Raw genomic sequence first — 57671 nt, forward strand, 5'->3', positions numbered from 1 at the left:
GCGCCGAACTGATCGAGCCGCCGCCCGCGTCCGGGTCTGGCGGCATTGAAGCGCTGCTGCGTTCGCATGCGCTCGATGCGCTGGTGGGGCCGACCTGCCATGGCGTATCGCCGCAGTCCGATTTGCCGCATATTACGGTGCCTGCCGGCATGGTCGGGGGCTTGCCGGTTGGCTTGTCCTTCATCGGCCCTGCCCACGGCGACATGCCGCTCATTGCAATGGCGTATGCCTACGAGCAGGCGACTTTGCATCGGCGCACGCCCGCACTGCCATCGAGCATCACCCTGGCGCTGCGTTGACCATGAGATTCCTTTCGTTTTCTTTCGATAAACTATGCTTGCAAGCTTGCTGCTGAGTGCGGCCGTGGCCGCCACCCCGACTCCTTTTGATGCCGAACAACTGTCCGGCAGCTGGTCCGACAGCGTGAATACGAATAGTGTGTGCGAAGAAGCGCGGCACTTTACGCGCATGCAGTTGTCTGACGATCATCAGCGGCTGGCGATCTTCAACGACCGCACGTGGAAAAGCAAGCTGGGCGAAACCAACCGCTTTGCCGCGACGGTGGTGGCGGAAACGGAGCGCAGCCTGACGTTGCGCTATGACAATGAGACCCGCCTCAATGCCGCTGGCAAGCTGGTGGAATGGCAGTTGATCATCGTCGCGCCCGGCGTGTACCGCTGGCGCGAGACGGGCTGGCCGGAAGGCAAAGTCAACGGCGTGGTCGGCATCCGCTGTTCTCCCTGAGGCGCGCGCACAAGCATGCCATTCTGCTATGCTTCCGGCATTACACTATGCTTTTAGGAGATTGCATGTCTGTACGTTTGCTTTTACCCGTATTCCTGGGCGCCACCGTGGCGCTGGCCGCCGTGCCGGCACAAGCGCGTACGCCCAGACTGTCGCTGATCGAGCAGGCGCAGAGCTGCGACGGCGGCCATACCTGTCCGTATTTCCCCGATGTCTACAAGGCGGACTACGCCTTTCGCAAGGCCTTCAATGAGGGCTTGAAAAAGGCGGGTCTGAAGCGGCAGCGCTGGGTGCCCGATGGCGTGGCCAGCCCGCTCAAGCCCGTCGAGATCGACGGCAAGGCACGCCTGCTGAGCAGCGTCTGCGAACCGCACAATTGCGGCCACCGCTACTCCATCCTGTACGACCCCGTCGCACGCAGCATGACGGGCGTGTACATGGGCAGCGATGCCAAGGGCGGCTTGCGCACCGTGTATTTCGGCGAGCCCAGCATCGCCGAAGCCGACTTGCTGTACAAGAACTGATGCACGCGCCGCTACGCATTTCCAGCGAGCGTGGCGAGCTGGACGTGCCCATGATCCACCGCTACCTGAGCGAGCAGTCGTACTGGAAGCGCGGCGTGGCGATCGAAACGGTGCGCAAGGGCATCGACAATGCGCTGTGTTTCGGCGGCTATGTGGACGCCCAGCAAGTGGCGTTCGCCAGGGTCATCACCGACTACACGGATTTTGCCTACCTGCGCGACGTGTTCGTGCTGCCGTCCTACCAGGGGCGCGGCTACGGCAGGCAGATGGTGGCCGCCGTACTTGGTGATGCGCGCTTGCGCGATGTTGCCTGGATGCTGGGCACCGATGACGCGCATGGCCTGTATGCGGGCTTTGGCTTTGCGCCGCTGGAGGCGCCGGAAAAGTACATGCGCCGCCCCGCGCCATGAGAATTATCAAAACAACCTTTAGGTGTCAAGAGAACTATTGGCATTATTGTACGCAATAATGTTGCATTGATAATGACGTCGTGTCATTATGCGCGCTCTGCAGCGTGCGTTGCTGGTGCTGTGCTTTGCCGTCGCCCATGGGCGGGGCAAAGGTGGTGAGCGGTCCGATTGGTCGTCCCTGGCACGTTTTCTCGTCACTTTAAAGGAATACATCATGAAACAATATGGCGCCGAATTTCTCGGCACGTTCTGGCTGGTACTGGGCGGTTGCGGCAGCGCCGTGCTGGCCGCCGCCTTTCCCGGCCTTGGCATCGGCTTTGCCGGCGTAGCGCTGGCGTTTGGCCTGACGGTGCTGACCATGGCTTACGCCATCGGCCACATCTCGGGCTGCCACCTGAATCCTGCCGTCTCGATCGGCCTGTGGGCCGGCGGCCGCTTTCCCGCCAGCCAGTTACTGCCTTACATCATCGCGCAAGTGCTGGGCGCCATCGTGGCTGGCGGCGTACTGTACGTGATCGCCAGCGGCCAGGCCGGTTTCGACGTCAGCAAGGGCTTTGCCTCGAACGGCTTTGGCGCCCATTCGCCGGGCGGTTATTCGATGCTGTCGGCGCTGGTCATTGAAATCGTGCTGACGATGTTCTTCCTGATCGTCATCCTGGGCGCCACCGACAAGCGCGCGCCGGCCGGCTTCGCCCCGCTGCCGATCGGCCTCGCGCTGACCCTGATCCACCTGATCAGCATCCCCGTCACCAATACTTCCGTCAACCCGGCCCGCAGCACGGGCGTGGCCCTGTACGTAGGCGATTGGGCCACCAGCCAGCTGTGGCTGTTCTGGCTGGCACCGATCATCGGCGCCTTGCTGGGCGCGCTGGCCTACCGCTTGATTGCTGGCGAAAAAGAGTAGGTCGGCTTAGCCCGCAGGGCGTAAGCCGACAATGCCGACAGCTTAGCTTGTCGGCTTACGCGCGGCTGCGCCGCGCTAAGCCGACCTACGACGCTGGTTTGGCGGCTGCCGGTGAACAATCAAGTTGTAGGTCGGCTTAGCCCGCAGGGCGTAAGCCGACAATGCCAACAGTGCAGCTTGTCGGCTTACGCGCGGCTGCGCCACGCTAAGCCGACCTACGCGGCGCGCCACTCGCTCAGGTAGTGCTGCGGCGTGCGGCCCAGGATGCGGCGGAACATGGCGCTGAAGGCGCTGGGGCTGGCGTAGCCCAGCGCATAGGCGATGGCGGCCACGCCTTCGCCCCGGTCCAGGCGGCAGAATGCCTCGGCCAGGTGGACTTGCTGCAGCCATTGGCGGTAGTGCAAGCCCGTTTCCTTCGGGAATAAGCGGATCAGGGTGCGCGCGCTGGCGCCCGCATCCTGGGCCCAGTCCTCGATGCTGCGCCGGCTGCCGGGCGCGTCCATGATGGCCGAGCAGACGGCCACCAGGCGCCGGTCGCGGGGCCAGGGGATGGCGAGGGGCACGGTGTCGGCCGCCGCCAGTTCCGACAGGATCAAATGCGCCAGCCAGTCGCCGCGCCCCGCCAGCGCATATTCGATCGGTTCGGCCAGCAAGGCCAGGATCAGCTCGCGCAGCAGCCGGCTCACTTCCAGCACCTTGCAATCGGCGCCATACGGGGCCGCCACCTGCGCATCGATGTACACGGTGCGCATGCTCAGTTCGCTCAAGATATGGACTTCATGCACGACGCCCACGGGGATCAGCAGGGCGCGCCGGGGCGGCAATATCCACACGCCATGTTCGGTGGAAACGCGCATCACGCCTTCCGTCGCATACAGCAGTTGCGCCCGCACGTGGCTGTGCGGCGCCGTGTAGTCGCCGGCCGCATATTGCCTGGACATGGCCGTCACGGGGCGCGGTACATGCTGGTAATCGTGCGAGCTGGTGCTGCGGCTGAAGGGCACGCCATCGGGGTGGGTCTGGGCGGGTGGGTGGGTGTACATGTCGGTCGTTGGCTTGTCGCCTGATTGTCACTCAGTTGTCACTTGGGCGACGATTATTGGAAGTTATCAGTTCAGTGACCATACTATACTGGCTTCTTTGCCGGGCCGCCCGCCGTGCCCGATTATTGCGGAAGACACATGCATACAACCACAACTGCCCCGCCATTGGCCAAGTCCGTGCCGGCGGCTCCCTCGCTTCATAGTTCCCAACAACAATCCGGTCTGGCCATGCACATCCTGGGCGCCGTCGCCTTCGTGCATTTGCTCAATGACTTGATCCAGGCATTATTGCCGTCGATTTATCCGATGCTGAAAGCCGAGTTTTCACTCAGTTTTACCCAGGTCGGCCTTATAACCCTGACGTTCCAGTGCACGGCATCGTTGCTGCAGCCCTGGATCGGCTTGTATACGGACCGCCGTCCGCTGCCATTCCTGCTGCCGGTCGGCATGTGCTTTACCCTTGCCGGCGTGCTGATGCTGTCCGTCGTCTCGACCTTTCCGACCCTGCTGCTCGCCGCCGGCCTGATCGGCGTCGGTTCCTCGACTTTCCACCCGGAAGCGTCGCGCGTGGCGCGCATGGCCTCGGGCGGGCGCTACGGCTTTGCCCAGTCCCTGTTCCAGGTGGGCGGCAATGTCGGTTCCGCCCTGGGACCGCTGCTGGCGGCCGCCGTCATCGTGAACCGTGGCCACGGCAATGTCGCCTGGTTCAGCTTGCTGGCCGTGCTGGCCATCGGCGTGCTGTACAAGGTCAGCCACTGGTATAGCGGCCACCTGGCCAGCTTCAAGCCGAAGGCGGGCGGCCATGGTCCGAACTTGTCGCGCAACAAGGTGATTGGCGCGCTGGGCGTGCTGGCGCTGCTGGTGTTCTCGAAGTACATCTACATGGCCAGCCTGTCGAGCTATTACACGTTTTACCTGATCGACAAATTCCACCTGTCGCTCGGCGATGCCCAGCTCTACCTGTTCCTCTTCCTCGCCGCCGTGGCGGCCGGCACCTTCATGGGCGGCCCCATCGGCGACCGCATCGGCCGTAAGCGCGTGATCTGGATTTCCATCCTGGGCGCCGCGCCGTTCACCCTGCTGTTGCCGTATGTCGACCTGTTCTGGACGGCCGTCCTGACGGTGATCATCGGCTTCGTGATTTCGTCCGCGTTTTCCGCCATCGTCGTTTTCGCGCAGGAACTGGTGCCGGGCAAGGTAGGCATGATCGCAGGCATCTTCTTTGGCCTGATGTTCGGCGTGTCCGGCATCGCGGCCGCCGCCATGGGCCACCTGGCTGATATCTCCGGCATCGCCTATGTGTATAAAATCTGCTCCTATCTGCCGCTGCTGGGCATCCTGACGGTGCTGCTGCCACAGATCGAGCAGGCGAAAAAATAAGCGGGTGACGCGGGAGGGCTTGACGGCCCGCCCGCGTACATGCGATATTCGTCCCATGATCACTTTCATCCTCACTCCAGTTTCTGTATCCGGCGCCGCTGCTGCGCTGTGTCCGTGCGCCTGGCCCCGTGAGGATGCGGCTGCGCGCCGCTGACGTTTTACTCCTCATTCGATGGCCACAGTGTTGAAAAACCTGTGGCCATTTTCTTTTTCCGCAGCGTTAATGAAAGCCCCGCATGACACTTCATCTGTACGATACCTATGCGCGCAGCCTGCGCCCGTTTGAACCCATCGCCCCGGGCCAGGCGGGCCTGTACGCCTGCGGCCCCACCGTCTACGATTACGCGCACATCGGCAACCTGCGCACCTACCTGTTCGTCGACGGCTTGCGCCGCGCGCTCGCGTTCAACGGCTTGCAGGTGCGCCACGTGATGAACATCACGGACGTGGGCCATTTGACGTCGGACGCGGACAGCGGCGACGACAAGATCGAAGCGCGCAGCGCCCGCAGCGGCAAGTCGGCCTGGGACATCGCCCTTGAATTTACCCGCGCGTTCGAGGACGATCTGCGCCAGCTCAATATCCTGCCGCCCACCGTCTGGTGCCGCGCCACCGACCACATCGCGGAGCAGGTCGCTTTCATCCTCGACCTGGAAGCGAAGGGCTATACCTACCGCACGGACGACGGCATCTATTTCGATACGACGCGCCAGGACAGTTACGGCAAGCTGGCGCGCCTGAAGCGCGACGGCCTGCAGGCGGGGAAGCGGGTGGACTTGGGACAGAAGCGCGACATCTGCGACTTCGCGCTGTGGAAGTTCAGCGGTGTGCCGGGACAGCGGCAGATGGAGTGGGACAGTCCCTGGGGCCTGGGTTTCCCCGGCTGGCACATCGAATGCTCGGCCATGGCGGAAAAGCACCTGGGCGCGTATTTCGACATCCATTGCGGCGGCGAAGACCACGTGGCCGTCCACCACAGCAACGAGATCGCGCAAACGGAAGCGCGCCACGGCACGCGCCTGGCCAACTTCTGGCTGCACGGCGCCTTCCTCAAGACGCAGGATGCGAAGATGTCGAAATCCTCGGGCGACTTCCTGCGCCTGCAAAGCCTGGCGGAGCAGGGCATCGATCCGCTGGCCTACCGCTACCTGTGCCTGGGCGCCCACTACCGCAGCAGCCTCAATTTTACGGATGAAGCCTTGCGCGCCGCCAGCAGCGGCCTGGCGCGCCTGCGCGTGGCCGTGCATGGCCTGGGGGATGCGGACGGCGAGGCCGATGCGACATGGTTGGCGCGTTTTAGGGCCTGCATCAACGATGACCTGAATTATCCGCGCGCGCTGGCCGTGACCTGGGAGCTGCTGAAAAGCGCGCTGCCAGATGGCGTGAAAAAGGCCACCATGGCCAGCTTCGACGCGGCGCTGGGGCTCGATCTGCTGGCCTGGCAGCCGGCGCAGGTGGAAGTGCCGCAGCCGGTGCTGGCGTGGCTGGCGGAACGGGCCCACGCCCGCGCGCAGCGCCAGTGGGCCGAGGCGGACCGCTTGCGCGAACTGGCGCGCGCGGCCGGCTACGACATCGACGATACGCCGCAGGGGCAACAGGCGCGGCCTTTGTGAAGATGTCCTGCATAATGGCCGCCTGATGAAACTGGAGATGCCGTGAAGCGTCGTTTGCTGTTACTGAGTTGTTGCCTGGCCTTTTCTGCCGCCCGCGCGGCCAGCGAGTGTCCGGGCTTTCCCGTGCTGGCCACGTCAAGCGAAGCGCTGCTGGCGCAAGTGCGCGCGCTGCCGCCCGTCGGCATCGACCGCGAACGGCAGGCGTGCGCGCCGGCGACCGTCATCGACTTCGCCTACAGCGGTGGCATCTTGTGCCGCTTTGGCGACGACGGGGGGGCGGCCGATGCCGCGACCGCCGCCGTCACGCGCCTGGCCGATGGCGGTGAACTGGTCGAATACCTGTATCTGTTCCCGTATGCGCCGGCTACGCATGCGCGTTTGCTGGCGCTGCTGGCCGCGCGTTTTGTGCCAGTCGACAAGGCGGCCTGGCCGGCCTTCCTGCAGCGCGCCACGCCAGGCAAGGAAACCACGGCCCTGTTCACCCACGGCGGCTACTATATTTCGCTGGGCAAGCCCACGGACGGCGACCCGGCCGACTGGTATTCGAACGTGATCTTTGAAAAGATGGATAAACTCGCACTGGGCGTGCGCAAGGTGTGCCGGGAGGGGCGCGATGGCTGAAGCGGATGCCTTTCCCGCGGCCTTGGCCGGCACCGTGGCGCAGCTGCTGCCCGCGCTGGGGAGCGGCCGGACACACCCGCCATTTGCCGTGCGCCAGGATGGCGAGGCCTTGCTGATCCCGGCGCGCACCTATTATGACCGCGAGCCGCTGCTGGCCTGTACGCGGCTGCCCGGCGACGCGGGCGTGCTCGCCCTGTGCCTGGGCACGCGCCACCATGACGGCCATCTGCGCGAAGCGTGTGCAAGGCAGCTGCTGCTGCAGGAACGGGCGTGGACGGTGCCCTTCGTCGTGCACCTGTGCGGCGAATATGTGCTGGAGATTATCGAGGCAATTGGCGCGGCGCTGCCGGCCTGGAATGCCGATGCGCTGGCGCGCTACCTGCGGGAGAACCCCGCGTATCTCGATACGCTGGAGCGGCGCACCGTCAGTTACTGGAATTGCTATTACCGCGGGCAGTATCCCGTGTGGGACAGCTACCCGGGACGCAGGACCATGGCGGCCCTGCGTACCTTGCAAGGCCTTACGCCTCGATAAAGCGCATCTTGAAGCTGCGGCCCTTGATGTTGCCGAAGTCGCGGCCCAAGGTATTGCCCGCGTTCAGGCGCTTGAAGGCCGCTTCGGCCACCTTGCGGTCGAGCGCCACGTAGGTCATGAACTCGAACACGTTGATCTTGCCCACCTGTTCTTTCGTCAGGCCCGCATCGCCCGTCAATGCGCCCAGCAAGTCGCCCGGGCGCAGCTTGTCCTTCTTGCCGCCCATGATGCACAGGGTGACCATCGGCGCCGGCAGCGCCTCCATCCCGTCATCTTCCGCCAGTTCCTTCAGGTCGTGCCATTCGGCGGCGCTGTTCTGGTATTGCTCGATCAGCTTGACCCATTTTTTCTCGTTCGGCGCGCACAGCGACAGGGCCAGGCCCTTCTTGCTGCCGCGGCCCGTGCGGCCGATGCGGTGGATATGCACTTCCGTGTCTTTCGAGACGTCGACGTTGATCACGGCGCCCAGGTCGGAAATATCGAGGCCGCGCGCGGCGACGTCGGTGGCCACCAGCACGGAGCAGCTGCGGTTGGCGAACAGCACGAGGATTTCATCGCGCTCGCGCTGTTCCAGCTCGCCGTACAGGGCCAGCGCGGAAAAGCCTTGCTGGCGCAATTCTTCGGCCAGTTCGCGGCAATGCACCTTGGTGTTGCAGAAGGCCAGGGTCGATTCCGGCTTGAAGTGTTTTAACAGCTTGCCGACTGCGCTGTTGCGCTCGTCGAAGCCGATTTCATAGAAACGCTGCTCGATCTTGTCGTTGTCGTGCTGCGCCTCGACCGTCACTTCCAGCGGATTGACGAGGAACGATGCTGTGGCGCGGCGGATGTCTTCCGGGTACGTGGCCGAGAACAGCAGGGTCTGGCGGCGCGCCGGGCAGGCGCTGACGATGCCGGCGATTTCCTCATAAAAGCCCATGTCCGTCATGCGGTCCGCTTCATCGAGCACCAGGGTTTGCACGTGATTCAGGTTGATGGTGCCGCGGCCCAGATGGTCGCGCAGACGGCCCGGCGTGCCGACGACGATGTGAGCGCCGTGTTCCAGCGAGGCGATTTGCGGGCGCATCGGCGCGCCGCCCGTCAGAGTCAGGATCTTGATGTTGCCGGCCGCGCGGGCCAGGCGGCGCAGCTCATTGGCCACCTGGTCGGCCAGTTCGCGCGTGGGGCACAGCACCAGGCCTTGCACGGCAAACCAGGCCGGATTGAGCTTGTGCAGGATGCCGATGCCGAAGGCGGCCGTCTTGCCGCTGCCCGTTTTCGCTTGCGCGATCAGGTCGCGGCCATCGAGCACCGCCGGCAGGCTTTGCGCCTGGATGGTGGTCATCTCGTGGTAGCCGAGCGAATCGAGGTTGGCCAAAAAGGCGGGCGTCAGCGGCAGGCTGGAAAAAGAAGTGGTGGCGGATGTGGTGTTCATAAAGGGCGGAGCCGGTAAAAAGCGGGTGAATGGGCACAGTCTACAGGCGTTCTACGCCCTTGTGCGGATGGTGGTGTGGAAGCCGGCGGCGAACGGCCGCCGGCGTGGGGTACTAATTATCTGGCGCCCAGATGGGCAAACCGGTCAGATCGAGGCCGGCGTCGCGCGTCCATACGGGCAGGCCCGTGGCGTCGGTCGGCTCCAGCAATTCGAGCTGCACCTGCTTCAAAGCCACCTTGCGCGCACGCGCGCGGCGCTGCGGCTCCGGCGCCGGCTCTGGCGCCTCGAGCGCTGGCGGCGGGCCGAAACCGGGCAAGTCGATGGTGGCGTTGTCTTTTTTATCTCTCATTTGCTAACCTCTATCCCTGGCCTGCGAAGGCCAAGGGGCGGGCAAGGTGCTGCCCGCCTATGTCAATACGCTTTCACTTCATCCACAAAACAAAAGCCCGGCTACTGGAGTCGGGCTCATTGTGAATATCATCGGCAGGAAAAGCAGACCTGCGGATTTAAGTGCGGCACGCAGTGTATCACAGGCGTGCCGCACCGTGTGGGGCTTAACGGAAGCTGAGGGCGCCCGTCAGGTCACCCGGCGGCAACGCGCCCCGTGCCGCGAAGGCATCGTTGCGCACTTTCAGGCCTTCGAGCAGCGGCAGGTCGTGCAGGCGCGTGATCAAACGCAGGATCGACGTCGTGTCGTAGAAACTGTGGTCGACGGCGCCTTTTTTCGCGTACGGCGAGACGACGATGGCGGGAATGCGCGTGCCCGGGCCCCAGCGGTCGCCCTTTGGCGGCGCCACGTGATCCCACCAGCCGCCGTTCTCATCGAACGTGATCACCACGATCATGTCCTTCCACTGCGGCGATTCCTTCAGATGCTGGATGACGTTGGCCACGTGCTGGTCGCCCGACTCGATGTCCGAATAACCCGCGTGCAGGTTCAGATTGCCCTGCGGCTTGTAGAAGGTCACGGCCGGCAGCTTGCCTGCCACGGCGGCGGCGAGGAATTTGTTCGAGATCGGGCTGTCGCCCGTGCCGCCGTCGCGCAAGTGCTCGGCGCGCGCGGCCGTGCCGGGGGCGAACTGCTTGAAGTAGTTCAGCGGCTGGTGGTGGAACTGGAAGTTCGGCTTGCTGCCGCCGCCCTTGTGGTCGAGCGCCGCTTGCCAGCCGCCGCCATACCACGCCCAGCTGACGCCCTTGCGCGACAGCAGGTCGCCGATGGTGTCATAGGTTTGCGGCGGCAGGGTATTCGCGTCGGCCGGGTCGGCGTGCAGCGGGTCGCCGTCGAAGGCAGGGCGAATGTAGCTGGGCTGGTAGGGCGGCGCCATGGTGTTGACGGCATAGCCGTCCGGCGTGATGGCGCCGTCGTTCACGTATTTCGGCTTGCCGTCCAGCGCCGAGGCGGGGCACTCGGGAGACAGGGCCAGGCGCACGCCTTGCGGGCCGTCGGCCAGCACGGCGATCTTTTTCTTCGCTGCCGTCTCGGCAGCATTGAAGTATTCGTTGGCGCGGCCCGTGACGAGGAACTGGTGGTTCATGTAGGAGCCGCCGAAGGCCGCCATGAAGAAGTTGTCGCACAGCGTGTATTGCTCGGCGATCTGCCACAGGTTCAGGTTTTTCGACGTTTCGCCGTAGTGGCCCATCACCAGGCCGCCGCTGTCGGCCCACGCGGCAAAGCCGTCGTTCTTGCCGCCATTGATCTGCATCTGGTTGTTATAGAAGCGGTGCACGAGGTCGCGCGTGATGATGCTCTCGGGCAGGGGCTTGCCGGACGCGTCGCTCAGTTTGTAGGGAGCGTTGGGTAGGCCGGAAATCTGCTCTTCCTTGATCAGGTAATCGATGCCGCCGATATTTTGCTGATTCGGCACCAGGCCGCCCCAGATCTTCGGCAGGGTTGCCAGCGGCTTGCCGTCGCGGTCCAGCTGCTGCGCCTGTTCCGCGGTGACGGCGGACAGGGGCGCGCTGGTACCGGGGAAGTTGGCGAACAGGTTGTTGAAGCTGCGGTTTTCCAGGTAGATCACGACCACGTTCTTGACGTGCGCCTTGAGTTTCGCGTCGAGCGAACCCTTGGCGATGGTCTTCCTGGCTGGCGCGGCGTCGGCCAGCGCCGGCAGGCTGGCGGCCAGGCCGACTGCGGAAGCAGCCTGGAAAATGCGCCGGCGCGAGGGATTGGCGGGTTGGTCGGCCGGATCGGCTGGCAGGGCGGGGGCGAGGTCCTTCACACATTCTCCTTGGGTGTCTCTATGGGCACGGGCGTTGGCGGCAATGACCGGCAACGCCCGTGAAGCGGGAAAATTGTATCACCGGCCCTGCGCCAGTGCGAAATATTCGGCCTGCCCTAGAACTGGTAACGGACCTTCAGTGCCACCTTGCGCGCCGGGCCATGCATGCCCGAGTACCACCAGTCCGACACGGAAGCCGTGTACTGCTTGTCGAACAGGTTGGCCACGTTCACGGTGGCCGACAGCTTGTCGTTGACGTCATAGCGCGCCATCAGGCTGGCCACCGAGTACGCCTTCTGTTCCCAGTGCAGGGTACTGTTGATCTGCCACGCGTCGATGTCGGAATACACGCGGCTTTGCCAGTTCACGCCGCCGCCCACCGTCAGGCGATTGAGCTCGCCGGGCAGCCGGTAAGTGGTCCACAGTTTCACCAGGTGGCGCGGGAAGGTGGTCAGGATCGCCTTGCCGGTATTGTTTTCCGTTTGGCTGTAGGACCACGAAGCCGAGATGTTCCAGTCCGGCGTCAGCGCGCCCGTCGCTTCCAGGTCCACGCCCTGGGTCTTGGCGCCCTTGATGGTGCGGTTGGCGGGATTGTTCGTGCCCGGGACGGTGTAGCCGGGGTCCGATTCGGCCAGGTTGCTCTGGCGGATCTGGTACAGCGCGGCGGCCGTGTTCAGGCGGCCATCGAGCCAGCCGCTCTTGATGCCCGCTTCGAAGGTCTTGCCCTCGCGCGGCGCCAGCAGCTTGCCGTAGCGGTCTTGCTGGGCTTGCGGCTGGTAGATGGTGGAATAGCTGGCGTAGGCGCTGTGCGTGCCGTCGATGTCAAACACCAGGCCGCCATACGGCGTGAAGACGCGGCTTTTCGAGGCTGGCGACGCGCTGTAAAACGGCACGGAAGGCGCGTCCGAGATGTAGTTCTCGCTGTAGCGCAGCACCTTGGCGCCGGCGATCAGTTTCAGGCGCTCGGACAGGTTGAGGCGCGTGGCTGCATACGCGCTGGCCTGGCGGCGCGTGCTGTCGTAGGTGACGTAGGTATCGCCAAACACGGGCGTTGCCAGGCGATTCCAGCGGTACAGGTTGACGCCGCTGCCCTGGATGCTCCAGTCGAAGCGGCCATCCGTCTTGCTCTGGAATTGGTTGTAGTCCATGCCCAGCACCAGCTCGTGCTGGCGGCCGAAGGCGCTGAACGGCCCGCGCACGTTGACGTCCACGCTGTTGACCTTCAGCTGGTAATCGCGGTAGTCGGCGCTCAGGCCCAGGCCATCGCCTGTGGCCTGGTCGGGGAAGCCGGCGCTCACGTTCATGTAGACGGCGCGCTCCTCCTGCGACGACTGCACGCGGTTGGCCGAGATTTTCAGCTTCCAGTCGTTCGCCAGCGCGTGTTCCAAGGTGGCGAAGATGTCGGTTGAATTGGTGTTGAAGCGATTCGACCTGGCCGCCGGGCTGAAGGAGCGGGGCAGGTCCGTCATGACGCCATTGCTGTAGAACAGGGGGAAGCCCAGGTAGGAGAGGGAACCGTCCGAGCGCTTGCGCTGGTGCGTCACGCCGGCCGTCAGCTTCGTGTCGCTGGACAGGTCCGCCTCGACCACGCCGTAGACCACTTTCTTGTCGCGGCTGTAGCCGTCGATGATGCTGTCGCCTTCCTCGTACACGGTCACCAGGCGGCCGCGCACCGTGCGCGCCTCGTTCAGCGGACCCGAGATGTCGGCCATGGCGCGCCGTTCATCGTAGGAGCCCAGCTCGCCCTCGACGGCGGCCTGGAACTGCGCCGTCGGTTTCTTGCGCACCATGTTGATGGCGCCCGACGCGTCGCCCGCGCCCGTCATCAGGCCCGAGGCGCCGCGCAGCACTTCGATGCGGTCGTACAGCGCCATGTCGGCCAGGCTTTGCGACGGTATCGCGTCGAGGCCCAGGTTTTCCGAATGCGTGCTGATGCCGTCGAGCTGGTAATTGGTGATCGAATAGCCGCGCGAGGTAAAGCCCGTGCGCTCGCTGCCCAGCGAGAACAGGGTGATACCCGGCGTTTGCGCCATCACTTGCGCGATCGTGCTCAAGCCCTGGTCCTGCATGCGCTGCTGCGTGATGATGCTGACCGACTGCGGCGTTTCCCTGATCGACAGGCCCAGCGGCGTGGCTGTGGCGATCGGCAGGGTGGAGACATACGCGCCCGAGCCTTCGGTGGCGTCCTGCTGCGCCTTGACCGATACTTCCGGCATCATGGCGATGGCCTCCGCGCCGGAATCCGCCTGGGCCTGGGCCGGGCGCAGCACGTAGCTGCCATTGGCGCTGCGCTCGGCCTTCAGGCCCGTGCCGCGCAGCACGCCGTTCAGGGCGGCCAGCACGTCGTGGCGGCCGCTCAAGCCGGCCGACGTCTTGCCGCGCGTCTGCTCCGGCGTGAAACTGAGGATGACCCTGGACTGGCTGGCGACCTGGCGCAGCGCCGCCACCAGGTCGCCGGCCGGCACCTGGAAGTCGAGACTGGCCGCAGCGGCGGCCGCGCTTTCCTGCGCCAGGGCTGGCGCGGGAATATTCAGCAGCAGGGCCGAACCGATGAAGACGAGCTGGATGGCATACGCCATGGGTTTGATACGCGGCTTGGAATGAATGGCAGGAGACATGGTTACCTTGTGGTGTAGTCGTCAAAAAGAACGTTGCCTACACAGGTCACGCGAGAATCGAAAACGGGTACCTTTTTTTTGCGCTGGCGTCAAAATACATGTTCAGCGCTGCCGCCGCGCTTCCACCTGCACCCAATAGCGCGTGCGCAGGCGCACGTCCACCGGCAGGGAATCGGGCAGCGACAGCAGCACGGCGTCCAGGTCGGCCAGCGGGAATACGCCGGAGATGCGCAGGCCGGCCACCGCGTCGTCGCAGCCCAGCAAGCCGTGGCGGTAGCGGCTCAATTCGTGCAGGAAGTCGCGCAGCGGCATGGCGTCGGCCAGCAGCAAGCCTTGTCGCCAGGCCCAGATATCGGGCGAGACGGCGTGCGCGGGCACGATGCTGCGCGCGGTCATGCCGCCGCCCTGGCCCGCCTGGATCACTAGGCTGGCGTGGCCGTGGCGCGGCATCAGCCGCACGGCGCCTTCCTCGACGGCGACCTGGGTGTGGCCCTCGTCCTGTCGCACCGAGTAGCGCGTGCCCAGCGCCTGCGCCCGGCCTTGCGCCGTTTCGACGAGGAAGGGGCGGTAGGGCCGGCCCGTTTCGCGGGCGGTGGCGATGAAGGCTTCGCCCCGCACCAGTTGCAGCAGCCGCTGCGTGTCCGTGTAGCGGATGTTGACGGCGCTGCCGCTGTTCAAATGCAGGCGGCTGCCGTCGGCCAGGGTCAGCTCGCGGCGTTCGCCCACGCCGGTGGACAGGTCGGCCAGCGCGGCGCGGGCCATGCCGGGCGCATATTCCGAGCGTGCGCCGAACCAGCCCGTGATGCCGATGGCCGATACCCACGCCAGCAGCCGCAGGCTGCCGCGCCGCGAGACGGAACGCGAGAGGGGACTTTGCAGCAGCGCCTGGCGGCTGGCTGGCCCATCGAGTTCGCGCAAGCCGCCGCTGACGCTTTCGATGTGACGCCATGCCCGTTCATGGTCCGGGTGCGCCTGGCGCCACTGCTGCCAGGCCGTTTTTTCCGCCGGCGTCGTTTCGCCGCTCATCAGGGTGGTCAGCCATTCGGTCGCTTGCATGGCGACGGCCAGGTCGATGGGCTGGCCCTGGGCGTAGACGGTGGCGCCGCGCATGTCAGGGCGCGGCAAAATCGGGCACGGCAAAAAAGCACAGCAAGTTGGCCTTGCTCAGGTATTTTTTGACGGAATGCGTGGTGGTGCCCAGTTCGGCGGCGATCTCGGCATAGCTCATGCCGTCCAGGTGGGCCAGCAGGAAGGCGGCCCTGGCCTTGGCGGAGAGCCGGTCCAGCGCGCGGTCGATCAGTTGCAGCGATTCGAGCAGGATGGACATCGCTTCCGGCGACGGTGTACTCGCTTGCGGCTGGTGCAGCAGGGCGTCGAGGTAGGCCCGTTCCAGCTCTTCGCGCCGGCAGTGGTTGGCCAGCAGGCGCTTGGCGATGGTAGCCAGGAAAGGGCGCGGCTGCGCGATCCCGGCACTGCTGCGCGCGACGAAGATCTTGAGGAAGGTATCCTGCGCCAGGTCGCCCGCCAGCCCCGCATCGTGCAGGCGGCGCTTCAGCCAGTGCAGCAGCCACGAGTGGTGCTCGGCGTACAGGGCCTGGAATTCGGACGGCGGGGAAGGGGCGGACAGCATGCGGACGGGATGGAATATCTTAATCTAAATGAGAATTGTTCTCATAATAGCGCAGCGGCGCGCACCAGGCAATCAGGAAAACGCGGCGTTGCTGAAATGCGACTGCGCGCCCGGGCCGCGCGTGGCGCGGGCTTTGCGCCTGCGCACGGCAGATGTAAAAGTTTCCTTGGCGCAAGCTTTCATGTGAGAAAATGGGGTTGGCCATGTGGAGCGGAGCAAAAAAAATGATGTGGATGGTTGGCGGTGTCCTGGTTCTTCTGGTCGCCAGATTTTTATGGTTGGCCTATTTCCATCGGGTCAACGCGATGTCGCGCCAGGCGGAAGTGATGAACTGGATCGACATCGGCCGCGTGTCGAATGCCGATGGCGGCAAGGATATTCTGTTGGCGAGAAACGAGCGCGGTGCCCGGATCGACTGGCGCACGGGCGAAGTCTGGCTGATGAACCCCAAGGTGGGCGAGCCGTTTGCCGATTTTCTCGCCGTCGAGCGCTGGCTGACGATGCGCGACATGCCGGCGGCGAACAAGCCGGCCGCCGCTGCGCCTGCGCCAGTGGCGCCGGAGCCGGAAGCGGCGCCCGACGCCGGCCCCGTGCGCGATACCTTGCCTGCTTTCCAGCAAAAGGTCGATGCATGTTTGGCCAAGGCCGAGGGCGGACAGGAATTGCTGGAAACGAAGCAGGCGTTCGAGGCGGGCAGCGAGCCTTATCTCGAGGCGTCGACGGAATTGAGCAAGACCGCGCTGGAGCTGGAAGTGTCGCCCGCCATGGTGGCCACGTTTCATATCAGCGCCTTTGCCGCCCTGGCTGAAACGGCGGGCGCCGACAAGCTGGAACGGGTGGCGGCCAGCCTGCATGCGGCGGCCAGGCAGATCAGGGCCAGCGTCACCGCGTAACAGCATGGGCCCGGCCCGGAATGAAAAAAACCGCTGACTCCCTTGCAGGCATCAGCGGTTTTTTATGTATTGGTTGCGGGGACAGGATTTGAACCTGTGACCTTCGGGTTATGAGCCCGACGAGCTGCCAGACTGCTCCACCCCGCAGGCGAATTATAACCGAGTTTGCTGCATTGCGAAAGAGCGGATGGAAATGAAGGATATTTGGCTTGCAGGATGGCCATTGAGATACTGCGCCGCAATGGAAAAAGCCGCTGATTCTCTTGCAAGAATCAGCGGCTTTCATATATTGGTTGCGGGGACAGGATTTGAACCTGTGACCTTCGGGTTATGAGCCCGACGAGCTGCCAGACTGCTCCACCCCGCAGGCGAATTATAGCGGGGTTTGCTGCAATGCGCAATGGCTGACTCGATTACGCCGCCGCCAGGCGCCACAGCGAGGTGATTTCCTTCGAGCGGGCCGCGTGCAGGCTGTCCGTGGCGTCCTGCGCGCGCGGGTGCGTGGGTTTCACGTCCAGGCGGTCGACGACCTTCAAGCCCGCCTGTTCTATCCATTCGAGCAATTGCGTGCGCGGGCGCAGACCCAGGTGCTCGGCCAGGTCCGACAGGATCAGCCAGCCTTCGCCGGCAGGTTCCAGGTGAGCGGCCAGGCCGGAAAGGAAACCGCGCAGCATGCGGCTGTCCGGATCGTAGACGGCGTATTCGATCGGCGAGCTTGGTCGGGCCGGCAGCCATGGCGGATTGCACACGACGAGCGGCGCGCGGCCGGCGGGGAACAGGTCGGCCTGCACCACCTCGACCTTGTCGATCAAGTCGAGGCGGGCCAGGTTTTCGCGTGCGCAGGACAGGGCGCGCGGGTCCTGGTCGGTGGCGACGATGCGCTTGACGCCGCGCTGCGCCAGCACGGCGGCCAGCACGCCCGTGCCGGTGCCGATGTCGAAGGCCAGGCTGGCGCGCGCGGGCAGCGGCGCTTCCGCCACCAGGCCCACGTATTCGCCGCGGATGGGCGCGAACACGCCGTAATGCGGGTGGATGCGCTGGCCCAGGGCCGGCAGGTCCACGCCCGTGCGGCGCCATTCATGCGCGCCGATCAGGCCCAGCAGTTCGCGCAGCGAGGCGACGAACGCTTCCTCGCCGCGGCCATACGCTTCATTGCAAGCCAGTTTCACGTCCGGCGCGCGGCGCAGCGGGATCGTGTAGTCGGCGTCGAAAGGCAGCAGCAGCATGGCCAGGGTGCGGGCGCGCTGCGACTGCGCCTGGCGGTGCAAATGGAAGGCTTCCGTGGCCGATGGTTCGGGTTTCGCCAGTTTGGCGGCTTTGGCCTTCTTGCTCGGTTTGTCGTTCTTGTGGTCGGCGCGCCGCGCCAGCGCCTGCAGCAGCTGGCGCGCGTTCTGGAAGTCGCCGCGCCACAGCATGGCCGTGCCTTCGCAGGCCAGGCGGTAAGCCTGGTCGGCCGTCGTGCGGTCATCGGCGATGACGACGCGCTTGGGCGGCGGCATGCCGCTTTCCGAGCGCCAGCGGGCCGAATGCTCGGCGCCGTTTTCGCTCCAGTGGATCTGCGGATGAACGGTAGGGGAAGAAGTGTCGGACATGGATTTCAATCGATAGAAGGGGGCGCGCGGCATGGTCGCCTGCGCAGGCCGTCTTCCATTATACGTCGCTGGCCGTGCCGTTAGCAGTGTCCGTGCCATAGGCGAGTGCCAGCGCGCGGGCGCGCGCCTGGTCTTCCGGCGTGGTTTCCACGGCTTTCTGGTCGGCTTTGACCGCCGCGTCCGGCTGCACCAGCTTGAGCAAACGCAAGCTCAGGCTGCCTGCCAGGTCGCCATCCTTGCCGCTGGCGCTGGCGCCATCGGCGTTGCTGTTGATGTTGTTATTAAAAATGTTGCTTTGCAATTGCTGGCCCAGCAGCTTGAACAGGTCGTGCAGATTGCCGCCGAAGTGCGTGGCGGGCAACTCCTTGGCGGGCAGGGCGCCGTCTTCGGAGGATGTGGCTTCCGGTGTTTCACCTTGCGTTTGCTCAAGCACGCCCGCGCTGATGTTCGATTGATATTGCACTTCCAGTTCGAAGTCGAAGGTCTGCCCATCGGCCGTCGTGATCTTGCCCTTGCCGATGAAATGCGCGTTTTCATCGAGGCTGAAGGCGGCCGCGCGGCTGCTGCCTCCGGCGCCCGAGACGCTGGCGCTGCCGCTGCTGAAGCTGGAACCGGCTTGCAGGTCGACGGAATCGAAGGAGATGCTGGCGCCGTCGCCGAACAGCTGGCGCGTCATGTTGGAGAGAAAATCCTGCGCCACGTCGACGGTGGCGTTGCCCAGCGCATCGGTCCGTTGCGACAGCCCCTTGGCCGACAGGTCCAGGCCATTCTTCGACAGCGCGACCACGTCTTGCGCCGTGCGCTGCATCAGGGGCGAGCCGGCCAGGCCCGTGGCGCTGCTGCCCGTGCGGGACGGTTGCTGGCCAGCCAGCGTAGTCGAGGCGGGTTGACGGCTGGCGAGGGCGGGAAGCTGGGACATGGTCGGTTCTATATGGGCTGTGTACCGTATTTAACGGCAACAATCGCCCAGACTTTAACCATTAGTGGTGGTGCGACCAGCTACCGTCAGCCGATTCCAGGTAAGACTTGACGGCATCGGCCTGTCCCGTGGCGTGGCGCTTGAGTTCGCCGCATGCGCAAATGCCCTGGTATGGCTGGATATGCGAGCAGGCGGAGACTTTTTGCAGGTAGACCTGCATGGATTTGTGACATTTGACGCACTTGAAGGTGAGGCTGCGGGCGGCTTTCATGGGGCTCCTTGAACTGTTGCGGGGCGTAGCGGGTAGTTACGCGAAGGCGGCGATTTTAACGCACTCCGTCCATCGTTACACGTTGTTGCATCTGCGCCACGCGCAGGTCAACTGAATCCGCGCCATGACGTTGAGCGTATATAGGAGGTCGTCTGACCGCCATTGAAGAGGTAGCACCATGGACAAGCATGACAAGGAAAAGCCTGCACAGCCCGCCAAGGAGCTGGTCAGGAAGTGGCTGAAAGCGGAGCTGGAACAGCGCCGCCCCCCGCCCGACCCCGAGCAGATCCGCCGCGAACTGGGCTGGGATATGCTCAGGCTGTGCCGGGAGCCAGCCAGCCGCTAGCGGTTTACAACGCCTGACAAAACCGTAGCGAGCGGAAGTGGGTTGTGGTTGAGACGCGGAACTGTGCTAAGCACGGGGCCGCCGAGGCAGTGAGCATCGGAAACCGCGACCCGCGACGCGCAGTAGGTTTTGACAGGTGTTCTTAGCGCACCGTCACCACGCTCTTACCGCCTGAACCGGGCTGCACGAGGATGCGGGTGGCGATGCGCTCCGTCATTTCCTGTACGTGCGAGATGACGCCCACCTTGCGGCCCATCGCTTGCAGGCCGTCGAGCGCATCCATGGCCACGCGCAGGGTTTCCGTATCGAGGCTGCCGAAGCCCTCGTCGATGAACAGCGATTCGACGCGCACGCGGTTCGAGGACAGCGAGGCCAGGCCCAGCGCCAGGGCCAGCGAGACGAGGAACGATTCGCCGCCCGACAGCGAATGCACGGAGCGCAGTTCGCCGCCCATGTCCTGGTCGCGCACCATCAGGCCCAGCGACGGATTGTTCGGGTTGTCGATGCGTTCGAGCTGATAGCGGCGCGCCAGGTGGTTCAGGTGCGCGTTGGCATAGCCGAGCAGCACTTCCAGAGTGAATTGCTGCGCGTAGTTGCGGAATTTCTTGCCGTCGGCCGAGCCGATCAATTCATTCAGGCTGGCCCAGCGCCGCTCGATGACGGCTTGCGCCTCGATCTGCGCCAGCATCGCTTGCGCGCTGTGGCGCCGCGCGTCGTCCTGCGCGATCGCCAGCCGCAGCCGGGTCGCTTCCTGGTTGGCCGCCTGGCGTTCCAGCAGCAGCGCGTCGAGCGCATCCTGCAGCGCCGCCTCGTCCATTTCCAGGGTTTCCGGCGGCTGCTGCACATGCGCCGTCAGCTGCTGCCGGCGCTCGGCCAGCACGGAAACGGCCGCCGTGTGGCGGTCGGCGATCGCTTGCAGGGCGTCGCGTTCGGCGCGCATGGCGTCCGGTGCGATGGCCAGACGCGCGCGCAAGGCGTCCATGTCGGCGGGCGCATGGGCCGGATGGGCATCCTGGAACTGGCGCAGCCAGCCGTGCAGGGCGGCGCTGGCGCCGTGTTCCTGTTCACGCAGGGCAGCCAGGCGCTGCGACAGCTGCGCGCACGCTTCTTCCAGGCGCGTGCGCTGCTGGCCGGCCGATTGCGCCGCCGTTTGCTGCCGCGCCAGCAGCTCTTTGGCTGCCGCGATGGCGTCTGCCAGCGCACGTTCGACCTCGGCCACGCTCCGGCCCTGCCATAGCGCGTGGCGTTCCGCCTGCATTGCCGTGCGCTGCTTGTCGGCGGCGGCAAAGACGGCGTGGGCGTCCTGCGCCGTTTGCTGCGCCTTGGCGGCGGCCAGCTGCGCCGCTTCCAGCTGCGCGGCCAGGGTCGCCAGCGCGTGGCCGCGGTGGTCCTGGTCCGCCTGCTGTTTCAGCCATTGCCGGCTTTCCGTTTCACGCGCGGCGCGGAAGGCGGCCGGGCCGGCGCGCCAGCTGTCTTTCCAGTCCTCGGCGCCGTCGGCGTCGGCGAACGCGCCATCGAGCTGCGCCAGCAAGGCGTCGAGCGCGGCGCGCGCCGTCTCGCCCTTGTCGGCGTTGCCCGCTTGCTGCGCTTGCAGCTGCGCCAGCCGCGCCTGCGTCTCGGCGACGGTGCTTGTGCAGCGCGCGTGCTCGCTGGACGCCAGTTCATGCGCCGCCTGCGCCTGCTCGCGCCGTACGCCGGCCTGGCGCAGCGCCGTTTCCTGCTGCGCCAGTGCCTGCAAGCCGGCCGCATTGGCCGCCAGCTGCCGCGCGAACCAGTCCGCGCGCTCATTTGCCGGCGGCAGTTCCAATGTGTCCGCGTGCGGCTGCCACTGCGCGAGCAAGCTGTCGATGGCGGGCGGCAGGGCCGCCAGTTCGGCCTCCGTTTGCGTCTGTTCGCGCGCCGTCGCGGCCAGCGCCGCCTTGTGTGTGGCCAGCCGCTCCAGATTGCCGCGCGCCTGCGTGCGGCAGGCCAGCACCTCATCCTGCAAGCTGGCCAGCATCGCCTGCAAGGCATGATCGGCGTGGCTGTACGGGTGTTCCAGCGCGCCGCAGACGGGGCAGGGCTGCCCGTCCTGCAAATTGGCCCGCAGCTGCTCCACGCTGGCCGCGCATGCCGCCTCCGCGCCTTTCAAGGATTTTTCCGCCTGCGCCAGGCGCGCTTCCAGCAGCGCCGTTTGCGCCGCTTCCGCCGCCAACGCCGTGTTTTCCGTCTGCGCCGCCTGCGCCAGCTGGGCCGCCCTCGCTTGCCAGTGCGCCAGCGCCTGCTGCTGGCGCGCCAGTTCGCTCCAGGTCTTTTCCGCGCTGGTCAACAGGCGCGCGTGCGTCTCGAGCTGGCCGCGCTGTTCCTGCAGCCCCTGGCCATCGATGGCTTGCACGGCCGCCAGCGCCGCGCGCCGTTCGACATCGCGCGCCGTCAGCACGGCAGCGGCGCTGGCCAGCGCCGCTTGCGCCGCCTGCGTGGCGTCAAAGGCCTGGCGCAGCTGCTGTCTTGACTCGGCCATGCTGGCGTCGGCCGCATCGGCTTGCGCTGCCGCTTGCCCGGCCTGGGCAAACAATTGATCCCACAACTGCCACGATTGCGCCAGCGCCTGCCACTGCTGGTGCGCTGCCAGCCACTGGCGGCCCGCTTCCTGTTCCGCCTGCGCGGCATGCTGGCGCTGATGCAGATCGTGCAGCGCGGCGCGCGCCGCCTCGTTAGCCTGGTCGGCGGCCAGGGCGCCAGCTTGCGCCTGGCGATGCGCAGGCATGTGCGCCGCCATGCCGGCGTCGAGCGCCTTGGCCCGGTCAAGCAGGGGCGCCGCATCGCGCTGCGCCGCTTCCCGGGCCAGCAAGGCCGCTGCCGCCTGCTGCACGGCCTGCGCCAGCTGCGCCTCGCTGGCGATGGCTTGCGCCGCCTGCGCGCGCGACGCTTCCAGCGCGGCGCCCGTGCCGGCGATCTCGCCGGCCAGGCGCGCCACATCGTCGATCAGGGGCCGCGCCGGCTGCAGCAATTCCCATTGCGCCAGCGCCGCGCGGCGTTCCTCCGCGGCGGTCCGTTCGGCATCGGCGTTATCGAGCGTCTCTTGCGCGGCCGTCACCTGGGTTTGCAGCTTGTGCGTTTCCTGGTGCCAGCGCTGCTGCAGTTCCAGCACCGCCTTGCGCAGGTCGATGGTTTGCAGGGCGGTTTCGGCCGCGCCGCTTGACGCTTCGGTCTCGCTGCGCTCTTCCGGCGACAATGGCCGCTGGTCCGCCAGTTTTTCGCCCAGCCGTTCGAGCACCTGCTTTTCCTTTTTCGCCCGCTCGAAGGCGCGCATGGAAATGTCGGTATAGATGCTGCTGCCCGTCAGGGTTTCCAGCAATTCGCCCCGTTCATTGTCTTCCGTCTTGAGGAAGGTGGAAAACTCGTTTTGCGCCAGCAGCACGGCGCGCGTAAACTGGTCGAAGGACAGGCCGATGCGTTTTTCGATCTCTTCCTTCACCTCCGTCTTGGTGCCGCCGATGGGCTGCAGCGCGGGCAGCTGGTGCAAGCTCATGGCGGTCGCCTGCAGCGCCCCTTCCGCTTTGGTACGCGAGCGGCGCACGCTCCAGCGCGCGCGGTAGTGACCGCCGTCGTTGCCGACGAAGTCCACCTGCGCGTAACCGTCCGGCGTGCCGCGGCGCAGCAGGGTGCGCGTATCCTGCGCGTTGACGGTTTCCTTGCCCACGTCGGGCAGGGCGCTGCCCCGGCCCAGCACTTTCAGCAGGCGCGGCGTGGCGTCGTACAGGGCCAGGCACAGCGCGTCGAGCAGAGTGCTCTTGCCCGCGCCGGTGGGGCCACTGATGGCGAACAGGCCGGAGGACGCCAGCGGCTCCTGCTGGAAGTCGACTTCAAATTCGCCGGCCAGCGAAGCCAGGTTCTTGCCGCTGATTTTCAGGATTTTCATGGTTCTTCAGGTGTACTCAAGCGCTGGGCAGCAGCAATTCGGCCAGGGCCGAGAGGAGTTCGGGCGGCGCTTCCTTCGCGTATTTTTGCAGGTACAGGCGGCGGAAGATGTCGTCGGGCTGCAGCTGGCCCAATTGGTCGAGCGTCATGTTCTCGGGCGCGCTGCTGCGCGCAGCGCTCGACGTTTCGATCTTCGCCAGGCGCACGCTCTTGCCGTCGAGCGCCGTTTCGATGCGCGTGCGCAGGCCCGGTTCGGGCGCCTCGAGGCGCACGCGCACTTCCAGGAACGGCTGCGCTTCGGCCGGAGCGTCCGGCACGTCGAGGGCGGCCAGCTGCACCAGCACTTCGGCTATGGGCGCCGGTGCGGCGGGCACGCGCAGCAGGGGCACAGCGCGCGGCACCTCGATGGCGCGCACGGATTGCAGCGCTTCGCCGTCGATGTCGAGGCACAGCACCTGGTGGCGGTAATTCACTTCGGCAAACGACAGCGGTATCGGGCTGCCGCAGTAGCGGATGTGCTCCTGGCCGCCCACGGCCTGCGCCTTGTGCAGATGGCCCAGTGCCGCATACGCGATGGACGTATCGAAAATCCCCGAGGGCAGCATTTCCGTGCCGCCGATGACGATGCGCCGTTCGGAATCGTTCGACATTTCGCCGCCCACCATGTGGCAGTGGCCCATGGCAACGATGGCTTGCCCGGGCTGGCGGCGCGCCAGCGCCAGGTCGGTCAATTGGCGGTACAGCAGGGCGATGCCGCCCAGGTAGGCATCCTGCGTGTCGCCGGCCGGCAGTTTCGGCACGTCGCCCGGGCGCAGAAAAGGCACGGCCAGGCACCAGGCCTGTACCTGGCCATCGGCGCCCGTCAAAGGCAGCAGCAGGCGTTCCAGGTCGATCTGGCCATCGTCGCCGCGCAGCACATGGCCGATCACGTGCGTGCCATGCGCGGCCAGCAGGGGGCCGGGTGCTTCCAGCCGTCCCGCCGAATCGTGGTTGCCGGCGGCGACGACGAGTTGCAGCGCGGGCAGGCGCGCGCGCGCCTGCTGCAGGAAGACATACAGTTGCTTTTGCGAGGCGGCGGACGGGTTGGCATTGTCGAACACGTCGCCGGCGACGAGCAGCACGTCGACCTGCTCCATCACGAGCGTGTCGAGCAGCCAGTCGAGGAAGCGCTGGTGTTCGTAACCCCTTTCAAAATTGTGCAGGGTCTGGCCCAGATGCCAGTCGGAAGTGTGCAGCAGGCGCATGGTGTGGCAAGGGTAGGGAAGACAGGCGCCAATATAGCTGAAATGAGGCAGGTACTGGAGAATTGAACGAATTTCGAAGAGCGTTTTCGATTTTTATCGATACATCCAGAGTGCCTGAAAAACGTTCAGGGCAAGGCGTAGTGCCGTAGGCAGTACGAATAGTACGGCAAGGCACTGCAACGCAGCCATGGACGTTTTCTCAGGTGCTCAAGTCGTCAGCGCGCCGGCGCGATAGGTATTACGCCCATCCTGCTTGGCCTGGTACAGCAGCACGTCGGCCCGCTGCAGCAGCACGGCGGGGGAAATGTCTTCGTCGCGGTAGAAGGCCAGGCCGATGCTGGCGGAAATGCGCACGGTGATGCCGTCGAGTTCGAACGGCTGCCGCATGGCGGCGACGATTTTTTCCGCCAGCACGGCCGCGTCGTCGGGCCGGGCGATCTGTTCCATGATGATGGTGAATTCGTCGCCGCCCAGGCGGGCGATGATGTCGGTGGCGCGCATGGTCTGCGTCAGGCGCTGGGCGAAGGCGCGCAGCAGGGCGTCGCCCGTGCCATGGCCGTGCGTGTCGTTGACGGGCTTGAAGCGGTCGATATCCATGTACATGACGGCCATCAGGTGCTGCTGCCGGCGGCTCGCGTGCATGGCGTCGCTGAGCTTTTGCTGGAAGCCGGCGCGGTTCGACAACCCTGTCAATGCATCGACCTGGGAAAGCTTCAGCAGCCGCTGTTTTTCGCGCTTTTGCACGGTGATATCCTGGCGCATCACGTGAAAACCCACGACCTGCAGCCTGTCTTCGCCGATCTGCGGGATGTAGATCACTTCCATGCAGCGCTCTATGCCTTCCTTCTCGTCTTCTTCCTCGAAGCTCAGGGTTTCGCCGGCCAGTACTCTTTCGATATATGGCGCCACCGTGCCGTAGCGCGCCTCGCCCACCGTGTCGCGCACGCTCTTGCCCAGCGCCTGCCGCCCCGTCAGGCCGAATTCGCGTTCATAGGCGATGTTCAGGAAGCGGTAGACCTGGTCGGCGTCGATGTAGGCGATCATGGCCGGCAAGGTGTCGGCGATGGTGCGCAGCCGCGCTTCGCTTTCCAGCAGCGCCACTTCCGATTCGCGCAAGGTGGTAATGTCGTCCAGGCTGCCCACGTAGCCGTCGATCTGGCCGTCGATGAGGATGGGGGCAATTTTGACGGAGACCCACACCAGCCTGCCGTCGCGCTGCAGGCAGCGCAGGGTGGACTGGAATGGCGCGTGGCTGCGCGTGAGCTGTTCCAGCGCCACGTGCATCAGCGGATAGTCGTCCGGGTGCAGGGCGCTGGTCCAGCCGGCGCCCAGCGCGGCGGCGCGCGGCAGGCCCGTGATGGCTTCGAAGGTGCGGTTGACGTAGGTGCAGCGGCGCTGGCGGTCCAGGCGCACCAGCCCGAGCGGCGAGGCATCGTTGACGGCGGCCAGCTCGGCCTGTTTCTGGCGCAGTTCCAGTTCCTGCTGGCGGCGCTGCGAGATATCCTCGGCGATGCACAGGATATGCTCGACCTGATGGCGCTCGTCGAACACGGGCACGGAGACGGAGCGCAGGTAGCGCAGGCTGCCGTCACGCAGGCGCAGCGGCTTTTCCGTATGGTCGATGACACCGTGCTCGGCCAGGATGGCGCGGTCGTCCTCGGCATCGTGCAGGCCGAAGTCGGGCGGAAAGGCCTGGCAATCGGTCTTGCCGATGACGTCGGCGGCCAGGTGGCCCGTGATGTCCTCGGCCGCCTTGTTCCACACTTCCATCCGGCCGAAGTTTTCCGGGCGCGCGCTTTTCACGTACACCAGCACGGGCAGGTGGTCGATCAGCGACTGCAGGAAGCTGCGGTTGTCCTGCAGCGCCAGCTCGTCGTGCTTGCGCGCGCTGATGTCGCGCGAGGTGACGGCCACGCCGTCGGCGATCGGCACCACTTGGTGGCGCAGCCAGCGCGTGCCGCCCGACGCCAGTTTCAGCTCGAATTCATCCTCCAGCGGCTGGCCCGTTTCCATCACCAGCACGAAGCGCTTGAAAAAGCGCTCGCCGCGCAGCAGCGGCACGCGCGGCAGCACGCGCTGACCCAGCAGTTCGGAGCGCGGCTTGCCCAGCATATCGGCGGCCCGCTCGTTGATGTCGGCAAAGGTGAAATCTTCCACCGGCTTGCCCGGCGCGGGGCGCCAGGCTTTGAGCAGCAGCACGGCATCGAGGCTGGCCTGGTGCGCCGCGCGCAGCAGCGCCTGTGTTTCCTTGGCCTGGCGGATGCTGCGGCGCAGGCGCGCGCTCTGGCGCATCAGCAGCGCCGTAAAGCCGGCGATGAGCACGCTGGCGGCGAGCAGGGCGCCGATATACGCCAGGCGGCGGTGTTCGAAGCGCGTCAGGGCGACGGCATGGCTGACGCCCACCACCGCCAGCAGCGGGTAGCGCGGCAGCTCGCGGTAGCTGTAGATGCGCGCCGTCGCATCGACGGGCGGTTCGATCAGCAATTCCTCGGGCGCGTGCTGCGGCGGGCCCGGCATGCGGAAGTCGATGCGGTCGCTGAGGATCAATTGCTCGCCGATGCGCCCCACCGTCAGGCCGCTGTCGCGCGCCACCAGCATCAGCGCGCCATGCTCGTCGAGGTTCAGGCGGTCGTAGTCGTCGACAAAATACGTAGGGTCGACGTGGATGACGATGGCGCCCGCAAAGCGGCCCTGGCCATCGTTCAGGCGGCGCGCCAGGCGGATGGTCCAGTGCTTGCTGCCCGCGTCGAGCATGGGCGTGTCGACCAGGGCCGTGTCGGACGCATTGGCGGCCAGCGCCTTGAAAAATGCCTGGCCGGCCAGGTTTTCCGGCAGATACGCGTTGGCGCTGTCGATCACGTCGCCGCGCGCGTCGACGAGCGCGATCGGCAGTTCCAGCTTCGATGGCAGCACGCTGTCGAGCAAGCCCTGGCGGCGCGTGAATTCGTTCAGGCGCAGGGCGCCGTCCGTTTCCTCGTATTTGAGCTTGAACAATTGCGTGGCGTGATCGGTCTGGCGCAAGGTGAAACTGGTGTGGTCGGCCAGGGTACGGGCCAGCGACTGGCTGACGGCCACGGCGTCGCGCACGGCGCCGGCCCGTTCCTGGCCCACCTGGTACAAGACGGCCGCCCACAGCGCCAGCAGCAAGATGAGCGCGAACAGGGGTACCAGGCTGAGACGGTACAGGCGGCGGGCAAGGCGTTGCAGGGGTCTTGTTATCGCTATCACGGGCGCTTGCAGGCTAGGGTCATGGAAAGGTGAAGGGCGGCGTGGCGCGCATCATAGCCGAAATATGCTGACCTGCGCGCTGCCTGCTGCCCTAGCGTCTGTTCGTGGTCTGTCGCTGGGCTTATTTTGCGTTAAATCAAGAACCTGTGGTGCCGCGTACGCTAAAAAAAGCACGCCGGGGGCGGCACGGGCTTGCGCCGTGGCAGAAAAAGTACAATTGCGCCCCCATCCTCATTAAAATGGATGCTTCTTCCTCCCATATCGAAAGTTGTCATGCAGAGTAAAAAGCCCGACGCGGCAAGACTGGACAAGATCGTGGCCGAAGCGCACCGCGCCGCCGACCAGCGCGAGAGCGGCTACCGCGAGCGCTCGCTGAAGATGTATCCGTGGGTCTGCGGCCGCTGCATGCGCGAATTTACGCGCGCCAACGTGCAGCAACTGACGGTGCACCACCGCGACCACAACCACGACAACAATCCGCCCGACGGCAGCAACTGGGAACTGCTGTGCCTGTATTGTCACGACAATGAGCACTCGCGCTACCTGGAAGCGGACCGTGGCGCCGGCCTGCTGTCGGCCGAGGTGGCGCCCGCCACGCACAATCCGTTTGCCGCGCTGGCAGGCCTGATCAAGAAAAAGGACTGAGCGGATCGCCGCTTCTCCATGCGCATCCTGCTGACCGAAGACGACCCGCAGCTGGGCCGCGCCACGCAAATCGGCCTGGAACAGGGCGGCTACGCCGTCGACTGGGTCACGAGCGCCGAACACGCGCACACGGCCGTGCGCCTGCACGACTACGGCTGCATCCTGCTCGATCTGGGCTTGCCGGGGCAGGACGGCATGCAGGCGCTGGGCATGCTGCGCGACAATGGCTACAGCGGCGCCGTGCTGGTCGTCACGGCGCGCGACCAGGTGGGCGAGCGCATCGCCGGCCTCGATGCGGGCGCCGACGACTTCATCGTCAAACCGTTCGACCTCGACGAGCTGGCCGCGCGCATCCGCAGCGCCTGCCGGCGTGCCGCGGGCCGCCTGCGCGAGCACCTCGTGCACGGCGACCTGGCGCTCGATATCGCGGACCGGCAGGTGACGCAAGGGGGCGTGCCCGTGATGTTAACCGTGAAGGAATTTCGCATTCTGCAACTGCTGCTGGAACATGGCGGCCGCGTGCTGAGCCGGGAACAGCTGGAGAAAAACCTGTACAGCTGGGGCGATGAAGTGGAAAGCAACGCCGTGCAAGTGCACATCCACCACCTGCGCAAGAAGCTGGGGCGGGACTTGATACGCACCGTGCATGCGGTCGGCTATTGCATCGACAAGCCCAAAGCGGCCTGACGGGAAAAAGGCGGCCGGGAGGCCGCCTCTCTTGATCAGAAATCGACGGTGGCCGACAGCCACAGACGGCGGCCGTCCAGGCTGTTGACATAGCGGTTTGCGTAGTTCAAGGCCGGTGCGCGGTAAGGCTGGTAGTCGATGAAGTCCTTGTTGAGCAGGTTGTACACGGCCGCGTTCAGGGTTACGCGCTTGCTCAGCTGGTAACTGGTGCCCAGGTGCAGCATGGCGTAGCCCTGGTAGTCGCCCAGCGCAGCCTTGGCGGCGCGCGTGGAAGCCGAGGTGCCCGGATCGCGGAAGCGCTCGCTGCGGTATTCGGCGCGCAGCCAGCCGTTCCACTCGCGCGAAATATCCCAGCTCAGGCGCGCGTTGACGGCGTGCTTGGGCGTGTCGCTCAGCGGCTTGCCCGCATTGCTGCCGCTCTTCTGTTCGCTTTCCGTGTACGTGTAGTTGGCGCTGGCCGACAAGGTCTTGCCCAGCGGGAAGCGCGTGTTCAGCTCGACACCGCGTGTGACGGCCTCATCCACGTTGACCGACTGGCCAAACGCATCGACATTGGGCCAGTTGCCGAAGCTGACGCAGCCGGGACGGTTCGGCGATGGACGGTAGCTGCAGTTGACGAGGCCCGTGCCCGTCGTGATCTTGTCCTTGAATGCGTTGTTGAACAGCGAACCGCTGGCCGTCCAGCCAGCCAGGTTGTCGAAGTAGGCGCCGATTTCCGTTGTCGTGCTCGTTTCCGGCTTCAGGTCCGGGCTGCCGACGAGGGGGATCGTGCCCTGGCCGCCGAAACCGTTGATGCCTGGGGACAATTGCTCCACGCGCGGCGTCTTGTAGCCCTTGCTGACGCCGCCCTTGACGGTCCAGCTCGGTGTCGCGTTCCACACGGCATAGGCGCGGGGGCTGGTCTGGCCGCCGAAGATGCTGTGGTCGTCATAACGGGCGCCGAAGGTCAGCGCGACCTGCTCCAGTACCTGCCATTCGTCTTCCACGAACAGGGCTTTTTGCGTGAACTCGAATTTCTTTGGCGCCACGCCGTCCGTCATGTCCGCTTTCCACCATTGCGCGCCGACGGTCGCCATGTGCTTGCCCAAAGGCATGACCAATTTGGTGTCGAACACCTGGCTTTCCACTTCCAGCGTGCGCGCGCTGCCGGCGACGGCGCCGGGCGTGCCTGGCGGAATCGTGCGGCCCAGGGTTTCCGTCTTGTTCACCATGTAGCTGCTGTCGAGCGTGCCGAAGCCGAAGCGGCCCGTGTGCGACAGGGTCCACTGGTCGCGGTTATATTTTTGTTCCGGGCCGTAGCCGCCTTGCACGGTCTTGGTGCCGAGCTGGCCGTTCGAATTGTCGTAGGTCTGGCGGCCCGCGTCCGCGTCGAGGATGACGGTGTGATAACGGTTCGGCGTTAACGCCAGGCGCGCGCCGAAGTTGGCGATGTCCGCGCGCACGGGATTGGCGCCCATGCTGGCGGGCACCTCCGCGCCGGCCGCGTTGGGGACGCGGATGTCGGCCGCATCGCGGCGCTGCTTGCTGCCGCGCAGGGACAGGCCCAGCAGGTCGGTGGCGATGGGGCCGCTCAGGTAGAAGCGGCCGCTTTTCACGTCGCCGAAGTCCGATTCCTGCTGCGCGGTATAGTCGGCCGAGACGGAACCCATCCACTGCTTGCCCACCTTGCGCGTGATGATGTTGATCACGCCGCCCATGGCGTCCGAGCCGTACAGGGTCGACATGGGGCCGCGGATGATCTCGATGCGCTCGATGGCGGCCAGTGGCGGCATGAAGCTCGTCTGCGTGCCGCCGAAGCCGTTCGGCGTGACGTTGCCGGCCGCATTCTGGCGGCGTCCGTCGATCAGCACCAGGGTGTAGTCGCTGGGCATGCCGCGGATGCTGATGTTCATGCCGCCCGTCTTGTCGCCCGCCGCGCCCACGTCGATGCCTTCCACGCTTTCCAGCGCCTGCGTCAGATTGCCGAAGCGTTCCTTCGACAGCTCCTCGCGCGTCAGCACGGTGATCGAGGCGGGCGCCTGTTTGATGTCCTGCTCGAAACCGGAGGCGGACACGACCACTTCCGGCATGCTGGCCGGCGTGCCCGTCTGGGCGTGAGCCGGCAGGCAGGACAGGGCGGCCAGAGTCAGGGCCAGGGTGGTGGGACGCGGCAGGGGCGCGCGGCGGGTGCGGTTGGACATGCAAACTCCTGAAGGGTGAATGAATAATTGCGCTGTATTAACGAGGGAATGGGAATCATGAAAGCAATAAGAATCATTTACAATTGCGGCCATGGCTACCCAGAAAATATTTCGCTCCGGATCTTGCGCAGAAGTTCTTAAGAGATTCTTAACTGCCGGCCGCGGCGTGCAAACCTGGTCGCTGCGGCGCACCCTGCTGACGGTCCTGCTGGGCCTGACTCTGGCCCTGTGGGTGGGCAGCGCCGCCATCGTGTATGTGGAAGCGCGCCGCGAAAGCCAGGAATTGTTCGACCAGTCGCTGACCGAGACGGGGCATCTGCTGCTGTCGCTGGTGGCAAAGGAGGCGCGCGAACACGGCTTGACGGGGCCCATCGACCTGCCCCTGCGCGGCCAGCACAATCCCCACCAGTATTTGCTGTTCAAGGTGCGCGACGCGCAGCAGCGCGTGCTGTACCGCAACGATGCGGCGTCCGACATCGCCCTGTCGCGCAGCGCGCCCGATGGCCTGTCGTGGACCACGATAGGTGGCCAGCGCTGGCGTCTGTTCTCGCTGTGGGACCCGCAGCGCACTTTGCAACTGCTGGTGGCCGAGCCGACCAGCCACCGCGACGACATCAGCCGCGGCTTCTTTTACCGCGTTGCGCTGTTCGGCCTGCTGCTGGCGGCGCTTGCCACCGTCGCCATCTGGTGGGCCGTCCACCGCGTGTTTCGCGTGCTGCAAGCGTGCGCCGATGAAGTGTCGGCGCGCACGCCCGATGAACTGGCCGACGTCGGGCTCGCTGGCGCGCCGGACGAACTGCATCCGCTGCTGCTGGAAATTAACCGCCTGTTCGGCAGGGTGCGGCACAGCCGCGACAACGAGCAGCGCTTCACGGCCGATGCGGCGCACGAACTGCGCACGCCGCTGGCCGCCATCAAGACGAATCTGCAAGTGCTGCAGCGGGCCCGCAGCGCGGACGAGCGCGAGGAATTCATCGCCGCCCTGGGCGCCAGCGTGGAGCGCGCCACGCGCCTCGTCAACCAGCTGCTGGCGCTGGCCCGGCTCGATCCGCAGGCGCAAGCCCAGGTGGCGCTGGCGCCGGGCGACCTGGCGCAGCTGCTGGCGCAGCAGGCCGCGCAGTGGCAGGCGCTGGCCGCGCCGTACCGGCTGTCGCTGGCTGTGAACGTGGCGCCGGCGCCCTGCGCGCTCGATGCGGACAGCCTGCAGATGCTGTTGCGTAACCTGGTCGACAATGCGCTGCGCTACACGCCGGCGCCGGGCGCCGTCGAGATCAGCTGCGGCGTGGAAGGCGGGCGCAGCTATGTGCGCGTGGCCGATACGGGACCGGGCATCGCGGAAGACATGCATGAGCGCGCGTTCGAACGTTTTGTGCGCCTGGTGCAGGTGGAAAGTGCGACCCAGCTGCCCGGCAGCGGGCTGGGCCTGTCCATCGTGCGCCGCATCGCCGAGCGGCATGGCGCGGCCATCGTCCTGGGCGCCGGCCTGCAGGGCAGGGGGCTGGCGGTGACGCTGGTGTTTCCCGCCGCATAGCGTGGCTGCCGGCTGCGCGATCCGATAGCGATAAAACGCACAAGGCGCGTCCGGAATGCGGTATCTTTCTGTTATGCACAGACCTGACAAGCACCCGCCTTCCGACCTCCCCCCGCTCTCGCTGGCCGCCGCGCGCGCCCTGCACCTGGCCGCGCAGGGCTTGCTGCAGGCGCGGCGTAAAAAAGCCGTGAAGGCTGACGTGCTGGCCGCCATCCGCCGGATGGGCGTGCTGCAGATCGACACCATCCACGTGGTGGCGCGCAGCCCCTACCTGGTGCTGTGGAGCCGGCTGGGCGACTATCCGCAGCCGTGGCTCGAGCAATTGCTGGCCGAGGGCGCGCTGTTCGAATACTGGGCGCATGAAGCGTGCTTCGTCCCCATCGAAGACTATGGCTTGTACCGTCACCGCATGCTGGATCCCGCCGCCATGGGCTGGAAGTATTCCGTCAAATGGATGGCCGAGCAGGGCGACGCCGTCGCTTCGGTGCTCGACCATATCCGCGCCAACGGCGCCGCGCGCTCGGCCGATTTTGAGCGCACGGATGGCCAGGCGGGCGGCTGGTGGAGCTGGAAGCCGGAAAAGCGCTCGCTTGAAGTGCTGTTTACGTCGGGCGTGCTGATGATCGCCAAGCGGCATCAGTTCCAGCGCTATTACGACCTGGCCGAACGGGTGCTGCCTGGCTGGCACGACGGCTTGCTGCCGCCCGAGGACCAGGTGCGCCGCCGTTTGCTGCTGGCCAGCGTGAAGGCGCTGGGCCTGGCGCGGGCCGGCTGGATCAGCGACTATTTCCGCACCAAACAGCCGCGCGCCAGCCTGGCGCACGATCTGCAGGCGCTGGTGGACGAGGGCGCGCTGCTGCGCTGCGCGGTGGCCGGCTGGAGCGACGCCGTCTACGTGCATGCCGAGCATGGGGAGTTGCTGCGCGCGGCCGCCGCCGGCAAGCTGGCGCCCACCTTGACGACGATCCTGTCGCCGTTCGACCCCGTCGTCTGGGACCGGCGCCGCGCGCTGGAACTGTTCGACTTCGACTACCGGCTCGAATGCTACACGCCCGCTGAAAAACGCCGCTATGGCTACTTCACGTTGCCGATCTTGCGGCGCGGCGCGCTCGTGGGACGCCTGGATGCCAAGGCGCACCGCGCTCAGGGGTGCTTCGAGATCAAGTCGCTGGCGCTGGAAGAGGGCGTGCGCGTCAGCCCCCGCCTGGTGCAGGACGTGGCCGGCGCCGTGCGGCGCCTGGCGCTCTGGCATGCCTGCCCGCAGGTCGAGATAGCCCAGGCGCAGCCGGCGTTATTTGGCACGCAGCTGGGCGAGGCCCTGCACGACGGCGGCGCTGCCGCAAGGAGGGCCGCATGATGCTGCCGCCCGCGCCGCCATCCCTGCTCGCCGCCGACGGCCAGCCATGCTTCGGCCGCTACACGGGCCAGCTGAACGCCTTCGACTGGGCCGCGCTGGCGCCGCCGCATGCACGGGGCGCCCTCTGGCGCCTGTTCCACCACAAACGCTGGCATTACGTGGCCCTGTCGACGCCGGCCGTGTTCTGCGGCGTGGCCATCGTCGAGCTGGGCTGGACCAGCACGGCCTTCGCCTATGCCTTCGACCGCCACAAGGGCAAGATCGTGGCCAGTTTTTCGCAGGATGGCATTCCCGGCCTGTGCGCCACGCTGGCGCCGCATGCGGGTGCTTCCAGCCGTTTCCGTTTTTTGTCGCAGAAAATCAGCATCGAGGCGCAGCCGCAGCAGCGCTACCGCTTGCGGCTCGATTGCGGCCATTTCGGCATCGACGCGGAATGCGGCCCGCCCGTGGCGCCCACCTTGCTGGCCATCGGCCCCGTGGGCGAGGGCGGCAGCGTGCATGCGACGCAAAAGTCGGGCGGCCTGCCCTTGTGGGGCAGCGTGCGCTGCGGCGCCGTCGGCTACAGCCTGGACGACGGCGTGGCCAGCTTCGATTATTCGAACGGCTTGCTGGCGCGCGAGACGGAATGGCGCTGGGCTTCGGCGCACAGCCTGGACCTCGGGTTCAACCTGCAGGCCGGCTATTTCGGCGCGCATGAAAACGCGCTGTGGCTCGATGGCCAGCTGCATGCGCTGGGCCGCGCGCATTTCGACTTCAATCCCGACAACCCGCTGGCGCCGTGGCACGTATGGACGGACGACGATCTGCTGGACCTGCACTTCAAGCCGGAAGGGGCGCGGCGCGAGGATAAAAACCTGTGGATCGCCGCCAGCCGCTACATCCAGCCCATCGGCACGTTCAGCGGCTGGGTGCGCACCAGCGCGGACTCGCCCAAGCGCATCGTGGCGCAGCTGGCGGGCGTGACGGAAAGCCACCGCTCGCGCTGGTAGATGCACTATTTTTTTGCGAAACGCGTGACAAGGTCAAGTTTTTTTGGCAACGCATCCTATACACTGGCGCAGCCGCTCCGGCATCCCGCTCCGGCAATCCATGAGGCCAGAACATGAGTATCCGTAATCTCGACAAGCTGTTCAAGCCGGCCTCGGTGGCCCTGATCGGCGCCACGGCGCGCGAACGCAAGCTGGGCGCCATCGCCCTGTACAACCTGCTGGGCGGCGGCTACCAGGGAGAGATTTGGCCCGTCAACCCCAAGTACGACGAGCTGATGGGCCTGAAATGCTATCGCAAGCTGGCGCACCTGCCCAAGGCGCCGGACCTGGCCATCATCTGCACGCCGCCCGCCACTATCACGGCGCTGATCCGCGAACTGGGCGCGCTGGGCACGCGCGCCGCCATCGTCATGACGTCGGGCCTGGACCCCGTGCGCGAGCAGTCGCTGCGCCTGGCCATGCTGAAGGCGGCCAAGCCGCATTTGCTGCGCATCCTCGGCCCCAACAGCATGGGGTTGCTGGTGCCCAAACTGGGCTTGAACGCCAGCTTCGCCCACGTCGGTGCGACGAGCGGCAAGATCGCCTTCGTCTCGCAATCGGGCGCACTGGTGTCGGGCGTGCTCGACTGGGCCAACGCGCATGGCGTGGGCTTTTCCAAATTCATTTCGCTCGGCGCCAGCTACGACATCGATTTCGGCGACCTGCTCGACTACCTGGCCGGCGACATCGACACGGCCGCCATCCTGCTGTACATGGAAGACATCCAGGCGGCGCGCAAATTCATGTCGGCGGCGCGGGCCGCCGCGCGCAGCAAGCCCGTCATCGTGCTGAAGGCGGGGCGCGAGGCGGAAGGCGCGGCCATGGCGGCCTGGCATACGGGCGCGCTGGCCGGCTCCGACGCCGTCTACGACGCGGCCATCCGCCGCGCCGGCATGTTGCGCGTGTATTCGGCCGAAGAGCTGTTCGACGCCGTGGAAACGCTCACGCACATCCGTTCGCAGCGCGGCGAGCGCCTGGCGATTTTGTGCAACGGCGGCGGCCTGGGCGTGATGGCCACCGATGCGCTGGTGAGCAGCGGCGGCAAACTGGCCGAGCTTTCGCCGGACACCGTGATCGCGCTGGAAAAGGCGCTGCCACGCGGGTGGTCGCACGACAACCCCGTCGGCTTGCCCGGCGACGCGGCCGTCCAGCGCTATGCCGACGCCATCAAGCCGCTGCTCGACGAGCCGCAGGCGGACGCCTTGCTGCTGCTGCATGCGCCCACGGCCATGGTCTCGTCGATCGACATCGCCGAAGCCGTCACGCCGCTGATCAAGGCCACCTCGCGCACGGTGCTGTCGTGCCTCCTGGGCGGCACCACCGTGGCGCCCGCGCGCCAGGTTTTCAATCGCGCCGGCATTCCCACCTACGACACGCCGGAAAAGGCCGTGCATGGCTTCATGCAGATCGTGCAGTACCGGCGCAACCAGGAAACCCTGATGCAGGTGCCGGCGCAGCTGCCCATGTCGGCCACGCCGCGCCGCGCGAGGGTGCGCGAAATCGTCGCCGCCGCGCTGGCGGCCGGCCAGACGGTGCTCGGCGAATGCCGCTCGAAGGAGATTCTGGCCGCCTACGGCATTCCCGTCGCGACCACGCGCATGGCGGCCGACGTGGAAGAGGCGCTGGCCGTGGCGGCCGATATCGGCTATCCCGTCGCGCTGAAGATCCATTCGCCCGACATCGCCCACAAATCCGACGTGGGCGGCGTGGCGCTCGACCTCGACACGCCCGACATCCTGCGCACGGCCGCCGCCGCCATGCTCAAGCGCGTGCGCCGCATGCGGCCCGACGCGCTGATCGACGGTTTTACGGTGCAGCAGATGGCGCGCCGGCCGCAATCGCATGAATTGATCGTCGGCGTCACGACGGACGCCGCCTTCGGCCCCGTGATCCTCGTGGGGCAGGGCGGCATCGCCGTGGAAGTGACGGCCGACCACGCGATCGGCCTGCCGCCGCTGAACATGGTGCTGGCGCGCGACATGCTGGCGCGCACGCGCGTGTCGAAATTGCTGGCCGGCTACCGCAACCAGCCGCCGGCCGACATCGACGCCATCTGCTACACGCTGATCCAGGTGGCCGAGCTGGTGGCCGACATCGGCGAGCTGGCCGAACTCGACATCAACCCGCTGGTGGCCGACGCGGACGGCGTGATCGCCCTCGACGCCCGCATCCGCCTGCAGCCGGGCCAGCAGCGCGACCGCCTGGCCATCCGCCCGTATCCGCAGGAGCTGGAAGAGCAGGTGACATGGATGGATCAATCGATCCTGCTGCGCCCCATCCGCCCCGAGGATGCGCCGCAGCACATGGATTTGTTCCACGCGCTGGACCCGGACGACGTGCGCCTGCGCTTTTTTACCTCCATGCGCGAGCTGCCCGTGTCGCAGCTGGCGCGCCTGACGCAGATCGATTACGACCGCGCCATGGCCTTCATCGCCACGCACACGGGGCCGGACGGCAAGCCGGAAACCCTGGGCGTGGTGCGCGCCGTGGCCGACCCGGACAATATCCACGCCGATTTCGCCATCGCCGTGCGTTCGGCCCTGAAGGGCAAGGGCCTGGGCCATATCCTGTTCGAGAAGCTCGTCGACTACTTCCGCAGCCGGGGCACGGAAGCGCTGGTGGGCGAGGCGATGGCGCGCAACAAGGGCATGCAGCGGCTGGTAAAGAGCTTTGGCGGCGAAGTCACGCCATCGGAAGAGCCCGGCGTCGTCAACCTGCATATCGGCTTGCGCGCGCCGTAAAAGAAAGCGCGGCTGGCCCGCTGCGGGTTTGTGCAGGATCAAACCCATCGCTGTCGGTAGTCTTTACACTTTCACTTCCAGGATCAGACATCCAGCGCATTTTCGGGAGTGAGTGCATGCTTACGGCAACATATATATTGGTTTCCCTGTCGGTGGAACAGGCCAGCATCCGCATGAGCCTGCTGGCCTTTCAGAAGTACATGCATGTGCAGCTGCGTCACCAGAGCAGACTCAGCCTGGCGCAGCTGCAGTATGCGGGCGACTGGCTGAGCCGGCTGTACCAGGGCGGCTACTGGCGCAAGGTGGAAATGTATCTGGTGCCCGCCATTCGCCAGGCCGCACCGCATGCCGACGGCTTGCTCAATGAAATCAATGGCTTGAACCACGTGGCGCTGGAAAGCATCAATGCGGTGCAGCAGCGCGCTGGCGCCGCCATCGACCATTCCGAATTGCAGGCCGAGCAGCTGTGCGCGGCCATCGATGCCTTTTGCGCGGCCTTGCTGCAGCGCCTGGAAAAAGAAGAGCGCGAACTGTTCGCGCTGGCGCGCAAGGTCATCGTGGGCGAAGCGTGGTTTGCCATCGCCTACCAGTTCCTCGCCCACGACGCGCGCGCGCAGGAGGCGCGCCGTGGCAAGGCGCAGGTGCTGCCCTTTGTTTTGCCGGCGCCTTTGCCGACATCCTTGCCGGCGCCGGGCGCGCCTGCCACCGGCGGGAAAAACGCCGAGGCCGGCGACGCGTCGGCGCTGCTTGCACCGTCACCGCCGCTGCGCGCGCAGGCTTGAACGGGTAGCGAGCGCACACCCCGGCAGGCCCGCCTGTGCCAGGGTGGTTTTATCGCCGGGCACATGGCGCCGTCATAGGGAAAAGATTCATTTTAGTCATTTGATAACTTGTTCAGCCCTGTCCGATGCAATACCCCGGGCTTTGTTATGATGGTGGTTTTGATCCACGCGAAACCCGTCATGTTCGAATTTCTCTTCAAGCGTTCTGCCAGCAAGACTGCCGTCCCCGATCCTGTCGTGGCAGAACAGGCCGCCGCCTCGGCGCAGAGCGCATCGCGCCGCGCCGAACAGGTTGCGCGTGCCCATGCCGTGGCGGGCGACGAAGCCGCCGCCTGTGAATTCATCGTGTCCAGCGAATTTGCCGATGCCCGCCTGATCGCGGCCGAACACGTCCATAGCTTGCCCCTGCTGGAAAAAGTCCACCACGCCATGCGCAACACGGACCGCCGCGTTGCCAAGCTGATGCAGGGCCGCATCGACCTGATCCGTCATCAGGCGGCCGAGACGCAACGCGCCCAGGCCAGCATCGCCACGGCGCAGCGCCTGTTGAGCGATGACAAGCTGAGCCCGAACCAGGTAGCCGAGCTGGACCGTCAATGGCAAGTCATCAAGGCCACGCCCGAGCTGGAGAGCGCCTTTGCCGCCGCGCGCGCCGCGCTGGCCGCCCGCCTGGAAGCGCAAGTGGTGCTGCAGCGCGCCGTGATCGACACCGTCGCCGCCGTGCGCGCCTTGGCTGCCAGTGGCCAGTCCGCCGGCGAGCTGGCCCAGGCGCTGGCCCGCCTCGACGCGGAACATGCGCAGCATGCGCAATCGCCCGAACGCGCTTCCTTGCCAAAACACCTGGAAACCGATTTCATGCAGGCGCGCGAGCAGGCGCAGTCCGCCTTGCAGGCGCTGCAGCAGCACCAGGCCGTGTTCGACGCGCGCCAGCTTGCTCTGGCCGCATGGCAGGCGCAGGACGCCGCCACGCTCGATGCAGACACCTTGAAACGCGCGTGGCAAGCCTTGCCGCGCCTGCCCGAGTCGCCATTGTCCGACAGCCTGCAGCAGCAATTTGCGGCCCTGCTGGCCAGCGCCCCGGCACCGGTCGTCCCTGCCGCAGCCGTGGACGCGCCAGCGCATGGGGAACCGGCGCCGCGCAAGCCGCGCCAGGAATACGCGCCCGTGTCGAAGGAAGCGACGGAGCAGTTCTTCAAGACGCTCGACGCCATGGAAGCGGCGCTGCAGGATGGCTTGTTGCACGTGGCTTCCGAACATGACAAGACCTTGCGCGATAGCAAGCACGGCCGTTTGACGCCTGCGCAAGCGGATCGCCTGGCCCATGTGCGCGGCGAGTTCAAGCGCCTGGCCGACTGGGCGCGCTGGGGCGGCAATGTGTCGCGCGAGGAACTGGTCAAGGCGGGCGAGGAATTGCCGGCGCAGCAATTGCCGATGACCGAGCTGGCCAAGAAAGTGGGCAGCCTGCGCGAGCGCTGGAAGTCGCTCGACACCTTGTCCGGCCCCGCACCGAAATCGCTGTGGGAGCGTTTCGACGCCGCCTGCAGCGTGGCGTATGCGCCGGCGGCCCAGCATTTCAAGCAACTGGCGGAAGAGCGTCACGGCAATGCGGCCAAGGCCCAGGAACTGATCGCGGAAACGGCGGCCCTGGCGGCCGAAGAGAGTACCGACTGGAAACATGTTGCTTCCGCCTCGCAGCGCTTGCGCCAGGCGTGGACGCGCCTGGGCACCATCGACCGCAAGGAAAAGAAACGCCTGGATACGGAGTTCGGCGCCGCGCTGGACGCCCTGTCCAAGCCGCTGGACACGCAGCGCCAGATCGAGACGGCGCGCCGCGAACAATTGATCGTCGAAGTGGGCCTGCTCAAACCATCGGAGCGCAACACGGTCGACATGCTGAAAGCCTTGCAGGATAAATGGCAGGAACTGGCCAAGGCCCTGCCGCTGGAACGCCGCGCGGAACAGGCGCTGTGGCAGCGTTTCCGTGCCGCCTGCGACGATATCTTCGCCAGGCGCAAGGAAACGGCCCACGCGGCCGACCACGAGCGCCGCGAACACCTGCATGCGCGCGAAGCGCTGTGCGCCGCGCTGGAAACGGCCGTCGTGCCCGAGGGCGACGACAAGGCCCGCAGCGCCTTCATCAACCACTTGCTGCGTGACACGCGCGCCGCCTGGAACGCCACGGGCCCCGTGCCGCGCGCCAGCGAAGCGAAGATCGAGCAGCGCTACCAGGCCGCGGTCGCCGGCGTGCAGGCGCAGGCGGACGCCATCGCCGAACGCGCTGGCGCGGCGCAGGCCAACGCCCTGCGCGACAAGTTGCGCCTGGTGCAATCGCTGGAAGCCGCACTGGCCGATGGCGGTGCCGGCGCCGACGCGCAAGCGTGGAGCGAGCGCTGGAGCGCCTTGCCGCCGCTCGACGCCCAGTACGAACGCAGCCTGCAGCAGCGCTTTGCCGCCGCCCAGGCCGCGCTGGGCGAGGGCAGCGCCGCCTACGTGCAGCAATTGCAGGCCAATCAGGAGCGCCTGCTCGGTGAAGTCCTGCGCCTGGAAATCGTCGCCGGCGTCGACAGCGGCGCCGAATTTGCCCGTGACCGCCTGAAAATGCAGGTGGAAGTGCTGCAATCGTCGCTCAAATCGGGCCAGAAGCCGCTCACGCAAGTGTCGCAGCTGATGCAGCTGTGCGCGATCGCCGCCGTCACCGATGCGCGCACGGCCAGCCGCATCGAAACCCTGCTGCGCCGCATCGGAGGCAACGCGAAATGAGTACATCCGTCCGCATCCAGCACGCCGATTTTGACTTGAGTCAAGAAATCGCACAATTGCGTGCAGGCAACCCCAAGGTGGGCGCCGTCGTCGGCTTCGTCGGCACGGTGCGCGACATGAACGAAGGGCTGGACGTGGCCGCGATGGAGCTCGAGCACTATCCGGGCATGACGGAAAAGTCCATTGCAGCCATCGTGGAGCAGGCGCGGGGCCGCTGGCCCCTGTCCGGCGCACTGGTGATCCACCGCGTGGGGCCCTTGCTGCCGCAGGAGCAGATCGTGCTGGTGGCCGTGTCGTCCGCCCACCGGGGCGAGGCGTTTGCCGCCTGCGAATTCATCATCGACTACCTGAAGACGGAAGCGCCGTTCTGGAAGAAGGAAGACACGCCCGAAGGGGCGCGTTGGGTCGATGCGCGCGACAGCGACGAGACGGCCCTGGACAAGTGGGCCGCAAAAGCAAGCGCCATTTGAAGCGAACGCGCCGCGCACGCTAGCATTTGCCAAAATGCATCAGTTTTCTGCTTTGTGTATGCTTGAAAAGTACTGCCTCACCCCAATTTGGTTAACAACTAATTAACCGGGAGCGCTTTTCATGCGACAAGATAAACTGACTACCAAGTTACAGGAAGCCCTGGCCGACGCGCAAAGCTTGGCCGTGGGCAACGACAATCCCTATATCGAACCAGTCCACCTGCTGACGGCCCTGTTGAACCAGGACGACGGCGGCGCCCGCTCGCTGTTGCAGCGTGCCGGCGTCAACGTGGGCGGCCTGTCCAAGGCCCTGGGCGCGTCCATCGAACGCTTGCCGAAGGTCTCGGGCACGGGCGGCGACGTGCAGGTGAGCCGCGAATTCGTGGCCTTGCTGAACCTGGCCGACAAGGAATCGCAGAAGGCGGGCGATCAGTTCGTGTCCAGCGAAATGGTCTTGCTGGCCATGACGGACGACAAGTCCGACTGCGGCAAGCTGGCGCGCGAAAACGGCCTGACCCGCAAGGCCCTGGAAGCGGCCATCGACGCCGTACGCGGCGGCAACAAGGTCGATTCGCAGGAAGCCGAAGGCCAGCGCGAAGCCTTGAAAAAATACACCTTGGACCTGACGGAGCGGGCGCGCAAGGGCAAGCTCGATCCCGTGATCGGCCGCGACGATGAAATCCGCCGCACCATCCAGATCCTGCAACGCCGCAGCAAGAACAATCCCGTGCTGATCGGCGAACCGGGCGTGGGCAAGACGGCCATCGTCGAAGGCCTGGCGCAGCGCATCGTCAATGGCGAAGTGCCTGAATCGCTGAAAGGCAAGCGCGTGCTGGCGCTGGACATGGCCGCCCTGGTTGCCGGTGCCAAGTTCCGCGGCGAGTTCGAAGAGCGCCTGAAGTCCGTGCTCAAGGAACTGGCCATGGATGAAGGGCAAACCATCGTCTTCATCGACGAGATGCACACCATGGTAGGCGCGGGCAAGGCCGACGGCGCGATGGATGCCGGCAATATGCTCAAACCGGCACTGGCGCGCGGCGAGCTGCACTGCGTGGGCGCCACCACGCTCGACGAATACCGCAAATACATCGAAAAGGATGCCGCGCTGGAACGCCGCTTCCAGAAAGTGCTCGTCGACGAGCCGACCGTGGAGGCGACGATCGCCATCCTGCGCGGCTTGCAGGATAAGTACGCGCTGCATCACAAGGTGGAAATCACGGACGCGGCCATCATTGCCGCGGCGGAATTGTCGCACCGCTACATCACCGACCGCTTCCTGCCCGACAAGGCCATCGACCTGATCGACGAGGCGGCGGCGAAGATCAAGATCGAGATCGATTCGAAGCCGGAAGTGATGGACAAGCTGGAACGCCGCTTGATCCAGCTGAAAATCGAGCGCGAAGCCGTCAAGAAGGAAAAAGACGAAGCATCGCTGCGCCGCCTGGGCCTGATCGAGGAAGAGATCGTCAAGCTGCAGCGCGAATACAATGACTTCGAGGAAATCCTGAAGGCGGAAAAGGCCGTGGTGCAGGGCAGCACGCACATCAAGGAAGAAATCGAGCAAGTCAAGCTGCAGATGGAGCAGGCCACGCGCGAGAGCAACTGGCAGAAAGTGTCGGAGCTGCAGTATGGCAAGCTGCCGCAGCTGGAAGCCCAGCTCAAGCAGGCCGACAGCGGCATCCCGAAACTCGACCCCGACCAGCCGAAATTGCTGCGCACGGAAGTGGGCGCCGAGGAAATCGCCGAAGTGGTGTCGCGCGCGACGGGCATACCCGTATCGCGCATGATGCAGGGCGAGCGCGACAAGCTGCTGCACATCGAAGAGAAGCTGCATGAGCGCGTCGTGGGCCAGGATGAAGCGATTACGGCCGTGGCTGACGCCATCCGCCGCTCGCGCGCCGGCCTCTCCGATCCGAACCGTCCCTATGGTTCCTTCATGTTCCTGGGACCGACGGGCGTGGGCAAGACCGAGCTGAGCAAGGCGCTGGCGACCTTCCTGTTCGATACGGAAGAATCGATGATCCGCATCGACATGAGCGAGTTCATGGAGAAGCATTCCGTGGCCCGTCTGATCGGCGCGCCGCCCGGCTACGTGGGCTACGACGAAGGCGGCTACCTGACGGAAGCCGTGCGCCGCAAGCCGTACAGCGTGATCCTGCTCGACGAAGTGGAAAAAGCGCATGCCGACGTCTTCAACGTGCTGCTGCAAGTGCTCGACGATGGACGCATGACGGACGGCCAGGGCCGCACGGTGGACTTCAAGAATACCGTCATCATCATGACCTCGAACCTGGGTTCGCATAAAATCCAGGCGATGGAAAGCGATGATCCCGGTGTCGTGAAGCTGGCCGTGATGGCCGAGGTACGCTCGCACTTCCGTCCCGAGTTCGTCAACCGTATCGACGAAATTGTCGTGTTCCACGGCCTCGACGAGAAAAACATCGGCGCGATCGCGAAGATCCAGCTGAAGATCCTCGAAGAACGCCTGGCGCGCATGGACATGCAGCTGAGCCTGACGGACGCCGCGCTGCAGCAGATCGCCGAAGCGGGCTACGATCCGGTGTATGGCGCCCGTCCGTTGAAACGGGCGATCCAGCAGCAGATCGAAAATCCGCTGTCGAAGCTGATCCTCGAAGGCCGCTTCGGCCCGAAAGACGAGATCCGCATCGACGCCCAGAACGGCAACCTGGTGTTTACAGGGGCGCAGGTGGGGCTGGACAAGGTGTAATGTTGGCTGGTCAGTCCCTGCGGGATTGGAAGCTACCCCATTGGGGCAGCTTCCCCCGTCGGGTCTGACCCCAGTTTTACGGCATTTGCAGTGAGGAAGATGTGCGACGATTTGCGACGTCTAACAAAACCGTAGCGAGCGGCAGTGATTTGTGGCAGAGAAGCGCAACCGTACTCTAGTACGGTGAGCATCGCAGGCCGCAAAGCGCGACGCGCAGTAGGTTTTGTTAGACGTCCTCAGGCAGGGCGGTATCAGGCTAGACCTGATGCCGCCCTTCTTGCTATCATCGTCACTATTTTCTGACTAATTTTCGGAGGCGGTACGATGGCAAACACATGGCAAGCAGGACGGCGCATTGGACTGGGACTGACCTTGGCGGCGGCCGTGCTGGCCTTGTCTGGCCAAGCGCAGGCCCAGGAAGAGAAGGTCCTGAACATCTACAACTGGTCCGACTATATCGGCGACGATACGATCAAGAATTTTGAGAAGGAAACGGGCATCAAGGTACGCTACGACGTTTTCGACAATAACGAAATCCTCAATGCGAAACTGGTGGCGGGCAAGTCCGGCTACGACATCGTCGTGCCGACGGCCCAGTGGGCGCGCCTGCAGATCGACGCGGGCCTGCTGCGCAAGCTCGACAAGAGCAAGCTGACCAACCTGGGCAACCTCGATCCGAACCTGCAGGCGAAATTGTCGAAGATCGACCCGAACAACGACTATCTGGTCGACTGGCTGTGGGGCTACACGACGGTGGGCATCAACGTCAACAAGGTCAAGGCCGCGCTGGGCGGCATGCCCATGCCCGACAATGCCTGGGATTTGATCTTCGATCCGAAATACGCGGCCAAGCTGAAATCGTGCGGCGTGTCCTTCCTCGACTCGCCGTCGGAAGTGCTGCCGGCCGCCCTGCAATACCTGGGCAAGCCCGCCTACTCGAAAACGGCCGCCGACTACCAGGAAGCGGGCAAGGTGCTGCAGGCGATCCGCCCCTACGTAACCTTGTTCAGCTCCTCAGGCTACATCAATGACATGGCCAACGGTTCCGTCTGCGTGGCGCTGGGCTGGTCGGGCGACATCAATATCGCGCGCCAGCGCGCCATCGACGCGAAGAATGGCAACGTGATCCAGGTGCTGGTGCCGAAGACGGCCGCCCTGATGTTCGACACCATGGCCATTCCCGCCGACGCGCCGCACCCGAACAATGCGCACCTGTTCATCAACTACATCCTGCGTCCGCAAGTGCATGCCAGCCTGAGCAACAAGGTCTTCTACGCGAATCCGAATCCGGCCAGCATCAAATATGTACGCAAGGACATCGGCGAGAACAAGGCCATCTTCCTGTCGGACGCCGACAAGCAGCGCATGGCGGCGCCGGAAGCGACCACGGCCGATATCCGCCGCTTGATGACGCGCATTTATACGAAGTTCAAGACGGGAGTGTAATACGGGAGCGTAAAAACAAGGATGGCGCGAGAGACGGGCCTGTTGGCCGTCGCTGGCGCCATGCGATAGTGCCGAGGTGAACGCTACTCGTGATAGCGGTCCATCAGCTTATGGTGGCTGCCGCGCATTTCTTCGACCAGTTCAAAGGCGACAAAGCCGATGATGGCGGCGAAGATGGCGATGAAGAGAAAAACGAGGAAGGTGATTAACATGGTCTTTCAGCCGCCGTTGGACGGCCGTCCGCTGGGTTGCTCAATGTGCCGGAGCAGCGCTCCAGCACGTAGTTGATGCAATTAAACTCTAGCAGATCGGCAGCGCTTTACAAGGCTGCTGAGTTGTGAACTCCACCAGTATTTGTCCCAGCGCACTTTTTGCGCATTTCAATCTGGGGTCAGACCCGGCGGGTCTGACCCCGTGGCCTATTTCACGACCAGATCATGCGCCATCACGGCCTTCAAATAGACGCTGACGGGGTCTCCTGGCTCGGGCTGGGAGAACCTGTCCATCCTGCGCTGGCCTTGCGCATTTCTCTGTTTCAGTATTTTATTTCACCACCAGATCATGCGCCATCAAGGCTTTCAAATAGACACTGACGGGGTCACCTGGCTCGCGCTGGGAGAACCTGTCCATCCTGCGCTGGCCTTGCGCATTTCCCTGTTTTACTATTTCACCACCAAATCATGCGCCATCACGGCCTTCAAATAGACGCTGACGGGGTCACCTGGTTCGCGCTGGGAGAACCTGTCCATCCTGCGCTGGCCTTGCGCATTTCTCTGTTTTAGTATTTTATTTCACCACCAGATCATGCGCCATCACGGCCTTCAAATAGACACTGACGGGGTCGCCTGGCTCGCGCTGGGAGAACCTGTCCATCCTGCGCTGGCCTTGCGCATTTCTCTGTTTCAGTATTTTATTTCACCACCAGATCATGCGCCATCACGGCCTTGGGATAGACGCTGACAGGGTCACCTGGCTCGCGCTGGGAGAACCTGTCCATCCTGCGCTGGCCTTGCGCATTTCCCTGTTTTACTATTTCACCACCAGATCATGCGCCATCACGGCTTTCAAATAGACGCTGACGGGGTCGCCTGGCTCGGGCTGGGAGAACCTGGCCATCCTGCGCTGGCCTTGCGCATTTCCCTGTTTTACTATTTCACCACAAGATCATGCGCCATCACGGCCTTCAAATAGACACTGACGGGGTCGCCTGGCTCGGGCTGGGAGAACCTGTCCATCCTGCGCTGGCCTTGCGCATTTCCCTGTTTTACTATTTCACCACCAGATCATGCGCCATCACGGCTTTCAATAGACACTGACGGGGTCACCTGATTCGCGCTGGGAGAACCTGTCCATCCTGCGCTGGCCTTGCGCATTTCCCTGCTTCAGTATTTTATTTCACCACCAGATCATGCGCCATCACGGCCTTCAAATAGACGCTGACGGGGTCGCCTGGCTCGCGCTGGGAGAACCACCACGCGCTGGCCTTGCGCATTTCCCATTCCTGCTCCTCGCCCGTCAGCAGCAGGGCGGCCGCCTGGCCCAGGGTGGGTTGGTGGCCGACGATGAGCACGGTTTCCTTGCCGCCGGGCCAGTTGGCCGCCTTCAGGATGTCTTCCGCCTCGGCGCCGGGTGCCAGTTCCGGCATCAGCTTGAATTTGCGCCCCAGCGCCTCCGCCGTTTGCAGGGTGCGCAGGGCGGGGCTGACGAGGATGCGGCAATTTTCCGGTAGTTGCGAGGCCAGCCATTCCCCCATGCGGCGCGCCTGTTTCTGGCCTTTGACGGTCAGGGCGCGTTCGAGGTCGGGGAGGCCCGGCTCGGCTTCTGCGTGTCGCCACAAGATGAGATCCATGCTGTACTCCTGTGTGTAGAGTTGCCTATTCGCCGACCTCCGCGCCCGGCGTGCCCAGTGTGTGCATCAGGTATTGCTGGGCGCTGAACGGCATCTGCTTGCCGCGCGGCTTGCGGCGCGCATAATGGCCCGTTGGCTCCAGCTCCCATGCATTGGTATTATCCTTCAAATATGGGTTCAAGCCCTCGGCGATCACGCGCCGTTTCAGCGCCCGGTCCAGCACGGGGAAGGCCACTTCCACCCTGCGGAACAGGTTGCGGCTCATCCAGTCGGCGCTGGCCAGGTAGACATCGTGCGCCAGGTCGTTGCGGAAATAGTAAATGCGGCTGTGCTCGAGGAAGCGGCCGATCACGGAGCGCACCTTGATGTTTTCCGACAAGCCCGGCACGCCCGGCTTCAGGGTGCAGGCTCCGCGCACGATCAGGTCGATCTTCACGCCATCGGTCGAGGCAGCATACAGGGCGCGGATCACGGATTCATCGACGAGCGCGTTGACTTTCACGATGATGCGACCGCGCCGGCCTGAACGGGCGATCTTCGCCTCGTTGCGGATGGCCTTGATGATTTCGCTTTGCAGGCCGAACGGCGCCAGCCACAAATGGTTCAGATTGTGCGGCTTGGTCAGGCTGGTCAGGTGGATGAAGACTTCGTTCACTTCCACAGCCAGGTCCTGGTTCGCCGTCAGCAAGCCGAAATCCGTGTACAGCTTGGTGGTCGTGGGGTGGTAGTTGCCGGTGCCCAAGTGGGCGTAGAAGCGCAGCGCGCCTTCTTCGCGGCGGATGACGAGCGCCACCTTGGCATGGGTTTTCAGGCCCACCACGCCGTACACGACTTGCGCGCCCGCCTGTTCCAGCTTGTCGGCCCAGTTGATATTGGCTTCTTCGTCGAAACGCGCCATCAATTCCACGATGACTGTTACCTCTTTGCCCATCTTCGCCGCCGTGATCAAGGACTCCATCAGGTCCGAGTTCATGCCCGTGCGGTAGATCGTCTGCTTGATGGCGACGACGGACGGATCGTAGGCGGCGCTGCGGATGAAGTCGATCACCGTCTGGAACGATTGATACGGGTGGTGCAGCAGGATGTCATGCTTGGTCAGCGCGGCAAAGATGTCGTTGCCGATGGCCTTGTGCGCGAGGCCGGGGAAGAACGGCGGGAAGCGCAGCTCGGGCTGTTTGACGTGGTCGATCATTTCCGACAGACGCACGAGGTTCACGGGGCCGTTGACGCGGTAGAGGCGGCTTTGATCCAGATTAAACTGGTCGAGCAGGAACTGTGATAATTCTGGCGGGCAATTACGCGCCACTTCCAGGCGCACCGAGGTGCCGAACTGGCGCCCCACGAGTTCGCCTTTTAACGCCTGGCGCAGATTCTTGACTTCGTCCTCGTCCACCCACAGGTCGCTGTCGCGCGTGACGCGAAATTGCGAATAGGCAATTACTTCGCGCCCGGCGAACAAATCCGAGATATGCGCATGAATCACGGAAGACAACAGGCAGAAGGACACGCCGTCGCCGGAAATGTCGTCCGGGAGCTTGATGACGCGCGGCAAGACACGGGGCGCCTTGACGATGGCGATGGCCGTGCCGCGGCCGAACGCATCCTTGCCGCTCAGCGAGACGATGAAATTGAGACTTTTATTCACCACTTGCGGGAACGGGTGGGCCGGGTCCAGGCCGATAGGGGTCAGCAGGGGGCGCACTTCACGGTCGAAATACTGCTTGACCCAAGCGCGCTGCGCATCGTTGCGGTCGTTGTCGCGCAGCAAATGCACGCCCGCTTCGCGCAGGGCCGGCAAGACTTCGCTATTTAATATCTCGTACTGGCGTTCCACCAGCGCATGGCATTCCTTGCCGATGCGCTCCAGATTGGCCGCCAGGGCAGGGTGGCCGGCCAGCGAACCGCCGATGCTGCCGGCCGCCAGCAGGCTGGCCACGCGCACTTCGAAGAACTCATCCATGTTGCTGCTGACGATGCACAGGTAGCGCAGGCGCTCGAGCAGCGGAATGTTCGGGTCTTCCGCCTGGGCCATCACGCGCCGGTTGAAAGTCAGTTGCGACAGTTCGCGGTCAAGCAGGATGCCCGATTTGGTCACTTCCGTGTGCAGTTCAGGTTTCATATTCTTTTGTCTTTGCAGATAGTTAATTCTAGCCGTATTTCATCCGTATTTCATCGCGTATGACGCGTTGTGAGTGTAATCATGAAATATGACGTAAGCGTGACATAAGCTGTCATAAAGCGTCGCCCGTCCTGTCATTTTTCGCGCCGAAAAGGGCGGTTCCCGGGGCGTAGCCAATTATTTCAGGATTTTTTACCCATGTCATAAAGCTGTCATATTCGCTTGCTAGACTGCGCAGCATTCAACCGGGACTTTGTGCCCTAACAACCCTGAGGACTTGATATGCAAATGAAGCAAATGTTCAAATTTATCGTCGTGGGTGCTTCGGCAGCGATGGCATTTTCTTCCGCTTCCGTCATGGCGGCAGATATGACAGGTGCTGGTGCAACCTTCCCGTACCCGATTTACGCCAAATGGGCTGAAACGTACAAAGCCAACACGGGCAACGGCCTGAACTACCAGTCCGTCGGTTCCGGCGCCGGCATCAAGCAAATCAAGGCCAAGACTGTTGAATTCGGCGCTTCGGACATGCCTTTGAAGGCGGAAGAGCTGGAAGAAGCGGGCCTGATGCAGTTCCCGGCCATCATGGGCGGCGTGGTCACCATCGTCAACCTCGACGGCGTGACCCCAGGCCAGCTGAAAATGACGGGTAAAGTCGTTGGCGACATCTACTTGGGCAAGATCACCAAGTGGAGCGCGCCTGAAATCGCCGCACTGAACAGTGGCGTCAAGCTGCCGGACACGGAAATCACCGTGGTGCACCGCGCCGACGGTTCGGGCACCTCGTTCCTGTTCACCGACTTCCTGTCGAAAACCAATCCGGAATTCAAATCGAAAATCGGCGCTGGCTCGGCCGTGAAATGGGCCGTGGGCGTGGGCGGCAAGGGTAACGAAGGCGTCGCCGCCAACGTACAGCGCATCAAGGGTTCGATCGGCTACGTCGAGTGGGCTTACGCCAAGAAAAACAAGATGTCGCACACCCAGCTGCAAAACAAGGACGGCAACTTCCTGCAGCCTGACGACGAAAACTTCAAGGCCGCCGCCGCTTCGGCACCCTGGACGCAAACCCCAGGCTTCGGCGTGGTCCTGACCGACCAGGCTGGCAAGAACAGCTGGCCTATCACGGGCGTGTCGTTCATCCTGATGCACAAAGTTCAGGCTGACCCAGCCAAGGCAAAAGAAGTCCTGAAATTCTTCGACTGGGCCTACAAGAACGGCGGCCCTGCTGCCGTCGAACTGGACTACGTGCCGATGCCGGCATCGGTCGTGAAACTGGTGCAGGAATCGTGGAAAGCCAATTTGAAAGATGCATCGGGCAAGTCGATCTACTAATCGCATAGCCTGAGTCATTCATCCTTGCCCCGCCGGCAGTATGGCGGGGCAGGGAGTTAGCCAGGACCGCCCGCAAGCCCTTGCAGACGGTCCTGGCTAAAAGAATAAAAGTAGCTGAAAGAATAAAAGCAACGACGCCTGACAAAACCGTAGCGAGCGGAAGGGAGTTGCGGTCGAGAAGCGCAACTGTACAAAGGTACAGTGAGCATCGCAGGCCGTAAATCCCGATGCGCAGTAGGTTTTGACAGGCGTATTAAAACAGCAGCACCGGCAGTACCACCCACATCTGGCACAATATGAGCGCACAATCTACCTCCTCCACGATTCCCCTGCCAGGCGGCACCATGACCGATTCCATCAGTCACGCGCAAATGCTTTCCACCATGCGCAAGCAGCGCTTCCAGGATTTCATGTTCCACAAGGTGACGATGCTGTTCGCCCTGTCGGTGCTGATCGTCCTGGTCGGCATCATCATTTCGCTGATCATGGAATCGATACCGGCCTTCAAGACCTTCGGCCTGCATTTCATCGTGTCCGCGGAATGGGACCCCGTCAATGATCAGTACGGCGCCCTGATCCCCATCATCGGCACCCTGGTGACGTCCGTCATCGCCTTGCTGATCGCCTTTCCCGTCAGCTTCGGCATCGCCCTGTTCCTCACGGAAATCTGCCCGGCCTGGCTGCGCCGCCCGCTGGGCACGGCTGTCGAGCTGCTGGCCGGCGTGCCATCGATCATCTACGGCATCTGGGGCCTGTTCGTCTTCGCGCCCCTGTTCGCCGACCACGTCCAGCCCCTGCTGAAAGCCACGCTGGGCAACGTGCCCGTCATCGGCCAGCTGTTCAGCGGCCCCATGATGGGCATCGGCCTGCTGACGGCCGGCCTGGTGCTGGCCATCATGATCATCCCCTTCATCGCTTCCGTGATGCGCGATGTGTTCGAAATCGTCCCTGCCGTGCTGAAGGAATCCGCCTACGGTCTGGGCTGCACGCGCTGGGAAGTGGTGCGCAAGATCGTCTTGCCATACACCAAGACCGGCGTCGTCGGCGGCGTCATGCTGGGCCTTGGCCGCGCGCTGGGCGAGACCATGGCCGTGACCTTCGTCATCGGCAACGCGAATAAACTGTCGTGGTCGCTGTTTGCCGCCGGTAACAGCATCACCTCGCTGCTGGCGAACGAATTCGGCGAAGCGCAATCGGCGTTGCACGTATCGTCGCTGTTCTCGCTGGCCCTGATCCTGTTTGTCATCACCTTTATCGTCTTATCCGCCGCCAAGCTGATGCTGGCTGGCATGTCCCGCAAGGAAGGCACGAAATGAGCCAACTCAGCCAAGTTAGCACCCTCGACGTTCCGGCCAAGCCGGCCATGAACCCCGTCTACCGCAAGCGCCTGCTGATGCACCGCGTCGGCATCGCCCTGTCGGTGGCCGCCATGGCCCTGGGCCTGGCCGTGCTCGTGTGGATTTTGTTCACGCTGGTGATCAAGGGTTTCGGCGCGCTGTCCGTCGATCTGTTCACGCAAACGACGCCGGCTCCCGGCAGCGAAGGCGGCGGCCTGATCAATGCCATCGTCGGCAGCGCCCTGATGGTGGGCCTGGCCACCGTCGTCAGCACCCCGATCGGCATCCTGGCCGGCATCTACCTGGCGGAATACGGCGAAGAAAACAAGCTGGCGCAAGTGACGCGTTTCGTCACCGACATCATGCTGTCGGCGCCATCGATCGTCATCGGCCTGTTCGTGTATGCGCTGTACGTGGCGCACGTGAAACACTTCTCCGGTTACGCCGGTGCCATCGCCTTGTCCCTGATCGCCGTGCCCGTGGTGGTGCGCACGACGGACAATATGCTGCGCCTGGTGCCGAACAGCCTGCTGGAAGCGGCATTTGCCCTCGGTGCGCCGCGCTGGAAGGTCGCCACCCTGGTGCGCTTGCGCGCTGTAAAAGCTGGCGTCATCACCGGCGTACTGCTGGCCCTGGCCCGCATCGCCGGCGAAACGGCGCCGCTGCTGTTCACGGCCCTGAATAACCAGTTCCAAAGCTTTAACATGAATGCGCCGATGGCCAACTTGCCGTCCGTCATCGCATCGTTTGCAATGAGCCCGTACGACAACTGGCGCTCGCTGGCCTGGGGCGGCGCACTGCTGATCACCTTCAGCGTGCTGGCCCTGAATATCCTGTCGCGCACCGTGTTCAGCCAAAAAGTCCCACATTAAACAGATACCGAGCGAAGCGAACCCATATGAATACGCAAATGAATCCAGCCCAAGACTTGGCGCCAAAGAAAAAAACCATCGAGATTTCGGGCCTGAACTTTTTTTACGGCAAAACGCAAAGCTTGCATAACGTCAACCTGGACATTCACGAGAAGAAGGTCACGGCCTTCATCGGCCCGTCCGGTTGCGGCAAGTCGACCCTGCTGCGCACCCTGAACCGCATGTACGACCTGTATCCGGGCCAGCGCGCGGAAGGCTCCATCCTGTACCGCGGCCGCAACGTGCTCGACGCCGACCAGGACGTCAACATGCTGCGCGCCAAGGTCGGCATGGTGTTCCAGAAGCCCACGCCGTTCCCCATGTCCGTCTACGACAACATCGCCTTCGGCGTGCGCCTGTATGAAGACCTGTCGAAGGGCGAAATGGATGAGCGCGTCGAGTGGGCCCTGAAGAAGGCCGCGCTGTGGGGCGAAGTCAAGGACAAGCTGACGAAAAGCGGCCTGTCGCTGTCGGGCGGCCAGCAGCAGCGCCTGTGCATTGCGCGCGGCGTGGCCGTGAAACCGGACGTCTTGCTGCTCGATGAGCCGACCTCGGCGCTGGACCCGATCTCGACCTCGAAGGTGGAAGAGCTGATCAGCGAACTGAAACAGGATTACACGATCGCCATCGTGACGCACAATATGCAGCAGGCGGCGCGCTGCTCCGACTACACGGCGTATATGTATCTGGGCGAGCTGGTGGAATTCGGCGAAACGGACCAGATTTTCATGAATCCGGCCCGCAAGGAAACGCAGGATTACATCACGGGCCGCTTCGGCTGATCCGCCCAGAATAACGATATACAAGACTACTGAATACGGAGAGACAGCATGATAGGCGAACATTCATCCAAGCAATACGACAACGAACTCGAAGCGATCCGCTCGAAAGTGCTCCTGATGGGCGGCATCGTTGAAACCCAGTTCCTCGACGCGATGACATGCTTTCGCATCGGCAACCCGGAACGCGCCGACCGCGTGATGCGCGAAGACGACGTCGTCAACCAGCTGGAAGTGTCGCTGGACGATGCCTGCAGCCATTTGATCGTGCGCCGCCAGCCGGCCGCCAACGACTTGCGCACCATCATGGCCACTATCAAGGTGATTACCGACCTCGAGCGCGTAGGCGACGAGGCGACCAAAATCGCCCGCGTGGCGAAGAACTTGCACAAGCGGGGCAACGCCGTCGTCAACCATTACGAGATGGTGCGCGGCATCGCCAACACGGCCACCGACATGCTGCACGACGCGCTGGACGCCTTCGCGCGCAACGATGGCAAGCAGGCATTACAATTAATTGCACAAGACGCCATCATCGACCATGAGTTTCGGTCTATCATGCGCAACCTGATTACCTTTATGATGGAAGACCCGCGCACGATTTCGGCGGCGCTCGATACCCTGTGGGTGGCCAAGGCCATCGAACGGATCGGCGACCATGCGAAAAACATCGCCGAATACGTGATTTACGTGGTTGAAGGCAAGGACATCCGCCACACCAAGGTGGCTGCTCCCGCCATTTCCGAGGAGCTCCCTGAGTAAGCTTTATGGCATCTGATAAAACCACGGTATTGATTGTTGAAGATGAGCCGGCCATCGTTGAACTGGTGACCTATTCGCTGCGCGAATCCGGCTGGAATTGCTGTTCCGTACAAAACGTCGCCGATGCCTGGGAATTCATCCAGCACCGCACGCCGCATCTGATCCTGCTGGACTGGATGCTGCCGGACCAGACGGGTTTGCGCCTGCTGTCGCGCATCCGCGCCGACCGCAATTTCGCCGCCATCCCCGTCATCATGCTCACCGCCAAGAGCATGGAAGAAGACAAGCTGGCCGGACTGAACAGCGGGGCCGACGATTACGTCACCAAGCCGTTCTCGCCGCGCGAGCTGCTGGCCCGCGCCAAAGCGCTGTTGCGACGCAAGAGTCCGGAACACGCGCAGGCGCCCATGCGCGCCGGCAACGTGGCCCTGGACCCCGTCAGCTGCACCGTCATGATGGATGAACAGAAGATCGATATCGGCCATGCCGAATACAAGCTGCTGAAATTCCTGCTGGCCCATCCGGAGCGCGTGTTTTCGCGCAGCCAGCTGCTCGACAAGGTGTGGGGCGACCATGTGGTGATCGAGGAACGCACGGTCGATGTCCACGTATTGCGCTTGCGCAAAGCCTTGAAAGAGGCGGAAAGCCTGATCAAGACGGTGCGCAGCGTCGGCTACATGTTGTCTGAAAAGTAAAGCCTCACTCTATGAATCCGAAATTGCTGTTCTGGGTACCGGCCGCCCTGCGCATGGTGCTGGCGCTGCTGGGCGTGGCCGTCGTCTGGTATCTGTTCGGCGCCACGTATGCGCTGGGCATCGCCTTCGTGCTGATGGCCATGATGGTGTTCGTGCAGCTGTCGTATCTTTTCCAGCTGAGTAACTGGCTGGACAATCCGCAAAGCGCCAAGCTGCCCGACGGCTGGGGCGCCTGGACCAGCATCTTCGCGCGCCTGTACCGCATGCGCCGCGATGACGAGAAAAACCAGGCCGAGCTGACGGAATGGCTGGCGCGTTTCCGCCAGGCCATGCATCTGTTGCCCGACGGCGTAGTCATCATGGATGACGTGCTGTTCCTCGAATGGTGCAATCCTGCCGCCGAGAAACACCTGGGCCTCACGCACGAGCGCGACAAGGGCATGCGCGTGACGAATTTGATCCGCAGCCCCGAGTTCATGGATTACATCATCCTGGGCCGCTACGACCAGCCGCTGACGATTACCTTCCGCAACCGCAAGCTGATCGTGCAAATCATCCCGTTCGAGAACCGCCGCCAGATCCTCGTCACGCACGATGTGACGGAGACGGAACGCATCGAAATGATGCGCCGCGACTTCATCGCCAACGCTTCGCACGAATTGCGCACGCCGCTGACGGTCATCGTCGGCTTCCTGGAAATCGCTTCCGCCGAGCTGGACCTCGATGCCGCCACGCGCGCCGCCCACCTCAAGCTGATGACGGAGCAGGGCCACCGCATGCAGCATCTGATCGAGGACATGCTGACCCTGTCGCGCCTGGAATCGGTCGACTATCCGCTGCGCCCCGAGCCCGTGGACATCAAAAAGCTCATGCAGCAAGTCTTGCGCGACGCCAAGGGCTTGTCGGCCGGCAAGCATGAAGTGACCATGGAATGCGACGGCCCCGACGTGTTGGGCAGCTACGATGAACTGTACAGCGCCTTCGGCAACCTGGCCTCGAACGCCGTGCGCTACACGCCGGCCGGCGGCACCATCACCCTGCGCTGGCAGGATGGCCCGGCCGGACCGCAATTCATCGCGCAAGACACAGGCATCGGCATCAGCCAGGAACATATTTCGCGCCTGACGGAACGTTTCTACCGCGTCGACAAGAGCCGCTCGCGCGAAACGCAGGGCACGGGCCTGGGCCTGGCCATCGTCAAGCACGTGCTGCTGCGCCACGGCGGTACCCTGGCCATCCAGTCCGTGGCCGACAAGGGCAGCAGTTTTATCGTCAGCATGCCCAAATCCGTCGTCACGCCGCTGCAGGGCGAGTTGCTGGTCAAGTAGGCCGGGGAGGGGAGCATCCCCTGCCTGTTTCCCGTGCGACTAGTGCAAAGTTGGCATAAGTCGTTACAATCTGGCTATGACTTTAATCAACGCCTCTTTTCGCCAAGCCGGCGCGCAGCAACTGGCCCAGTCGCTGCTGGCCGCGCGCCAGGACACCCT

General features: G+C 64.5%; 47 protein-coding genes and 2 tRNA genes (2 of these 49 cut by a window edge). 30 read left to right on the plus strand and 19 right to left on the minus strand.

The window, feature by feature from the left end; genetic code table 11:
- The 5 genes from JAB4_RS11455 to aqpZ form a co-directional block, all read left to right on the plus strand.
- On the plus strand, positions 1-299 hold the 3' end of the coding sequence (locus JAB4_RS11455; RefSeq protein WP_070223696.1) for an amidase family protein. It extends 841 nt beyond the left edge of the window; the window shows 299 of its 1140 coding nt (coding positions 842-1140); its start codon lies off the left edge, out of view; its stop codon occupies positions 297-299.
- A gap of 34 nt (positions 300-333) precedes the next feature.
- Positions 334-744, plus strand: a complete 411-nt coding sequence (locus JAB4_RS11460) for a hypothetical protein (RefSeq protein WP_070223698.1) — start codon at positions 334-336, stop codon at positions 742-744.
- Between the two features lie 65 nt (positions 745-809).
- Complete coding sequence (locus tag JAB4_RS11465) at positions 810-1268, plus strand: Ivy family c-type lysozyme inhibitor (RefSeq protein WP_162995609.1); 459 nt, start codon at positions 810-812, stop codon at positions 1266-1268.
- Positions 1268-1678 (plus strand): GNAT family N-acetyltransferase, encoded by a 411-nt coding sequence (locus JAB4_RS11470; RefSeq protein WP_070223701.1) that lies wholly within the window; start codon positions 1268-1270, stop codon positions 1676-1678. The genes JAB4_RS11465 and JAB4_RS11470 overlap by 1 nt, the downstream gene beginning before the upstream one ends.
- Before the next feature lie 214 nt (positions 1679-1892).
- On the plus strand, positions 1893-2582 hold the full coding sequence (gene aqpZ / locus JAB4_RS11475) for an aquaporin Z (protein WP_070223703.1): 690 nt from the start codon (positions 1893-1895) through the stop codon (positions 2580-2582).
- Positions 2583-2797: 215 nt separating this feature from the next.
- Here the strand turns inward: aqpZ and JAB4_RS11480 are convergent, their stop codons facing one another.
- Positions 2798-3625 carry a helix-turn-helix transcriptional regulator gene (locus tag JAB4_RS11480; RefSeq protein WP_193725212.1) on the minus strand — a complete coding sequence of 276 codons (828 nt, stop codon included), beginning with the start codon at positions 3623-3625 and terminating at the stop codon, positions 2798-2800.
- Positions 3626-3853: 228 nt separating this feature from the next.
- Between JAB4_RS11480 and JAB4_RS11485 the strand changes: the two genes are divergently transcribed.
- From JAB4_RS11485 to JAB4_RS11500, 4 genes are all read left to right on the plus strand, one after another.
- Positions 3854-5005 (plus strand): MFS transporter, encoded by a 1152-nt coding sequence (locus tag JAB4_RS11485; protein WP_070223830.1) that lies wholly within the window; start codon positions 3854-3856, stop codon positions 5003-5005.
- Between the two features lie 236 nt (positions 5006-5241).
- The gene (gene cysS, locus JAB4_RS11490) at positions 5242-6618 is read left to right on the plus strand and encodes a cysteine--tRNA ligase (protein WP_070223828.1); all 1377 of its coding nucleotides are present in this window, start codon (positions 5242-5244) and stop codon (positions 6616-6618) included.
- A 42-nt stretch (positions 6619-6660) separates the two neighbouring features.
- A complete protein-coding gene (locus JAB4_RS11495) occupies positions 6661-7239 on the plus strand; it encodes a hypothetical protein (protein ID WP_139143853.1) in 579 nt (192 codons plus the stop codon).
- A complete protein-coding gene (locus JAB4_RS11500) occupies positions 7232-7774 on the plus strand; it encodes a hypothetical protein (protein ID WP_070223825.1) in 543 nt (180 codons plus the stop codon). Before JAB4_RS11495 ends, JAB4_RS11500 begins: the two co-directional genes overlap by 8 nt.
- On the opposite strand, the gene dbpA is transcribed toward JAB4_RS11500, so the two are convergent.
- The 6 genes from dbpA to JAB4_RS11530 all read right to left on the minus strand — a co-directional run bounded on the left by dbpA (position 7761) and on the right by JAB4_RS11530 (position 15652).
- Positions 7761-9185, minus strand: a complete 1425-nt coding sequence (gene dbpA, locus JAB4_RS11505) for an ATP-dependent RNA helicase DbpA (protein ID WP_070223823.1) — start codon at positions 9183-9185, stop codon at positions 7761-7763. The genes JAB4_RS11500 and dbpA overlap by 14 nt on opposite strands.
- A gap of 112 nt (positions 9186-9297) precedes the next feature.
- The gene (locus tag JAB4_RS11510) at positions 9298-9534 is read right to left on the minus strand and encodes a hypothetical protein (protein WP_070223821.1); all 237 of its coding nucleotides are present in this window, start codon (positions 9532-9534) and stop codon (positions 9298-9300) included.
- 205 nt (positions 9535-9739) lie between these two features.
- Positions 9740-11404 (minus strand): acid phosphatase, encoded by a 1665-nt coding sequence (locus tag JAB4_RS11515; protein WP_070223819.1) that lies wholly within the window; start codon positions 11402-11404, stop codon positions 9740-9742.
- Positions 11405-11520: 116 nt separating this feature from the next.
- A complete protein-coding gene (locus JAB4_RS11520) occupies positions 11521-14022 on the minus strand; it encodes a TonB-dependent receptor (RefSeq protein WP_070223817.1) in 2502 nt (833 codons plus the stop codon).
- Positions 14023-14124: 102 nt separating this feature from the next.
- Positions 14125-15132 carry a FecR family protein gene (locus JAB4_RS11525; protein WP_070223832.1) on the minus strand — a complete coding sequence of 336 codons (1008 nt, stop codon included), beginning with the start codon at positions 15130-15132 and terminating at the stop codon, positions 14125-14127.
- A gap of 1 nt (position 15133) precedes the next feature.
- Positions 15134-15652 carry a sigma-70 family RNA polymerase sigma factor gene (locus tag JAB4_RS11530; protein ID WP_070223815.1) on the minus strand — a complete coding sequence of 173 codons (519 nt, stop codon included), beginning with the start codon at positions 15650-15652 and terminating at the stop codon, positions 15134-15136.
- A 278-nt stretch (positions 15653-15930) separates the two neighbouring features.
- On the opposite strand from JAB4_RS11530, the gene JAB4_RS11535 reads away from it, so the two are divergent.
- Positions 15931-16545 (plus strand): hypothetical protein, encoded by a 615-nt coding sequence (locus JAB4_RS11535; RefSeq protein WP_139143036.1) that lies wholly within the window; start codon positions 15931-15933, stop codon positions 16543-16545.
- 70 nt (positions 16546-16615) lie between these two features.
- On the opposite strand, the gene JAB4_RS11540 is transcribed toward JAB4_RS11535, so the two are convergent.
- The 5 genes from JAB4_RS11540 to JAB4_RS11560 form a co-directional block, all read right to left on the minus strand.
- Positions 16616-16692: transfer RNA gene (locus JAB4_RS11540), tRNA-Met, on the minus strand.
- A 143-nt stretch (positions 16693-16835) separates the two neighbouring features.
- A tRNA-Met gene (locus JAB4_RS11545) sits at positions 16836-16912 on the minus strand.
- 46 nt (positions 16913-16958) lie between these two features.
- Positions 16959-18137 (minus strand): class I SAM-dependent methyltransferase, encoded by a 1179-nt coding sequence (locus JAB4_RS11550; RefSeq protein ID WP_070218580.1) that lies wholly within the window; start codon positions 18135-18137, stop codon positions 16959-16961.
- 58 nt (positions 18138-18195) lie between these two features.
- The gene (locus JAB4_RS11555) at positions 18196-19056 is read right to left on the minus strand and encodes a hypothetical protein (protein WP_070218579.1); all 861 of its coding nucleotides are present in this window, start codon (positions 19054-19056) and stop codon (positions 18196-18198) included.
- A gap of 61 nt (positions 19057-19117) precedes the next feature.
- Positions 19118-19327: a hypothetical protein gene (locus JAB4_RS11560; protein WP_034755039.1), complete on the minus strand. Its 210-nt coding sequence runs from the start codon at positions 19325-19327 to the stop codon at positions 19118-19120.
- A gap of 178 nt (positions 19328-19505) precedes the next feature.
- On the opposite strand from JAB4_RS11560, the gene JAB4_RS11565 reads away from it, so the two are divergent.
- Positions 19506-19673 (plus strand): hypothetical protein, encoded by a 168-nt coding sequence (locus JAB4_RS11565; protein WP_166449232.1) that lies wholly within the window; start codon positions 19506-19508, stop codon positions 19671-19673.
- Between the two features lie 142 nt (positions 19674-19815).
- Here the strand turns inward: JAB4_RS11565 and JAB4_RS11570 are convergent, their stop codons facing one another.
- From JAB4_RS11570 to JAB4_RS11580, 3 genes are all read right to left on the minus strand, one after another.
- A complete protein-coding gene (locus JAB4_RS11570) occupies positions 19816-23574 on the minus strand; it encodes an AAA family ATPase (RefSeq protein ID WP_070308542.1) in 3759 nt (1252 codons plus the stop codon).
- Between the two features lie 16 nt (positions 23575-23590).
- Entirely contained in the window at positions 23591-24817 is a 1227-nt protein-coding gene (locus JAB4_RS11575; protein WP_070221403.1) for an exonuclease SbcCD subunit D C-terminal domain-containing protein, read from the minus strand.
- Positions 24818-25024: 207 nt separating this feature from the next.
- Complete coding sequence (locus JAB4_RS11580; protein WP_227742141.1) at positions 25025-28045, minus strand: PAS domain-containing protein; 3021 nt, start codon at positions 28043-28045, stop codon at positions 25025-25027.
- 273 nt (positions 28046-28318) lie between these two features.
- Here JAB4_RS11580 and JAB4_RS11585 point away from each other — a divergent pair, with 273 nt between their 5' ends.
- On the plus strand, positions 28319-28690 hold the full coding sequence (locus JAB4_RS11585) for a YajD family HNH nuclease (RefSeq protein WP_070221402.1): 372 nt from the start codon (positions 28319-28321) through the stop codon (positions 28688-28690).
- A gap of 18 nt (positions 28691-28708) precedes the next feature.
- Entirely contained in the window at positions 28709-29377 is a 669-nt protein-coding gene (locus JAB4_RS11590) for a response regulator (protein ID WP_070221401.1), read from the plus strand.
- Between the two features lie 35 nt (positions 29378-29412).
- On the opposite strand, the gene JAB4_RS11595 is transcribed toward JAB4_RS11590, so the two are convergent.
- The gene (locus JAB4_RS11595; RefSeq protein ID WP_070221400.1) at positions 29413-31557 is read right to left on the minus strand and encodes a TonB-dependent receptor; all 2145 of its coding nucleotides are present in this window, start codon (positions 31555-31557) and stop codon (positions 29413-29415) included.
- 166 nt (positions 31558-31723) lie between these two features.
- Between JAB4_RS11595 and JAB4_RS11600 the strand changes: the two genes are divergently transcribed.
- From JAB4_RS11600 to JAB4_RS11640, 9 genes are all read left to right on the plus strand, one after another.
- Positions 31724-33088 carry an ATP-binding protein gene (locus JAB4_RS11600; protein ID WP_070221399.1) on the plus strand — a complete coding sequence of 455 codons (1365 nt, stop codon included), beginning with the start codon at positions 31724-31726 and terminating at the stop codon, positions 33086-33088.
- 73 nt (positions 33089-33161) lie between these two features.
- Entirely contained in the window at positions 33162-34445 is a 1284-nt protein-coding gene (locus JAB4_RS11605; protein ID WP_070221398.1) for a crosslink repair DNA glycosylase YcaQ family protein, read from the plus strand.
- A complete protein-coding gene (locus JAB4_RS11610; protein WP_070221397.1) occupies positions 34442-35434 on the plus strand; it encodes a DUF2804 domain-containing protein in 993 nt (330 codons plus the stop codon). The genes JAB4_RS11605 and JAB4_RS11610 overlap by 4 nt, the downstream gene beginning before the upstream one ends.
- A 113-nt stretch (positions 35435-35547) precedes the next feature.
- Positions 35548-38214, plus strand: coding sequence for a bifunctional acetate--CoA ligase family protein/GNAT family N-acetyltransferase (locus JAB4_RS11615; protein WP_070221396.1), 2667 nt, complete (start codon positions 35548-35550; stop codon positions 38212-38214).
- 116 nt (positions 38215-38330) lie between these two features.
- Positions 38331-38996 carry a hypothetical protein gene (locus JAB4_RS11620; RefSeq protein ID WP_139143854.1) on the plus strand — a complete coding sequence of 222 codons (666 nt, stop codon included), beginning with the start codon at positions 38331-38333 and terminating at the stop codon, positions 38994-38996.
- A gap of 180 nt (positions 38997-39176) precedes the next feature.
- Positions 39177-41756 (plus strand): DUF349 domain-containing protein, encoded by a 2580-nt coding sequence (locus tag JAB4_RS11625; protein ID WP_070221404.1) that lies wholly within the window; start codon positions 39177-39179, stop codon positions 41754-41756.
- Positions 41753-42226, plus strand: coding sequence for a molybdopterin synthase catalytic subunit MoaE (moaE, locus tag JAB4_RS11630; protein ID WP_070221394.1), 474 nt, complete (start codon positions 41753-41755; stop codon positions 42224-42226). Before JAB4_RS11625 ends, moaE begins: the two co-directional genes overlap by 4 nt.
- A gap of 121 nt (positions 42227-42347) precedes the next feature.
- Positions 42348-44954 (plus strand): ATP-dependent chaperone ClpB, encoded by a 2607-nt coding sequence (gene clpB / locus JAB4_RS11635; RefSeq protein WP_070221393.1) that lies wholly within the window; start codon positions 42348-42350, stop codon positions 44952-44954.
- Between the two features lie 324 nt (positions 44955-45278).
- Complete coding sequence (locus tag JAB4_RS11640; protein WP_070221392.1) at positions 45279-46400, plus strand: polyamine ABC transporter substrate-binding protein; 1122 nt, start codon at positions 45279-45281, stop codon at positions 46398-46400.
- Positions 46401-46483: 83 nt separating this feature from the next.
- Here the strand turns inward: JAB4_RS11640 and JAB4_RS30925 are convergent, their stop codons facing one another.
- The 3 genes from JAB4_RS30925 to ppk1 form a co-directional block, all read right to left on the minus strand.
- Positions 46484-46612 (minus strand): hypothetical protein, encoded by a 129-nt coding sequence (locus JAB4_RS30925; protein WP_256267160.1) that lies wholly within the window; start codon positions 46610-46612, stop codon positions 46484-46486.
- Between the two features lie 1178 nt (positions 46613-47790).
- Positions 47791-48249, minus strand: coding sequence for a phosphohistidine phosphatase SixA (sixA, locus tag JAB4_RS11645; RefSeq protein WP_070290771.1), 459 nt, complete (start codon positions 48247-48249; stop codon positions 47791-47793).
- A gap of 25 nt (positions 48250-48274) precedes the next feature.
- On the minus strand, positions 48275-50368 hold the full coding sequence (gene ppk1 / locus JAB4_RS11650) for a polyphosphate kinase 1 (RefSeq protein WP_070218042.1): 2094 nt from the start codon (positions 50366-50368) through the stop codon (positions 48275-48277).
- A gap of 282 nt (positions 50369-50650) precedes the next feature.
- Here ppk1 and pstS point away from each other — a divergent pair, with 282 nt between their 5' ends.
- The 8 genes from pstS to senA form a co-directional block, all read left to right on the plus strand.
- On the plus strand, positions 50651-51700 hold the full coding sequence (gene pstS / locus JAB4_RS11655) for a phosphate ABC transporter substrate-binding protein PstS (protein WP_070218044.1): 1050 nt from the start codon (positions 50651-50653) through the stop codon (positions 51698-51700).
- A 344-nt stretch (positions 51701-52044) separates the two neighbouring features.
- Complete coding sequence (gene pstC / locus JAB4_RS11660; RefSeq protein WP_227742171.1) at positions 52045-53016, plus strand: phosphate ABC transporter permease subunit PstC; 972 nt, start codon at positions 52045-52047, stop codon at positions 53014-53016.
- Entirely contained in the window at positions 53013-53909 is an 897-nt protein-coding gene (gene pstA, locus JAB4_RS11665; protein WP_070218049.1) for a phosphate ABC transporter permease PstA, read from the plus strand. The genes pstC and pstA overlap by 4 nt, the downstream gene beginning before the upstream one ends.
- 26 nt (positions 53910-53935) lie before the next feature.
- Positions 53936-54730 carry a phosphate ABC transporter ATP-binding protein PstB gene (gene pstB, locus JAB4_RS11670; protein WP_034755069.1) on the plus strand — a complete coding sequence of 265 codons (795 nt, stop codon included), beginning with the start codon at positions 53936-53938 and terminating at the stop codon, positions 54728-54730.
- A 48-nt stretch (positions 54731-54778) separates the two neighbouring features.
- Positions 54779-55489: a phosphate signaling complex protein PhoU gene (phoU, locus tag JAB4_RS11675; RefSeq protein WP_070218051.1), complete on the plus strand. Its 711-nt coding sequence runs from the start codon at positions 54779-54781 to the stop codon at positions 55487-55489.
- A 5-nt stretch (positions 55490-55494) separates the two neighbouring features.
- A complete protein-coding gene (locus JAB4_RS11680; RefSeq protein ID WP_034755074.1) occupies positions 55495-56184 on the plus strand; it encodes a response regulator in 690 nt (229 codons plus the stop codon).
- An 11-nt stretch (positions 56185-56195) separates the two neighbouring features.
- Complete coding sequence (phoR, locus tag JAB4_RS11685) at positions 56196-57512, plus strand: phosphate regulon sensor histidine kinase PhoR (protein ID WP_070218053.1); 1317 nt, start codon at positions 56196-56198, stop codon at positions 57510-57512.
- Between the two features lie 76 nt (positions 57513-57588).
- Positions 57589-57671: the start of a selenoneine synthase SenA gene (senA, locus tag JAB4_RS11690; protein WP_227742142.1), read on the plus strand. 1114 nt of this gene lie beyond the right edge of the window; 83 of the gene's 1197 nt are visible here — the first part of the coding sequence; it begins with the start codon at positions 57589-57591; the stop codon falls past the right edge of the window.

Source organism: Janthinobacterium sp. HH102 (assembly GCF_001758625.2).
Taxonomy (GTDB): Bacteria; Pseudomonadota; Gammaproteobacteria; order Burkholderiales; family Burkholderiaceae_D; genus Janthinobacterium.

Bases quoted from the DNA above. Each gene is read 5' to 3' on its own strand.
- JAB4_RS11460 (WP_070223698.1), top strand. From the start codon at position 334: ATGCTTGCAAGCTTGCTGCTGAGTGCGGCCGTGGCCGCCACCCCGACT.
- JAB4_RS11465 (WP_162995609.1), top strand. From the start codon at position 810: ATGTCTGTACGTTTGCTTTTACCCGTATTCCTGGGCGCCACCGTGGCG.
- JAB4_RS11470 (WP_070223701.1), top strand. From the start codon at position 1,268: ATGCACGCGCCGCTACGCATTTCCAGCGAGCGTGGCGAGCTGGACGTG.
- aqpZ (WP_070223703.1), top strand. From the start codon at position 1,893: ATGAAACAATATGGCGCCGAATTTCTCGGCACGTTCTGGCTGGTACTG.
- JAB4_RS11480 (WP_193725212.1), bottom strand. From the start codon at position 3,625: ATGTACACCCACCCACCCGCCCAGACCCACCCCGATGGCGTGCCCTTC.
- JAB4_RS11485 (WP_070223830.1), top strand. From the start codon at position 3,854: ATGCACATCCTGGGCGCCGTCGCCTTCGTGCATTTGCTCAATGACTTG.
- cysS (WP_070223828.1), top strand. From the start codon at position 5,242: ATGACACTTCATCTGTACGATACCTATGCGCGCAGCCTGCGCCCGTTT.
- JAB4_RS11500 (WP_070223825.1), top strand. From the start codon at position 7,232: ATGGCTGAAGCGGATGCCTTTCCCGCGGCCTTGGCCGGCACCGTGGCG.
- dbpA (WP_070223823.1), bottom strand. From the start codon at position 9,185: ATGAACACCACATCCGCCACCACTTCTTTTTCCAGCCTGCCGCTGACG.
- JAB4_RS11510 (WP_070223821.1), bottom strand. From the start codon at position 9,534: ATGAGAGATAAAAAAGACAACGCCACCATCGACTTGCCCGGTTTCGGC.
- JAB4_RS11520 (WP_070223817.1), bottom strand. From the start codon at position 14,022: ATGTCTCCTGCCATTCATTCCAAGCCGCGTATCAAACCCATGGCGTAT.
- JAB4_RS11525 (WP_070223832.1), bottom strand. From the start codon at position 15,132: ATGCGCGGCGCCACCGTCTACGCCCAGGGCCAGCCCATCGACCTGGCC.
- JAB4_RS11530 (WP_070223815.1), bottom strand. From the start codon at position 15,652: ATGCTGTCCGCCCCTTCCCCGCCGTCCGAATTCCAGGCCCTGTACGCC.
- JAB4_RS11550 (WP_070218580.1), bottom strand. From the start codon at position 18,137: ATGTCCGACACTTCTTCCCCTACCGTTCATCCGCAGATCCACTGGAGC.
- JAB4_RS11555 (WP_070218579.1), bottom strand. From the start codon at position 19,056: ATGTCCCAGCTTCCCGCCCTCGCCAGCCGTCAACCCGCCTCGACTACG.
- JAB4_RS11560 (WP_034755039.1), bottom strand. From the start codon at position 19,327: ATGAAAGCCGCCCGCAGCCTCACCTTCAAGTGCGTCAAATGTCACAAA.
- JAB4_RS11565 (WP_166449232.1), top strand. From the start codon at position 19,506: ATGGACAAGCATGACAAGGAAAAGCCTGCACAGCCCGCCAAGGAGCTG.
- JAB4_RS11570 (WP_070308542.1), bottom strand. From the start codon at position 23,574: ATGAAAATCCTGAAAATCAGCGGCAAGAACCTGGCTTCGCTGGCCGGC.
- JAB4_RS11575 (WP_070221403.1), bottom strand. From the start codon at position 24,817: ATGCGCCTGCTGCACACTTCCGACTGGCATCTGGGCCAGACCCTGCAC.
- JAB4_RS11585 (WP_070221402.1), top strand. From the start codon at position 28,319: ATGCAGAGTAAAAAGCCCGACGCGGCAAGACTGGACAAGATCGTGGCC.
- JAB4_RS11590 (WP_070221401.1), top strand. From the start codon at position 28,709: ATGCGCATCCTGCTGACCGAAGACGACCCGCAGCTGGGCCGCGCCACG.
- JAB4_RS11595 (WP_070221400.1), bottom strand. From the start codon at position 31,557: ATGTCCAACCGCACCCGCCGCGCGCCCCTGCCGCGTCCCACCACCCTG.
- JAB4_RS11605 (WP_070221398.1), top strand. From the start codon at position 33,162: ATGCACAGACCTGACAAGCACCCGCCTTCCGACCTCCCCCCGCTCTCG.
- JAB4_RS11610 (WP_070221397.1), top strand. From the start codon at position 34,442: ATGATGCTGCCGCCCGCGCCGCCATCCCTGCTCGCCGCCGACGGCCAG.
- JAB4_RS11615 (WP_070221396.1), top strand. From the start codon at position 35,548: ATGAGTATCCGTAATCTCGACAAGCTGTTCAAGCCGGCCTCGGTGGCC.
- JAB4_RS11620 (WP_139143854.1), top strand. From the start codon at position 38,331: ATGCTTACGGCAACATATATATTGGTTTCCCTGTCGGTGGAACAGGCC.
- JAB4_RS11625 (WP_070221404.1), top strand. From the start codon at position 39,177: ATGTTCGAATTTCTCTTCAAGCGTTCTGCCAGCAAGACTGCCGTCCCC.
- moaE (WP_070221394.1), top strand. From the start codon at position 41,753: ATGAGTACATCCGTCCGCATCCAGCACGCCGATTTTGACTTGAGTCAA.
- clpB (WP_070221393.1), top strand. From the start codon at position 42,348: ATGCGACAAGATAAACTGACTACCAAGTTACAGGAAGCCCTGGCCGAC.
- JAB4_RS11640 (WP_070221392.1), top strand. From the start codon at position 45,279: ATGGCAAACACATGGCAAGCAGGACGGCGCATTGGACTGGGACTGACC.
- JAB4_RS30925 (WP_256267160.1), bottom strand. From the start codon at position 46,612: ATGTTAATCACCTTCCTCGTTTTTCTCTTCATCGCCATCTTCGCCGCC.
- sixA (WP_070290771.1), bottom strand. From the start codon at position 48,249: ATGGATCTCATCTTGTGGCGACACGCAGAAGCCGAGCCGGGCCTCCCC.
- ppk1 (WP_070218042.1), bottom strand. From the start codon at position 50,368: ATGAAACCTGAACTGCACACGGAAGTGACCAAATCGGGCATCCTGCTT.
- pstS (WP_070218044.1), top strand. From the start codon at position 50,651: ATGCAAATGAAGCAAATGTTCAAATTTATCGTCGTGGGTGCTTCGGCA.
- pstC (WP_227742171.1), top strand. From the start codon at position 52,045: ATGACCGATTCCATCAGTCACGCGCAAATGCTTTCCACCATGCGCAAG.
- pstA (WP_070218049.1), top strand. From the start codon at position 53,013: ATGAGCCAACTCAGCCAAGTTAGCACCCTCGACGTTCCGGCCAAGCCG.
- pstB (WP_034755069.1), top strand. From the start codon at position 53,936: ATGAATACGCAAATGAATCCAGCCCAAGACTTGGCGCCAAAGAAAAAA.
- phoU (WP_070218051.1), top strand. From the start codon at position 54,779: ATGATAGGCGAACATTCATCCAAGCAATACGACAACGAACTCGAAGCG.
- JAB4_RS11680 (WP_034755074.1), top strand. From the start codon at position 55,495: ATGGCATCTGATAAAACCACGGTATTGATTGTTGAAGATGAGCCGGCC.
- phoR (WP_070218053.1), top strand. From the start codon at position 56,196: ATGAATCCGAAATTGCTGTTCTGGGTACCGGCCGCCCTGCGCATGGTG.